Source organism: Streptomyces sp. NPDC057137 (assembly GCF_042670825.1).
Lineage (GTDB): Bacteria > Actinomycetota > Actinomycetes > Streptomycetales > Streptomycetaceae > Streptomyces.
The window spans coordinates 1-54017 of sequence record NZ_JBHUUW010000034.1; the positions used below are offsets into that span (position 1 = coordinate 1).

Sequence of the window (54017 nt, forward strand, 5' to 3'; positions counted from 1 at the left end):
GGGCCGCACTGTGCGGCCCGTCCGTCGTTTCCGTACAAGTGGACCTACAGCGCGACGCCCAGCAGCGCGTCGACCGTCCGGGACACCACTCCGGGCGCCCCTTCGTCCGTACCGCCCGTGGTCTCCTGAAGGGCGGCCCAGCGGTCGACGGCGGCCAGGGCCGCCGGGGCGTCCAGATCGTTCGCCAGCGCCTCGCGGACCTCTTCCACCAGCGCCTCGGCGGCGGGACCGTCGGGCCGGGAGACGGCGGCCCGCCAGCGTGCCAGCCGCGCCACCGCCTCTTCGAGCACCTGGTCCGTCCACTCCCAGTCGGCGCGGTAGTGGTGCGCGAGCAGCGAGAGCCGGATCGCGGCCGGGTCCACGCCCGCGTGACGCAGGGTCGAGACGAAGACCAGATTGCCCTTGGACTTGGACATCTTCGCGCCGTCGAGGCCGACCATCCCGGCGTGCACGTACGCCTTGGCGAACGGGTACTCGCCGGTCAGCGCCTGCGCGTGCGAGGCGCCCATCTCGTGGTGCGGGAAGGCCAGATCGCTGCCGCCGCCCTGGACGTCGAAGCCCATGCCGAGATGGTCGAGTGCGATGGCCACACACTCGATGTGCCAGCCGGGCCGGCCGCGGCCGAGGCTGCCGCCGTCCCAGTTCGGTTCGCCCTCACGGGCGGCCATCCAGAGCATCGGGTCGAGCGGGTTCTTCTTGCCGGGGCGCTCGGGGTCGCCGCCGCGCTCGGCGGAGAGCAGCCGCATCGCCTCGGCGTCGAGACCGGAGACCTCGCCGAAGTGCGGGTCGGCCTCGACGGAGAAGTAGACGTCACCTTCCAGTACGTACGCGGCGCCGCTGTCGCACAGCCGCTCCACGAGCGGCACGATGCCGGGTATCGCCTCGACCGCGCCGATGTAGTGCTGCGGCGGCAGCATCCGCAGCGCCGTCATGTCCTCGCGGAAGAGGGCGGTCTCGCGCTCGGCGAGCCCGGTCCAGTCCTCGCCGTCGCGCGTCGCCCGCTCCAGGAGCGGGTCGTCGATGTCGGTGACGTTCTGGACGTACTGGATCTGCCGCTTGGTGTCGAGCCAGACGCGCTGCACGAGGTCGAACGCGTTGTAGGTCGCCGCGTGCCCGATGTGTGTCGCGTCGTACGGCGTGATGCCGCAGACGTAGATACGGGCGACGGGACCGGGGTCGACGGTGACGGGTCCACCGGTCGCTGTGTCGTGAATCCGGAGGTCGCGGCCCTTGCCGGGCAGGGCGGGGACGTCGGAAGCGGGCCAGGCATGCATGTCATGAGCGTAACCGGACGTTGCTTCCGGATACGAACCGGACCGGGACTGTTGTCCGGTTCGGCGCTCTTGCCCAATCGGCGGGTTGATGCATGGTGGCCCGGTCGCGCGGCTCGTGGGCCGCGCGACGGAGAACCGGCACGGGCGGCCCGGTCCGCTCAGACCGGCGGCCAGGGGATCGCGGGCCACTGCCCGGACGGCTTCGGATGGAGTCCTGTACGGCGCAGCTCCTGGACCCGGGACCGTACGGCCTCGGTCTCGGCGGGCGTGATCAGTTCGGCCAGCCGGGTGGTGAGCGGGGTGCCTTCGGCCAGTTCGGCGGCCAGCCGGTCCAGGACGGTCACTGCCTCGGCGGGCAGCGGCTCCCCTGCCCAGCCCCACAGCAGCGTGCGCAGCTTGTCGTCCACGTTGAAGGTGACGCCGTGGTCGATCGCGTACAGCCGGCCCCCGGCCTCGGGCAGCAGATGGCCGCCCTTGCGGTCGCCGTTGTTGATGACGGCGTCGAGGACGGCGAGCCGCCGCAGCCGTGGGTCGTCGGCGTGCACCAGCAGCGCGGTGCGGCCCTCGCCGACCTCGGCGAAGCCGATCGCCTTCCAGCCCTCGGCCGGCTCCTCCTCCTCGACCAGGGCGAGGAGTTGGGGCGCCGTGTCGCTCTCGTCGGCCTCGATCCACAGCTGGCACATGCCTTCGCCGTACGGACCGTCACGCAGCACGGTGGGCGGCACCAGACCCCAGCCGGTCACCTCGGAGATCTCGTACGCCGCGACCTCGCGCTGGGCGAGCGTGCCGTCGGGGAAGTCCCAGAGCGGCTGCTCCCCCGCGACGGGCTTGTAGACGCAGAGGGCCTCCTCGCCCTCGTACGACACGGCGCAGTGGAGAACGGCGTTGGAGGCCCCGCGGATCTGGCCCCGCACGGTCAGTTCGCCCTTGGTGATCAGATCCACCGCTGTCACGCTCATGCGTCGCGGCGGTATCCGTTCTGGCGCGGGCATACGTGTCCCTCCGGGTCGAGCGGGAGACTGCACAGCGGGCACGGCGGCCGGCCTGCGTTGACCACGTCCAGGGCACGTTTGGCGAAGGCCCTCGCCTGGGCGCCGGACAGCCGGACGCGGAGCATCGGCGGACCGTTCTCCTCGTCCTGGAGCAGCCGTTCCTCGGCGTCGGCGAGGTCTTCGTCGGTGTCCGCGTCGAGTTCGACGAGGGCCTGGGCCTCGACGATCATGCGCTGCTCGTCGCCGTCCCAGGCCAGGGCCATGGTGCCGACCCTGAACTCCTCCTCGACGGGTGCGTCGAGCGGTGCGGCGTCGGCGACGTCGGTGGGTGCCACGGCCGGGACGGGGGCGTTGCCGCCGGTACGGCGCACGACCTCGTCCAGCAGCTCATCGATGCGCTCGGCGAGCGCGGCGACCTGGGTCTTCTCCAGGGCCACGCTGGTGACGCGGCCCGAGGCGGATGCCTGGAGGAAGAACGTACGGCGGCCAGGCAGCCCGACCGTACCGGCCACGAAGCGGTCCGGCGGGTCGTAGAGGAACACCTGACGGGACACGTCCTGTCTCCCTTGGGAATTGACGGAATGGGGCGGGCCGGGGCGCCCGGAGAGTGAACCTCCGGGGTGGCACGGACGGCCCGTCCACCCTACTGCGCGCGGCGATCACGCCGCGCCGGTGCCACCGCCCACGACGGCTTCGCCGCCGCTGTCCTTCTTACCGCCCGCGCCGTTCTCACGCGGTGTCAGGGAACCGAGGTCGCCGGTGTCCCCCAGCCGCACCAGGAACGGGCGCAGCCGGGTGTACCTGATGGCGGTGACCGAACAGGGGTCGGCGTGGATCCGCTGGAAGAGGTCGAGATGCATACCGAGCGCGTCGGCCACCAGGGACTTGATGATGTCGCCGTGCGAGCACATCAGGAAGGCGGCGTCCTCGCCGTGCTCGGCCTCGACGCGGGCGTTCCAGTCCCGTACGGCGTCCACGGCGCGTGCCTGCATGGCGCGCATCGACTCGCCGCCGGGGAACGCGGCGGACGAGGGGTGCTGCTGCACGACCGACATCAGGGGCTCGTCGGAGAGTTCGGCGAGCTTGCGCCCGGACCAGTCGCCGTAGTCGCACTCGTTGATCCGGTCCTCGTGGTGCGCCTCGATGCCGGGGCGGGCGTCGAGAAGCGGCTGGATCGTCTCCAGACAGCGCTGGAGCGGGCTGCTGACGACGGCGGCGAGCGGCAGGTCCGCGAGCCGTCCCGGCAGGGCCGCGGCCTGTGCGAGGCCCTGCTCGTCGAGCGCGACGCCGGGGGTGCGGCCGGCGAGGACGCCGGAGGTGTTGGCGGTCGAGCGCCCGTGCCGTACGAGGATCAGGGTGGCCATGTCGGCCAGCCTAAACGGTGCGTCAAAGGGGGCGGCGGCCACCCGGACGGCGGTGGGCGGACGGCCGGAGCGCGCGGAGCGGGTGCGGCAGACGTGCGTCAAGAGGCTCTGCCCGGGAAGAATGCACGGGGTGATCGTCGACCGTGCCATCTACCGCGACGGGCGCCGTACCGACGGGCCCGCCGATCTGTCCGACGCCCTCGCCGAGGCGCGAGCCGGCGGGGACGCCTTCCTCTGGGTCGGGCTCCATGAGCCCACGGAGAAGGAGTTCGACCTCGTCAGCACCGAGTTCAGCATGCATCCGCTGGCCGTCGAGGACGCGCTCAAGGCGCATCAGCGGCCCAAGCTGGAGGTCTACGACGACTCCCTGTTCATGGTGCTCAAGCCGGTGGTGTACGACTCCGACAAGGACACCGTCTCCAGCGGGGAACTGATGATCTTCATCGGTGACTCGTTCGTGGTGACGGTCCGGCACGGCGAGGGCGCGCCGCTGCACGCCGTGCGCATGCGTCTGGAGTCGGAGCCGCAGGTGCTCAAGCACGGTCCCACCGCGGTGCTCTACGCCGTGAGTGACGCGGTGGTCGACCATTACATCGATGTGTGCGCCGAGCTGCAGGTCGACCTGGAGGAGCTGGAGGCGCAGGTCTTCTCGCCCACCGAGGGCGGCTCCGGCAGGAGCCGCGAGGCGGGCGACCAGCCGGCGGCGGAGCGGATCTACACCTTCAAGCGGCAGGTGCTGGAGTTCCGCCGGGCGACGGGGCCGCTGGCGGGGCCCGTCGCGCGGCTGACGCGTTCCGGGGTGCCGTTCGTCCAGGAGCGGTCGCAGCCGTTCTTCCGGGACGTGGACGACCACCTGACGCGCGTCAACGAGCAGGTGGAAGGGCTCGACCGGCTGCTGTCGGACATCCTGGCCGCCCATCTCGCGCAGATGGGCGTGCGGCAGAACGACGACATGCGCAAGATCTCGGCCTGGGCGGCGATGGCCGCCGTGCCGACGCTGCTCGCGGGGGTCTGGGGAATGAACTTCCAGCACATGCCCGAGCTGAGCCAGGTGTGGGGGTATCCGGCGGCGCTGGCCCTGATGGTGGGCGCCGTGACCTTCCTGCACCGGCTGTTCAAGCGCAACGGCTGGCTCTGACGGGGTCAGGAGACTTCCCGACACGCCCCTGGGAGTCAGAAGGCGGGGGCGGCGGTCGCCGGGCCGCCCAGGGCGTTCCGGCGCTCGGGCATGCTGAGGCTGACCATCCGCCGCCAGCCGCCCGCCCGCTCAAGCGCGTACAGACCGTGGATCCCCGCGCTCAGCAACGCCGCCTTGGGCCGGGGCCAGCCGAGGACGCGGCCCATCTGGTCCATCACGGCGAGGCTCACATCGCGGTAGACCCGGATCTCGGCCTGCGCGCTCTCCCGGAGCACCCGGTGGATGGTGCGGCCGTGGCCGAGCCGTGCGAGGCGCAGCAACTCCTCGTGGCAGTAAGCGAGATGGTTGTCCTCGTCGGCGCTGATGATCCTGATGGCGTTGCCGACGAGCGGGTGTTCCCCGAAGTAGCGCATCAGCATGTCCATCTGGTCGGCCGCGCGCTGTTCGGTCACCCGGCTGTGCGAGAGGTAGACGACGACGTCCTCCTCGGTCAGCGGGTCGTTCCGGCGCAGCTTGTCGTGCGTGAGACCGATGCCGCGCTTTTCGAGCAGCATCGTGTAGTCCGTGGCGGGCGGGACGTCGACGGGTTCCAGGCCGCGCCTCTTCAGGAGGGCGTTGAAGATCCGGCCGTGTTTGTCCTCGTCGGCGCCGTGCCGGGTGATCTTGGGCGCGAGGTCCCGCATCCCTTCGGGCACCAACGCGGCGATACGGCCGTTCTCCCAGCCGCCCTGGGCCTCGCCGCTGGCCGCGATGGAGCAGAAGAGCCGGAAGGATTCGTCGTTGTCGAGGATTTCCTCGAACAGGCCTCGGGCCGAGAGCATCGGATGCCACCTCCATGCCGGTGTCCGCCGCAGACACCCGCACAAGGGAGTCAAATGCGACATGGAGGAACAGGCAACAGCTCAGGGTCCGGACTCGGCCGATGGGAGGACGGGCGGGCGCACGTCCGTACGTATGCGGGCGCGCGTAACCGGGTGGGAGACGGGGCGTTGTGCTTCATGACGGCCGTGGCGGGGAAGACCCCCCGAGCCCCCACCACGGCCGCGGACTTCTGGGCCAGTCAGGTGCCTCTCAGGTCACTTCGGTCCGTCAGGCACCACAGGCACTTCAGGCACCTCAGGTGACGAGACCGGCCAGCTCCAGGGCCTCGGTGCCCGCGCGCAGGGCCGCGAGGCGGTCGTCGAGGGTGAAGCCCGCCGGGGCCAGCGTCAGTGTCGTGACGCCGGCCGCGTCGTACTCCTTCATCCGGTCGGCGATCCGCTCCACCGTGCCGAGCAGCGTGGTCGAGTCGATCAGCTGGTGCGGTACGGCCGCCGCGGCTCCGTCCTTGTCGCCGGCCAGGTACTTGTCCTGGATCTCCGCCGCCTCGCGCTCGTATCCCATGCGCCCGGCCAGCTGGTTGTAGAAGTTCTGCTTACGGCTGCCCATACCGCCCACGTACAGGGCGGTGTACGGGCGGAACATGTCCGCCAGCGCGTCGACGTCGTCGCCCAGCGCGATCGGCAGTGTCGGGCAGACGTCGAATCCGTCCATGGTCAGACCGGCCTTCTCCCGGCCCGCGCGCAGGTGCCGCAGCGCGGTCTCCTCAAGATGTCCGGCCGAGGGGAAGATCAGCAGGGCGCCGTCGGCGATCTCGCCGGTCTGTTCCAGGTTCTTGGGGCCGATCGCGGCGATGTAGAGGGGGATGTGCTCGCGCTGGGGGTGGACGGTGAGCTTGAGCGGCTTTCCGGGGCCGCCGGGCAGCGGCAGGGTCCAGTGCTCGCCTTCGTAGGAGAGGCGCTCGCGGGACATCGCACGGCGGACGATCTCGACGTACTCGCGGGTGCGGGACAGCGGCTTGTCGAACTTGACGCCGTACCAGCCCTCCGAGACCTGCGGTCCTGAGACGCCCAGGCCGAGGCGGAACCGGCCGCCGGAGAGCGAGTCCAGCGTGGCGGCCGTCATCGCGGTCATGGCGGGCTGGCGGGCCGGGATCTGCAGGATCGCCGAGCCGATGTCGATGTTCTCGGTCTGGGCGGCGACCCAGCTCAGTACGGTGGGGACGTCGGAGCCGTACGCCTCGGCGGCCCAGCAGACGTCGTAGCCGAGCCGGTCGGCCTCCTGGGCGACGGCGAGGTTGTCGCTGTCCATGCCCGCGCCCCAGTAGCCGAGATTGATGCCGAGCCGCATAACCACTCCCTTACCGATCAGTAACGTCCCTGTGCCGGGACTCTAGCGCGTGCCGCGGGCATCCGTCAGGGGCGGCATCGGGCCTCCGCCGGGGGCGGGTTGTCCACAGGCTCACTGCGAGTGGGGCCCCGGCCAGTAATCTCAGCGGTCATGGAGCAGAGGCATCTCGGCCGTACCGGCCTGCGAGTGTCCCGGATCGGGCTCGGCACGCTGACCTGGGGGCGGGACACCGACGAGCATGACGCCGCCGACCAGTTGAAGGCTTTCTGGGAGGCGGGCGGCACTCTTGTCGACACCGCCGATGTGTACGGCGGCGGGGAGGCGGAGTATCTGCTCGGGCAGTTGGTGGAGAGACTCGTGCCGCGCCGGGATCTGGTGATCGCCACCAAGGCGGGCAGTGTGCCGGATCCGGACAGACGCTTCGACGGCTCGCGCGGGCATCTGCTCTCCGCCCTGGACGCCTCGCTGGAACGGCTGGGCACGGACCACGTCGATCTCTGGCAGGTCCACGCGTTCGACACCGGGACGCCGTTGGAGGAGACGCTTCAGGCCCTCGACATAGCCGTGAGCAGCGGCCGGGCCAGATACGCGGGGGTGTCGAACTTCTCGGGCTGGCAGCTCGCCAAGGCGGCGACCTGGCAGCTGGCCTCGCCCGGGGTACGGACCCGGCTGGCCAGCACCCAGATGGAGTACTCCCTGCTGCAACGGGGCGTGGAGCGCGAGGTGTTGCCCGCCGCCGTCGATCTGGGGGTCGGGCTGCTGCCCTCGTCGCCGCTCGGCCGGGGGGTGCTGACGGGCAAGTACCGGTACTCGACGCCCGCCGACTCCCGTGGCGCGTCCGAGCAGTTGGCGCCGTTCGTCGAGCCGTATCTCGACGAGCCGGCGAGTCGCATCGTCGACGCGGTGATGACGGCGGCGGAGGGGCTGGCGACGACGGCGCTGGAGGTGGCGCTGGCGTGGGTCAGGGACCGGCCGGGCGTGGTCGCCCCGATCGTCGGGGCGCGCAACGCGCAGCAGCTCACGGCCGCGTTGTCAGTGGAGAGCCTTAGGCTTCCCGACGAGATCTGCCAGGCGCTCGACGATGTGTCGGCGCCCGTGCACCGCTATCCCGATCAGGACTGGAGCACGCTGTGACTGTGCCTTCCCGGGGCACGCCCCCCGGATCCCCCGCGCCGGCGCTCGTCACGGACCCGGCCACGGCACCGGAGCCGGCTACCGGGCCCGGCCCGTCGGAGGGCGGGGCACCGCCCGAGGCCGTGGGGACGGTCGAGACGGCGGCCGGTACCGACGCCGGAACCGGGGCGGTGGGGACCGCAGCCGTGGACGACGCGGAGGGCGGGCCGAAGTCCGCCGGGAGCGGCACCGAGGACGGGGCGACACCGGCCGGAGGTGAGGACGAGAGCGCACCCGCCGGAGACGGAGAGACGGCCGGAGGCGGCGACGACACGGCGGCCGTCGAGGACGCGGCGGCGCAGGTGTCCGAGACCGAGGCCGAGATCGCCGCGCAGCGTGAGCTGCGCGCCCGGATCGCGCAGCGGAAGGCCGAGAAGGAGGGGCCCATCCCGGCGGGCACCAAGCTGAGCGGGCAGGCGGCGGATCTGCTCGCCGCCGTACGGGCCATGGAGAGCGGTCAGGCGCCCCCGCCGGTGCCGGTCGCTGCGGCCCCCGAGGCCCCCGCCGTACCGGCTCAGAACCGGCCACAAGCTCCCGAGCCCGCGCGTGCCGCCCCCGCGACCGCTCCGGAGGCCGTGGCGGCCGTAGGGGCCGTACTCGCCGAGGGAGGCGCGCCCCCGACGCTGGCCGCGCAGGTCACGGCCACGCTCGGGGCACAGGCCGGTGACGCACTGCGCGAGGATCCGTGGCTGCTGCTGTCCGTCCCCGGTGTCCGGCCCGAGCAGGCCGACGGTTTCGCCCGCGCGCTGCTCGGCGACGGCTGCGGTCCCGGTGACGAGCGGCGGGCCGCCGCTCTCGTCGGCTGGCTGCTGGAGCAGGCCGCCGTGCGGGGCCACACCGCGCTCGCGTTCCCGGCGGTGCGGGCCGCGCTGTCGGAGCGGTCGGTGCCCGATCCCGACGAGGCGCTCCGGCACGCCATCGCCGAGGGTGCCGTGCTGGTGTTCCAGGACGGCGTCGAGGACGCCGACGGGGACACCGGAGACGAGGCGGCGGACGACGCGGACGCGGCTGGCGCCGCCGACGGTCCGGCCGTGCCCGTCCTGCTCGGTCTCGACCGGTACGCCCTCGCCGAGGAGAGCCTGGCCGACGGCCTGGCCCGGCTGGTGAAGACCGCCCAGGAGGCGTCCTGGGACGAGGCCGCGGCGCAGGCTCCGTCGCCGTCGGCGGGCGAGCTGATCCGCGCGGTCGCCGGACACGGCCTGGTGGTCCACACCGGCGGTGAGGCCGCGCGCGCCGAGCCGGTGGCTCTCGCCGAGGCTGTGCGCACGCTCGGTCTGCGGCCGGTCGTGGCCGCGCACGGCGAGAACGGCCGGCGCCGGCTGGGCGCGGGCGCCGTGACCGTCGCGGGGCTGCTGTCCGGCGCGGAGGGGCCGGGGCGGGACGCGGACGGCGCACTGGACCTCGACCTCCTCGTCGTCCTGGACGCGCCGCAACTGGACGTGGAGACGGCGACGGTGCTGGTGGAGTCGCTGCCCGACGGCGCGCGGCTGGTCCTCAGCGGTGACCCCGGGGTCCTGTGGTCGGCGGGCGCGGGGCGGGTCTTCGCGGATCTGCTGGCCGCCCGTGTGTGCCCGCAGATCGCCTCGCGGACGCCCGACCCCGGCCCGCTCGGCGAGCTGGTCTCCGGCATCGGTATCGGTGAGCTGAACCAGGTCGAGGCGCCCGGCAAGGAGGTCGTGATCGTGCCCGTGCGCGACGCGGGCGAGGCCGTGCACCGTACGGTGCAGCTCGTCGCCGACTCGGTGCCGCGCGCCATCGGGGTGCCGTCCGGGCAGACGCAGGTGATCACGGTGGGGCACGGCGGCGCGGTGGGCACGCGCGCCCTGAACGTGGCGCTGAAGGAGCGGCTGAATCCCGGTCCCGGCCGGTTCGGCGGTTTCGACCCGGACGACCGGGTCGCCTATGTGCCCGCGCCGGGCCGGACGCTGACGGGCTCGGTGGTGTCGGCGGACGCGGAGGGGCTCCGGCTGGACTGCGACGGGGTGCCCGTGGTGGTGCCCAGGGAGCTGGTCGAGTCGGTCGTACGGCACGGCTGGGCGCTCACCGCGCACCAGGCGGCGGGGATGCGGTGGCCGGCCGCCGTCGTGGTGCTGCCCGGTGACTCGGCGCAGGGCCTGAACCGGCCCTGGGTGTACACGGCCTTCGGCCGGGGCGAGCGCCATCTGTCCGTGGTCCACGGCGTCGACCAGGCGCTCGCACAGGCCGTGGCGGGGGTGGGGGCCGCCGAGCGGACGACGCGGCTCCGTGGGCTCCTGGAGGGCCTGCTGACGCCCTCTGTGTGACCCGAACGGCCGACGGCCCGCCCACGGAGTTCGCGGGCGGGCCGTCGGCGGTGTCGTACGAGGTCGTACGAGACGGTCTCAGGCGTCCTGTTCCTCCAGATCGCCGAGATCCCTGTCGCCGTCGAAATCGTCCTCGTCGAAGACCGAGCTGACGTCGAAGCGGCAGACGACCTGCTGCGGATCGGCCTGTTCGAAGGGGGCGCCGAGCCATTCGCCGGGCTCCGGAAGGTCGTCGGCGGCCGACACCCAGAGTGTCGAGTCGCCCTCCTCCAGCCCGAACTCCTTGTGCCGGGACGCGATCTCGTCCGGTTCGTACTCGCCGAAGAGCACGCCGACAGCGGCGTGCACACTGGCGCCGACGACCGCCACGGTCTCGGCGTCCCCGTCGACATCGGCGATGCGCTGTGCCTGAGCGAGCAGTCTCCGCGGCTCCGCCACCGCGTAGTCACGGCGGATGAGCACGCTGAGCGCGTTCGGCTCCTCCGGGCCGGTGTACGGCGGCAAGGAGTCGTCCGTGCCGGGGATCTCGAAGGGGGTGACCTCGTCGTAGAGGTCGTAGAGCCGCTCGTCGTACGCCTCCGCCGCGGTGGCGAGGGCGTTGAACGCTTCGGAAACCGCCGGGTCGTCCTCCCCCGTGCGGCGTTCGACCGCCGCGAGGTGACAGTCCAGCGCGACCTTGACCGCCTCGGCGGCGGCACGTACCTCGGCAGCCGTGGGCTGCGCAGCATCAGACATAGAGCAGACGCTATCCGTACCGGGCCTCTGCCCGCACAATAGATGCGATGCCGGAATACGAATTTGTCGACGTGTATGTGCCGCGCGGGGTGTCCCGCAGCGACGCGACCCGCCTGCTGACCGACCACGCCGAGTACGGACACTGGGAAATGGACCGACTGAGCCTGCATCGGGACGGCAGTCGCAGAGTGCGGCTGCGCAGACGCATCATCCGTCAGGTTCGCGCCACCTGGTGACGGCGACGGGGCGGGTCCCCGCTGTGCGGAGGCCCGCCCCGTGGCCGTACCGGGATGAACACGTGTCGTGCCCGTGCGCCCCTATGCGGCGGCGCGGGCGCGGCGGTAGATGACGCTGCCCGCGAGCAGCAGGGCCGCACCGGCCGGAATCACCAGTCCGAGCCCGTCGGAGCCCGTACGGGCCAGCGCCTCGGTGCCCTCGGGGGCGGCGGGCGGGTCGACGGCCTGTGTGTCCGGGGTGTTCGGGGACGGCGGGAGGGCGCGGTCCGTCGGGGGCTCCGGGGTGACCGGGACCTCGGGCTCGCCCTCGGTCGGCGGCGCGGGGGTGTCCGCGTTCTCGCAGCCGTTGCCGAAGGTGGGGTTGAGTGCCCCGACGATGTCGACGCTGTTCCCGCAGACGTTCACGGGGACGTCGATCGGCACCTGGATCAGGTTGCCGGAGCCCACACCGGGTGAGTTCCCGGCGCCGCCCTCGGCGTGCGAGCCGCCGCCTCCGGGACCGCCGGGCGAGCCGCCCTTGCCGTCGCTGTGGTCCTTGCCGCCGTGCGAGCCGCCGCCCTGCGAGCCGCCGCCCTGGGAGCCCCCGTTGTGCGAGCCGCGACCGCCGTCCGACGTGTTCGCGCAGCTGTTGCCCATGGCGGGGTTCAGCACTCCGACGACGTTGACCGTGTTGCCGCAGACGTTGACCGGGACGTGCACCGGGACCTGGACGTTGTTCCCGGACAGCGCGCCCGGGGAGTTCGCCGCTGTTCCGTCGGCACCCGAGTCCGCGTGGGCGTAGCCGCCGCCGAGGGCGAGTACGCCGCCGGCCGCCGCCACGGTGATCAGGCCTTTGCGCGTGACCTGTCTCATAGCTTGTTCCTGCCTTCTGCCTACCGGATACCCCGGGCACGACGCCTGGGGTGTGAAGCCCGGCGGCCCCGGAGCGCATGGTGCGCACTCCGGGGCCGCTGGGCTCAGACCCTTACGGGTTGAGGTACAACGTCACGCGTTGACGCAGGTGTTGCCGAAGGCGGGGTTCAGCAGCCCGATCACGGAGACCGTGTTGCCGCACGCATTCACCGGAATGTGGATGGGCACCTGGACGACATTGCCCGAGAGCACACCGGGGGACCCGACAGCGGCACCCTGGGCACCGGAGTCAGCGACGGCCATGCCCGCGCCCGCGAGCACGAGACTGCCGGTGGCAGCCGCAGCGGCGACGACCTTCTTGATCATTATTCCTCCTTGTTGGCAAACGCGGTCCCAACCTCGGACCGCACCCTTGTAACGAGGAGGGAGTAATGAGGCTACGAGCGTATGGTCGCATTCACTCTTTTCAGTCAAGTACGTACGCGCTGGCGAATACCGCCCCGGCAAGCTCCGGCTGCCTCCGGCCGGCTCCGGCCGGCTCCGGCCGGCGTCAACTGACGTCAGCTGGCGTCGATGAAGCGGTCCAGCACCCGTACGCCGAACTTCAGACCGTCCAGCGGCACCCGCTCGTCCACGCCGTGGAACATCCCGGCGAAGTCCAGCTCCGGCGGGAGCTTGAGCGGGGCGAAGCCGAAGCCGCGGATGCCGAGGTCGTCGAACGACTTGGCGTCCGTGCCGCCCGAGAGCATGTAGGGAACGGCCCGCGCGATCGGGTCCTCCGCGACGAGCGCGGTCTGCATGGCGTCCACGAGCCGGCCGTCGAAGCTCGTCTCCAGGGCCTTGTCTCCGTGCACGTCCTCGCGCTTCACCCGCGGGCCGAGGATCCGGTCGATGTCGGCGAGGAACTCCGCCTCGTAGCCGGGCAGGAAGCGGCCGTCGACGTGGGCGGTCGCCTGGCCGGGGATCACGTTCACCTTGTAGCCCGCGCCGAGCATGGTGGGCGCGGCGGAGTTGCGCAGAGTGGCGCCGATCATCTTCGCGATACCGCCGAGCGTGGCGAGCGTGCCCTCCATGTCCTCCGGGTCGAGCGGGACACCGAGCGCGTCGGACAGCTCGTCGAGGAAGGACCGTACGGTCTTGGTCATCCGCACCGGCCACTCGTGCCGGCCCAACCGGGCCACCGCCTCGCAGAGTTCGGTGATCGCGTTGTCCTTGTTGGTCATCGAACCGTGCCCGGCCGTGCCGTCCACGGTCAGCCGCATCCAGTGCATGCCCTTCTGCGCCGTCTCGACGAGATACAGCCGCAGGTTCTCGTTGACGGTGAAGGAGAAGCCGCCGACCTCGCTGATCGCCTCGGTTACGCCGTCGAAGAGTCCGGGGTGGTTGTCCACGAGATACCGCGCCCCGTACGTACCGCCGGCCTCCTCGTCGGCCAGGAAGGCGAGGACGATGTCCCGCGGGGGCTTGCGTCCGCTGCGGAGCCTGTCCCGCACCACGGCGAGGGTCATGGCGTCCATGTCCTTCATGTCGACCGCGCCGCGCCCCCAGAGGCAGCCGTCGGCGATCTCGCCGGCGAACGGGTCGTGCGTCCAGTCGTCCGCGTTGGCGGGCACGACGTCGGTGTGGCCGTGGATGAGCAGCGCGGGCCTGGAGGGGTCCTCGCCGGCGATCCTGGCGACGGTGGAGGCGCGGCCCTTGTGGGACTCGAAGATCTGCGGTTCGAGACCCACCTCGGCCAGTTTCTCCGCCACGTACTCGGCGGCCAGCCGTTCGCCGGGGCCCGAGTGGTCCCCGTAGTTGCTGGTGTCGATCCGGATCAGGTCACGGCAGAGGTCCACGACCTCGTCCTCGCCCGAGACCGTCCCGCCCGTGTTCGACTCGCTCACGCTGCTCACTCCCGCTGTCGTTGCCGCTGTCGTTGCCGGTGGTCGCTCCATCCTCCCACCGGGGCGGGATCGGGCAGTGCCCGATGTTTGCTATGGTTTTCCACGTCGGAACGGCCTCTGGTCGTCCGGCGGACACCTTGTCCGGGTGGCGGAATGGCAGACGCGCTAGCTTGAGGTGCTAGTGCCCTTTATCGGGCGTGGGGGTTCAAGTCCCCCCTCGGACACCAGCGTTGGCACAGTGCCGATCGGAATTCCTTCCCCGGTCGGCATTCCGCTTTTCCCGGCCCCGTCCGGCCACCGCGCACGGAGTATCGACGCGGATTGTTGCGGGCGCGTAAATCATTGCCGAATTCTGGATTTCCATATCCACGCACCGATCATGGGGTCCGGTCGGGCCACCCCTAAGATCTGCCCGAACTCCCAGGTCAGGGCAGCGATCCAGCAGATTAGGGGTTGCCCGCCGAGGGGTCACGCTGGCACGTTTGCGATGCAATTCTCAGTCGGCGTGTGCCCCCGGAATGAGGCGACGGAAACAACATGACGCTCGCGCCCAGCGAAACGCAGCCGTGGATTCGACGCTTTCGACCGGCCCCCGCGGCACGCACTCAATTGGTGTGCCTGCCGCACGCGGGAGGGTCCGCGCCGTTCTTCCTGCCGATGACCAAGGCACTCGCGCCCGAGACCGATGTGCTGGCCGTGCAGTATCCGGGCCGGCAGGACCGGCGCGACGAGAAGGGCATCAGCAACATTCCGGAGCTGGCCGACGCCGTGGCGCGTGAGCTCCTGGAGTGGGCGGACCGGCCCATGACCCTCTTCGGTCACAGCATGGGCGCGTCCGTGGCGTTCGAGGTCGCGCGGCGGCTGCGCGACACGGACGTGAACGTGCTCGGGCTGATCGTCTCGGGGCGGTGCGCGCCGCCCTGCCGGTGCATCGCGAAGCGGCAGCTGTTCACCGACGAGCACATAATCGACAACGTCCGCAGGCTGAGCGGCACGGACGCACAGGTCCTCGGTGACGACGACGTCGTACGCATGATCCTGCCGGCCCTGCGCAACGACTACGCGGCCGTGCTGTCGTACCGCAGCGAGCCGGGGGCGTCGATCCCGTATCCCCTCGTGGCCCTGATGGGCGACTCCGATCCGCAGGTGCCGGTCATCGACGCCCGGCCGTGGGCCGATCACACGGAGGCGGACTTCGACATGCACGTGTTCCCCGGCGGCCACTTCTATCTCAACGACCAGCCCGCCGCCGTGGCCAACACGGTCAGGCACCACATCACGCGGTGGGCCACCGCCGACGCCGCGCGGGACCGCGTCGCCTGAGGCGACGACACGGCCCCACGCGACACGACTCCCGCGACGCGCTCAACCGCCCTTGCGGATCCAGTCGTCCAACTGCGGCGCCTCGTCGCCGACCGTGGTCGAGTCGCCGTGTCCGGTACGGACGACCGTCCCGGGCGGCAGCGTCAGCAGCCGCTCGCGGATCGACTCGATGATCGTCGGGAAGTGCGAGAACGACCGCCCGGTGGCACCGGGCCCACCCTGGAAGAGCGTGTCGCCCGTGAAGACGGTGGACAGCTCGGGGGCGTACAGACAGACCGCGCCGGGCGCGTGGCCGGGCGTGTGCAGCACGGTGAGGGTGGTGCCGGCGACGGACAGGCTCTGGCCGTCTGCCAGTTCGCCGTCCGGGAGCCGGTCGGGGTGGGTCTGCTTCCACAGCGGCAGATCGTCCGGGTGCAGCAGGATCGGCGCGCCGGTGGCGGCGGCGAGCGCCGGCGCCGCGTCGATGTGGTCGTTGTGCGCGTGGGTGCAGACGATGGCGCGCAGTGTCCGGCCGCCGAGCGCCGTCTCGATGGCCGCGGCGTCGTGGGCCGCGTCGATGACGATCGCCTCGGTGTCGTCGCCGACGATCCAGACGTTGTTGTCGACGTCCCAGGTGCCGCCGTCGAGCGAGAACGTGCCGGAGGTGACCAGGTGGTCGACGCGTGCGGCGGGGGCGGTGGCGGGGTCGGTGGCGGCCATCAGAGCGTCACGACCGAGCGCAGGACGTCGCCCTCGTGCATCCGGGCGAACGCCTTCTCTACGTCCCCGAGTCCGATGGTCTCGGTGACGAACGCGGCCAGGTCGATACGGCCCTGCTGGTGCAGGTCGATCAGCATGGGGAAGTCGCGGGACGGCAGACAGTCGCCGTACCAGGACGACTTGAGCGAGCCGCCGCGCCCGAAGACGTCGAGCAGCGGCAGTTCGATCCTCATCTCCGGGGTGGGGACCCCGACCAGGACCACCGTGCCGGCCAAGTCGCGTGCGTAGAACGCCTGGTTGTACGTCTCCGGGCGGCCGACCGCCTCGATGACGACATCGGCCCCGAAGCCCCCGGTCAGTTCGCGGATCGCCTCGATGGCGTCGGTGGTACGGGAGTTGACGGTGTGGGTGGCGCCCATCGTCTTCGCCGTGGCCAGCTTGCGGTCGTCGATGTCGACCGCGATGATCCGGGCCGCGCCCGCGAGGCGGGAGCCGACGATCGCCGCGTCGCCGACACCGCCGCAGCCGATGACGGCGACGGAGTCGCCCCGGCCGACGTTGCCGGTGTTGATCGCCGCGCCGATGCCCGCCATGACGCCGCAGCCGAGCAGCCCGGCGACGGCCGGTGCGACCGACGGGTCGACCTTGGTGCACTGCCCGGCGGCGACCAGGGTCTTCTCCGCGAAGGCGCCGATGCCCAGCGCCGGGGACAGTTCGGTCCCGTCCGTGAGGGTCATCTTCTGAGTGGCGTTGTGGGTGTTGAAGCAGTACCAGGGCCTGCCCCGCAGACACGCCCGACAACTGCCGCAGACGGCGCGCCAGTTGAGGATGACGAAGTCACCGGGGGCGACATCGGTGACACCGGCGCCGACCGACTCCACCACGCCCGACGCCTCGTGGCCGAGGAGGAAGGGGTAGTCGTCACTGATCCCGCCCTGCTTGTAGTGCAGATCGGTGTGGCAGACCCCGCACGCCTGGATCTTCACCACGGCCTCGCCGGGGCCGGGATCGGGGATCACGATCGTCTCGATCCGCACCGACTCGTTCTTGCCGGGCGCCACGACGCCTTGCACCTGCTGCGACATGCCAGGACCTGCCTCTCCATCGAGCCTGAAGGGCCAAGTCTGACACCGCGCCCCGGCCGCCGGGGCCCCCGGTCAGGGGGCCAGCACGTCGAGTTCCTGCAGGGCGCCGACGGCGATCTCCCGGGTCAGCTCCTCCGCGCGGGCCGCGTCCCGTTCCCGTACGGCTTCGGCGACCCGTACATGCAGGGTCACAGCCGCCGGGTCCGGGTCGTGGAACATCACCTCGTGTCGCGTACGGCCCGTCAGGACCTCCGCGACCACATCCCCGAGCCGCGCGAACATCTCGTTGCCCGACGCGTCGAGAACCACCCGGTGGAAGGCGATGTCGTGGCGCAGATAGCCCTCCAGCTGGTGACCGCGCGAGGTGGCGACCATCCCGAGCGCCTGTTCGGTGAGGGCGGCGCACTGCTCGGGCGTGGCGTGGGTGGCGGCGAGACCGGCGGCGACCGGTTCGATCGCGGAGCGCAGCACGGTCAGCGAGCGCAGTTGGCGCGGCCGGTCGTTGCCGGCGAGCCGCCAGCGGATGACCCGCGGGTCGTAGACGTTCCACTCGCGGGCGGGCCGCACCGTCACCCCGACGCGGCGCCGGGACTGGACGAGGTGCATCGATTCGAGGACGCGGACCACCTCGCGTACGACGGTGCGCGAGACGTCGAAGCGCTGCGCGACCTCGTCGGTGCGCACGACGCCGCCCTCGGGGTACTCGCCCCCCGTGATGGCGAGACCGAGGGTGTCGAGCACATGGGTATGCAGGCCCCGGCCTTCTGTGGTCATGGCGGAAGCCTACGGGGCGGGCTCGGAGAAGAAAAAATATGACGTGTGGGTTACGACACCTTGAATACGTCGTACATATGAGTTTCAGTAGCGCGGAGGCAGCGGAGCACGTGAAGACAGCGAGGCATCAGATGAGCACCCCCCACGTCGTCGTGGTGATGGGCGTGGCAGGGACCGGCAAAACCACCGTCGGTCCCCTGCTGGCCGCCGCACTGGGCGTCCCGTACGCCGAGGGCGACGACTTCCACCCCCCGGCGAACATCGCCAAGATGTCCGCGGGCACCCCGCTGGACGACGACGACCGCTGGCCCTGGCTCGACGCGATCGGGCGCTGGGCGCACGGCCGGGCCGGACTCGGCGGCGTGGTCAGCAGCTCGGCGCTCAAGCGCGCCTACCGGGACCGGCTGCGGGCGGCGGCGCCCGACGCCGTCTTCCTGCATCTCACCGGCGAACGGGCCCTGATCGAGCGGCGGATGGCGGACCGCAAGGGGCACTTCATGCCCACCGCCCTGCTGGATTCGCAGTTCGCCACGTTGCAGCCGCTGGGCGACGACGAGGCGGGCGTCACCGTCGATGTGGCGGGCACCCCCGAGGAGATCGCCGAACGGGGCGTCGCCGCGCTGCGCCGTCTCGACCGTCCCCAGGCGTCCGAACCCGCCTGAGTCCGCCTGAACACAGCCGGACTCAGCCGGACTGACCTGAACTCACCTGAACTCACCTGGCAGACAAGCCAGTTACCCGACCCCCCGAATCTCCCCGAACTAAGGAACCCCCGTGACCAGTCTCAGCGTCGAGACGCTGGCAGCGGACGCCGTAGAACCGATCACCTCGGCCGGCAACACGCAGCTGGGCATCGCCGTTCTCGCCGGTATTGCCGTCATCGTCCTGCTCATCACCAAGTTCAAGCTGCACGCCTTCCTCGCACTGACCATCGGCACGCTGGCACTCGGCGCCTTCGCCGGCGCGTCCCTGGGTGACACGATCACCAGCTTCTCCGCCGGTCTCGGCTCCACCGTCGCGAGTGTCGGCGTGCTGATCGCGCTCGGCGCGATACTCGGCAAGCTGCTCGCGGACTCGGGCGGCGCCGACCAGATAGTCGACACGATCCTCAGCCGGGCGAGCGGGCGCGCAATGCCTTGGGCGATGGTCCTCATCGCCTCGGTGATCGGGCTGCCGCTGTTCTTCGAGGTCGGCATCGTGCTGCTGATCCCGGTCGTGCTGCTGGTCGCCAAGCGCGGCAACTTCTCCCTGATGCGGATCGGTATCCCGGCGCTGGCCGGTCTCTCCGTCATGCACGGGCTGATCCCGCCGCACCCCGGCCCGCTCGTCGCCATCGATGCCATCGGCGCCGACCTCGGCATCACGCTGGCGCTGGGCCTGGTCGTCTCCGTACCGACGGTGATCATCGCCGGTCCGCTGTTCTCCCGCTACGCCGCGCGCTGGGTGGACATCCAGCCGCCCGAGCGGATGCTCCAGACGCTGGAGAAGCGTCCGTCCGACGACACCGACAGGCGTCCGAGCTTCGGCGCCACCGTCGCGACGGTCCTGCTGCCCGTCGTCCTGATGCTGGTCAAGGCACTGGTCGACATCGTCGTGGACGATCCGGAGGACCAGGTCCAGAAGGTCGCCGATGTCGTCGGCTCCCCGCTGATCGCGCTGCTCGCCGCCGTCATCGTCGGCATGTTCACCCTGGGGCGCGCCGCCGGCTTCACCAAGGACCGGCTCGCCTCGACCGTCGAGAAGTCCTTCGGGCCCATCGCGGGCGTGCTGCTGATCGTCGCCGCGGGCGGCGGTTTCAAGCAGACCCTGATCGACGCGGGCGTCGGCCAGATGATCCTCGAGTTCTCCGAGGACTGGTCGATCCCCGCGCTGCTGCTGGGCTGGCTGATCGCGGTGGCGATCCGGCTGGCGACCGGCTCGGCGACCGTCGCGACGATCTCCGCCGCCGGTCTCGCCGCGCCGCTGGCCGCCGACATGTCGACGTCGCACGCCGCGCTGCTGGTGCTGGCGATCGGCGCCGGTTCGCTCTTCTTCAGCCATGTCAACGACGCGGGATTCTGGCTGGTGAAGGAGTACTTCGGGATGGACGTCGGCCAGACGATCAAGACCTGGTCGGTGATGGAGACGATCATCTCCGTCGTCGGTCTCGGCTTTGTGATGCTGCTCTCGCTGATCGTCTAGCGCGGGTTCCGGAAGTAGCTCCGGTTCCGGAAGTAGCGTCCCCCCGTCTGGGCGGGGCGGGTCACTCCTCCTCTTTCCACAGGGAGTGCTCCCGCTCCGCCCATGGCCGTTCCACCGACCCGGTCCGCATCCCGCGCCGTGCCTCCGGGTCGGCGAACGCCATCCCGATGTGCCCGATCAGTACGAGCCCCACGGCCAGCGACAGCCAGTCGTGCACGAACGTGGCGCTCGTCCGCCACACCAGTGGCGTCAGCCAGGTGAACCACATCATCAGGCCCGTCGCGAGCATGACCAGTACGGCTCCGGCGATCCAGCCGCCGTACACCTTCTGCCCGGCGTTGAACTTGCCCGCCGGGCGCGACTCCGGCCGGAAGTCGCGGCGCCGTACCGCCCGCAGCCACTCCTTGTCGTGCGGCGCGAAGCGGTTCAGCCGCCGCAGATCGGCGCGGAACGACGGGGACGCGAGCCCCACGAGGAACGGCGCGGGCAGCAGCAGCCCCGACCACTCGTGCAGGGTGACCACCAGATAGCGGCGGCCGACGAGTTCGGCGAGCTGGGGTACGTACAGGCAGGCCGCCGTCGCCACGCACACCAGCATGAGGGCGCCGGTCGCGCGGTGGACCAGCCGCTCGGCGCGGCTGAACCGCCGCCGCAGGCGGGGGCGCGCCGGGTCCGTCGAGTCCGGGGGCCGGTCAGACGGTCGGGGTGTCGGTGCGGCCGTTGGACCGCCCGACCCAGGCGTCGACGTCATAGCCGCGCTCCTCCCAGTAACCGGGGCGGACGTCGGAGGTGACGGAGATCCCGGAGAGCCATTTCGCCGATTTGTAGAAGTACATGGGCGCCACGTAGAGCCGTACCGGACCGCCGTGCGAGTGCTCGACCGGCTTGTCCTGCATCTTCAGCGCCACCAGTACGTCGGGCCGCCTGGCCTGCTCCATGGTCAGGCTCTCGCTGTACGTGCCGTCGAAGCAGGTGAAGCGCACGGCCTTGGCGTCGGGCCGTACCCCCGCCGCGTCCAGGATCCGTGACAGCCGTACTCCCTCGAACGGTGTTTCCGGGACGCGCCAGCCGGTGACGCACTGGACGTCACGGACCATGCGGGTCTGCGGCAGCTTCCGCAGACCGTCGAGCGTGTACGTGGTGGGCCGGTCGACCAGCCCGTCCACCTTCAGCCGGTAGTTCTCCGGGCCCTTGCGGGGTACGGAGGTGGCCACCGAGTAGTAGCGGAACCCGCCCCCGTTGGGCAGCAGCCCGGTCAGCCCCGTCGGGTCGCTGTCGGACACCGCGCCCAGGAAGGATTCGAGGCCCCGCTGCAGATAGGGCGCCGTGACGACGCCCGCCGCGCCGAGGCCGAGCATGGAGAGCACCAGGCGGCGCCCGACGGGCGTGCCCTCCGGGTCGGTATCTGGAGTGGTCACCTCTTGATTCGAACACCACCGGGCCCCGGAAGCCAGGGGCGACGGCTTTCCGTCATGGTTTCGTCAGGTCCGGCAGACTGGCGCGCATGGAGACGCCCCGGGAAAACCCTCACGCGGACCGCGAAGCGCTGCCGCCCTTTCTGCTCGCCTTCCCCGGCCCGCTGCGCGATCAGCTGGTCGCCGCCGTCCTGTCCGGGCAGAAGGTCTCGACCACGGGCCTGCTCGCCGAGTACGAGGCGGAGAAGGAGGAGCTGCCACCGGTCGGCGAGCGTTCGGCGCTGATCGACTCGGACGGCCGTGAGATCGCCGTCGTCGAGCTGACGGAGGTACGGGTGCTGCCGCTGGGGCAGGTCGATCTCCGGCACGCGCTCGACGAGGGCGAGGGATACGAGTCGGTGGCGGCCTGGCGCGCGGGCCATGAGGCGTTCTGGCACAGCGACGAGATGCGCGAGGCGCTGGGCGACCCGTCGTTCACGGTGCACGACGGGACGCTGGTGGTGGCGGAGCGCTTCCGGGTCGTGGAGCGCCGGTAGCGCCGGGGCTCAGCGAACCGCCTCGGTCCACCGCCTCAGCCCACCGCCTCAGCGCACCGCCTCCGCCGCCGCCCGCCCGGCCGCGCGCCCGGAGAAGATGCAGCCGCCGAGGAACGTTCCCTCCAGCGAGCGGTATCCGTGCATCCCCCCGCCGCCGAAGCCGGCCGCCTCCCCCGCCGCGTACACCCCCGCCAGCGGTGTGCCGCCCTCCCGCAGCACGCGCGACGACAGGTCGGTCTCCAGCCCGCCGAGCGACTTGCGGGTCAGGATCCGCAGCCGTACGGCGATCAGCGGACCGGCCTTGGGATCGAGGATGCGGTGCGGCGCCACCGTACGGATCAGCTTGTCGCCCAGATACGCGCGCGCCCCGCGCACGGCCGTCAGCTGAAGGTCCTTGGTGAACGGGTTCGCGACCTCCCGGTCGCGGGCGGTTATCTCCCGGCGCAGCTCGGCCTCGTCGATCAGCGGCTTCTCGGTGAGCGCGTTCATGCCGCGCACGAGCGACGCCAGGTCCTTCTCCACGACGAAGTCCGCGCCGTTGTCCATGAACGCCTTCACCGGTCCCGGCACGTCCAGCCGCGCCCGGTTGATCACGTCACGGACGGACTTGCCCGTCAGGTCGGGGTTCTGCTCGGAGCCCGAGAGCGCGAACTCCTTGCCGATGATGCGCTGGTTGAGGACGAACCAGGTGTAGTCGTGGCCCGAGTGCATGATGTGGTCCAGCGTGCCGAGCGTGTCGAAGCCGGGGAACAGCGGCACCGGCAGCCGCCGGCCGCGCGCGTCGAGCCACAGCGACGAGGGCCCCGGCAGGATCCGGATGCCGTGCTTGGCCCAGATCGGATTCCAGTTCTCGATGCCCTCCGTGTAGTGCCACATCCGGTCCTGGTTGATGTGGTGGGCGCCGGCCCCCTCGGTGATGCCGAGCATCAGACCGTCGACATGCGCGGGCACGCCGGAAAGCATCTTCTCGGGCGGGGTGCCGAGGCGGTCGGGCCACTGGGCGCGTACGAGGTCGTGATTGCCGCCGATACCGCCGGACGTCACGATCACGGCCTGCGCCTTGAGTTCGAACTCACCCGCCGTGACACGGCTGCTGGCCGTGCCGCGTTCGGCGTCGCTCGGCTCCAGCACCTCGCCGGTCACGGTGTCGACGGCGCCGGCCGTGGCGCCGAGTCCGGTGACCCGGTGACGGAAGCGGAACGTCACCAGCCCCTTGGCGACGCCTTCGCGCACCTTCCGTTCGAACGGCTCGACGACGCCGGGGCCGGTCCCCCAGGTGATGTGGAAGCGCGGCACCGAGTTGCCGTGCCCGCGCGCGCCGTAGCCGCCGCGCTCGGCCCAGCCGACGACCGGGAAGAACCGCACGCCCCGCTCCCGCAGCCAGGACCGCTTCTCCCCGGCGGCGAAGTCCACGTACGCCTCCGCCCACTTGCGCGGCCAGTGGTCCTCCTCGCGGTCGAAGCCGGCCGTGCCGAGCCAGTCCTGGAGCGCGAGGTCGCGGCTGTCCTTGACGCGCAGCCGCCGCTGCTCGGGCGAGTCCACGAGGAACAGCCCGCCGAAGGACCAGTGGGCCTGCCCGCCGATGGACCCCTCGGGCTCCTGGTCGAGGAGGATGACCGACCGCCCGGCGTCGACGAGTTCGGCGGTGGCGACCAGTCCGGCCAGTCCCGCGCCGATCACGATCACATCAGCGTCGTACGCCATGGGTTCCCACCTTCTCGGGGCGACTGAGGTGGTCCGATCTTCCGTACGGGCCGGTAACGAGTCAACTGTTCGGCATGCCAGGCTGTCCTCCATGAGCGCCGCTGACGAAATCCTTGACATCGTCGACGAGAACGACCATGTCGTCCGGCAGGCCTCGCGCGGCGAGGCGTACGAGAAGGGCTTGCGGCACCGCTGCGCGTTCATCCTGGCGCGCGACGCCGACGACCGCGTCTTCGTGCACCGCAGGACCGCGACCAAGATGGTCTTCCCGTCCCGCTACGACATGTTCGTGGGCGGTGTGGTCGGGGCGGGCGAGTCGTACGACGACGCGGCGCTGCGCGAGGCCGAGGAGGAGCTGGGTGTCTCGGGTCTGCCGCGCCCCGTACCGCTGTTCTCGTTCCTGTACGAGCCCGAGGGCGGCGGGCGGGGCTGGTGGTCGCGGGTCTACGAGGTCCGCTGCGCGCTGCCGGTCTCCCCGCAGGTGGAGGAGATCGACTGGCACACCTTCCTCGACGAGGAGGAGTTGGACCGGCGGGTGGCGGAGAGCGCCGCCGGCGGTGGGTGGGTGTGGACACCGGACGGTCTGGCGGCGTACGAGCGGCTGAAGGCGGTCCGCGCGCGAGGTGCGTAGGGTGCGACGGGTGATCGACTTTGTGCGGAGCCTGCGCCTGTGGTTCGCGCCCCGGCGGATCAGTGACGAGGGCACGACCCCCGACTACCGCTTCTCGCTCGCCAACGAGCGCACGTTCCTCGCCTGGATCCGTACCGCGCTCGCCCTGGTGGGCGGCGGATTCGCCGTCGACCAGTTCCTGCCGGACCTGCGCTGGGGTGTCCGGGTGGGGCTGGCGGTGGTCCTCTTCGCCATCGGCGCGCTCAGCGCGCTGCGGGCGATCAGCCAGTGGGTGCGCAGCGAGCGGGCGATGCGCCGGGGCGAGGACCTGCCGGTGACGCCGTTCCCGACACTGCTGGGTCTGTCCGTCGCGGCCGTCGCCGTGATCATGCTGGTCGTGGTGCTGTCCGGCCGGACCGGCTGATGGGGAGCCCGCCGCCGGGTGACGCCACGCGCGACCCCGGCCTCCAGCCGGAGCGGACCCGGCTGGCCTGGCGGCGTACGACCCTGACGTACACGGTCGTGGCGGTGCTCGCGGGCCGGCAGGTCGTCCGGGACGACGTGCCGGTCGCGGGGGTGGTCGCGGCGGCGCTGAGCGCGCTGGTCTGGCTGGCGTTCCTGTGGGTGGCGCACCGGCGGATGGTGGCGCTGGACAGGGCGGAGCCGCGCGCGCTCCCGGTGCGCGCGGGGGTGGCGGCGGTGGCGTGCGTGATCTGTCTGGCGGCGTTCGGTGTGACGGTGCTCTGAGGGTTTGAATCCGGCGGACGGGGCCTATCGGTTGCCCGTCTTGTAGCGCGCCCGGGTGCCCGACCGGGGGCGGGCGCCCGAGCCGGTGCGGGAGGTCGATCTCGTACGGAGCGCCAGTGCGATCCTGCGCTGTTCGCGTCCCGCGAAGCCCGGCTCACGGGCCATCAGCCGGATCAGCTCCTCGCGGAGGCGGGTGCTGCGGCCCGCCTCGGTGAAGTACCGGGCCTCGGCGAGCGCGCGGGCGACCTCGTGGTGGCGGGGTGTCAGGGTCGACTCCTCGTCGAACCAGTTCCCGTGCGGGAAGGACTGGTTGACCTTCGGCTGATGGTCGGCCAGATACCGCCACACGCGGCCGTCGAGGGACACGTCGGACACATGGTGCGCGGGCAGGGTCCGCACCCACGCGTTGCCGGGGTCCTGCTGCCAGCGCCAGGTGTTCGGGCTGGTGCGGGTACGCGGGGTCACCGCGACGTACCGGAGCTTGCGCCGGATGACCGCCCACGGCTCGCGGCTCTCCTCGATCCAGTCGGCGAGCCGGCCGTGGAGCGTGCCGTAACTCCGCCCCTCGCAGACGACGTCGACCAGGGCGACGGGGTGCTTGCGGCGCGCCAGCGCGTACGGCTCCAGGCCCACGGAGGCGAGGTGCTCGCGGAAGCGGCGGACGGCGGCGGGGCTCCAGTCGGTGTCGGCCATGCAGGAGACCGGCAACCGCAGCAGCCGCCCGTCCCACGGCGAGTGTTCCAGCGCGCCGGTCAGCAGGTCGTACATGGAGTCCAGCGACCGGCCGAGGAAGCAGAGGTCGGCGCCGTCGGAGCGGGCGAGGACCTTGGCGGTGACGCCGGTCAGCTCCGAGAGGACCAGATCGGAGGGCGGGCTCTGGTCCTGCGGCGCGGCGAGCGTGCCGAGTTGGTCGGGCCGGCCGCCGCCGAACGAGGACAGCGACCAGCGGTAGGGCTGGGGCGGCGGCGCGGCCTCGGCGGTCATGCCTGCCAGTTCAGCACCGCACGCCCCCTGCGGTCATTCGATTTACGGCACGCGAACCGGACCTACCGGTCATCACGGACATGCCTGGTAGCGTCCCGACCGGCTTCGCAAATAGCCATTCAACCCAACAAAGGTGCACATCATGACGCCTCTTCACCAGGAACACCCCACGCACCAGCACGCCCACGGACCGACCTGCGGCCACACCGAGGTACGGCACGGCGACCATGTCGACTACGCGCACGACGGGCATCTGCACCGGAAGCACGTCGAGCACTGGGACGAGTGCGAGCCCGTCGCCCATGTCGTCCACGACAGCCACCCTCACCAGCACGGCGAGGGCTGCGGCCACCCCGCCGTCGCGCACGGTGACCACAAGGACTACGTCCACGACGGCCACCGGCACGCCGCGCACGAGGGCCACTGGGACGACCACTGACCCAGGCGCACACCCCGGACGTCCACCGAGGACGCACACGGCCGGGTCCGGCTCTCCCGGGCCCGGCGCACCGATCCGCACGCCCATCGATCCCGTCACACCCCCGGGCGGTTTCCCGTCACCCACTGGACGGCATACCGACTGGTCGGCATCATGAACGGCGAAGGCTTTCCACCGCCCCGCCCGCCATACCGCCCGCCATACCGCCCGCCCAGGAGGTACGACCGATGAGCGCCAGTCCCCCGCCAGGACTCGACCCGGAGCGGGTGCGCGGCCACCTCGACCGCGAGCGCCCCGGTCTGGTGAGCGGACCGCTGAGCGCCCGGCTGATCGAGGGCGGCCGGTCGAACCTGACGTATCTCGTCACCGACGGCGCCCACGAGTGGGTGGTCCGCAGGCCCCCGCTCGGCCATGTCCTGGCCACGGCGCACGACATGAAGCGCGAGTTCCGGGTGATCAGCGCGCTGCACCCGACCGCCGTGCCGGTGCCGGAGCCCCTGCTGCTGTGCGAGGACCCGGAGGTGCTCGGGGCGCCCTTCTACGTGATGGAGTACGTGACGGGGACTCCGTACCGTACGGCCGAACAGCTCGCGCCACTCGGCCCCGAACGGACCCGCGCCGCGGTCCTCGGCCTGGTCGACACCCTCGTCGAACTGCACGCGGTCGACCCCTCGGCGGTGGGGCTCGCCGACTTCGGCCGGCCCGAGGGCTTCCTCGACCGCCAACTGCGCCGCTGGGGAAAGCAGTTGGACGCCTCGCGCAACCGGGACCTGGCCGGCGTGGACGAGTTGCACGCGGCTCTCGGCCGCTCGCTCCCCAACTCCCCCGCGCCCACGGTCATTCACGGCGACTACCGGCTCGACAACGTCCTGATCGGCGACGACGACCGCATCAAGGCCGTGCTGGACTGGGAGATGTCCACGCTGGGCGATCCGCTGACCGACCTCGGTCTGCTGGTGATGTACAGCGCGCCGCTGGAGATCCCCGGCTCCCCGATCAGTACGACGGCAGGCGCGGCCGGCCATCCGGCCCCGGCCGAGCTGATCGCGCGCTACGCCGCCGGATCGGGCCGCGACACCTCGGCGATCGCCTGGTACACGGCCTTCGCCTGGTTCAAGCTCGCGGTGATCCTCGAAGGCATCCACTACCGCTACACGCTGGGCCAGACGGTCGGCGGCGGATTCGAGCGCATCGGGGATCTCGTCCCCGTCTTCATCGAGCACGGCCTCACCACCCTGCAGGAAGGCTGACCGCACCCATGGACTTCGCATTCGACGCCCGTACCGAGGAACTCCGCAGCGAGCTGCTGGACTTCATGGACGAGCACATCCGCCCCGCCGAGGCCGTCGCCCACGAACAGCGGGCCCGGCTCGCCGACCCCTGGGACACCCCGGCGATCGTGGGCGAGTTGAAGGCCGAGGCCCGCAAGCGGGGGCTGTGGAATCTGTTCCTCCCGGACGCGGAGCACGGCGCCGGGCTGACCAACCTCCAGTACGCGCCGCTCGCCGAAATCACCGGCCACAGCCCGCACTTGGCCCCGACTGCGCTCAACTGCGCGGCGCCCGACACCGGAAACATGGAGGTGCTGGCCCAGTTCGGCAGCGACGAGCAGAAGAAGCGCTGGCTGGAGCCGCTGCTCGCCGGTGAGATCCGCTCGGCGTTCGCGATGACCGAGCCGGAGGTCGCCTCGTCCGACGCGACGAACATCCGGACCCGGATCGAGCGCGTCGGCGACGAGTATGTGATCAACGGCCGTAAGTGGTACATCTCCGGGGCGATGAACCCGGACTGCCGGATCTTCATCGTGATGGGCAAGACCGACCCGGACGGCGCCGACCCCCGCCGCCAGCAGTCGATGATCCTCGTCCCGCGCGACACCCCCGGCCTCACCGTCGAGCGCGCGATGAGCGTGTACGGCTACGAGGACCACTCCCACGGCGGCCACGCCGAGGTGTCCTTCACCGACGTCCGCGTCCCGGCGGACCAGCTGATCGGCGAGGAGGGCGGCGGCTTCGCCATCGCCCAGGCCCGGCTCGGCCCCGGCCGGATCCACCACTGCATGCGGCTGATCGGCATGGCCGAGCGCGCCATCGAGCTGATGTGCCGGCGGGCGGTGTCCCGTACGGCCTTCGGCAAGCCCATCGCCCAGCAGGGAGTGGTCCAGAACTGGATCGCCGACGCACGGGTGACGGTCGAGCAGCTGCGGCTGCTGGTGCTCAAGACGGCCTGGCTGATGGACACGGTCGGCAACCGGGGCGCGCACACGGAGATCCAGGCCATCAAGATCGCGACCCCGCGCGCGGTGGTCGACATCATCGACAGCGCGGTGCAGCTGCACGGCGCCGGCGGGGTGAGCCAGGACTACCCGCTGGCGGAGCTGTGGGCGGCGGCGCGGACACTGCGGCTGGCGGACGGGCCGGACGAGGTGCACCAACGGTCGCTGGCGCGGCGGGAGTTGAAGAAGTACCTGTAGCGGGCGGGGCTGTCCGGGCGATCCGGCAAGATCGCCCGGACAGGACCTAGCGCTTGAAGGTGACCTGCTTCTCGTCCAGGTCGTAGTCGTAGGTGCCGGTGAAGCCCCAGTTCTGCCAGCCGCCGTCACCGTTGTTGACGATGGTTCCCTCGTCGACGGCGAACACGTTGACACCGTCCACCACCGCGAGGTGTTCGATGCCGGACACCCCGGAGAAGGACATGTCGTTGAAGGACTTCACCGCGATGATGTTCGTGTCGGGGAAGCTGCGGCCGTACTCCTCGATCAGCGACTGCGTCAGCTCGCCGTCGTCGCCCGGCACATCGCCGGAGTAGTCCGTGCCGGGGTACGGTCCGCCGTCCGTGTACTTCGGCGTCTCGTCGTTGAAGTTGACCGTGCCCGAGCCGGTGGGGGTGGAGTCGGCGTCCAGGTCGGCGGGTTCGGGCTGTTCGAAGGCCGCTTCCTTGCCGTCGCGGGTGAAGTCGCCGTAGTAGGCCCAGTTGGTGTAGCCGCCGTCGCCGTCGTTGCTGAACGTGCCCTTGTCGAAGACGTACACGTCGAACACGGCCCGGCCGGAGGCGATGTCGTCCCCTTGCTCGTCGTCGTGGTACTCGGGCGAGTTGAGCCGGTACCTGCCCTCGTGGACGAACGAGTCCGGCTCGTCCGCCCAGTGCGACGGCTGTTCCGAGTGCATCGCGACGACGTTGTAGTCGGGGTAGCAGCGGCGCAGGTCGTTCACGAGCATCCGGACCGCCTGCGTCGACGCCTCGTTGTCGAGCGGGGAGTACGTGTTGTAGTACCGGTTCCGGTCGGGCGGTTCCTGCCCCTCGATCTGGCACCCCTCGTCGCCGGGCTTCCAGCCCTCTTTCCGCTTGGGACGCGGCGGCTCCTGGAACGTGACGGTGCGGCGGTCCTCGCTGACGTCGAAGACGCCGTGGAACGCGCGGTTCTTCCAGCCGAGGTCGGCGTCGTCGGCCCAGGTGAACTTCCCCGTCTTGAAGGCGTAGACGCGGTAGGTCGTGCCGCTGATCTCGACGGTCTCGATCAGGGCCGCGCCGTCCATCTGCTGGAGGTTTCCCTCGTGCGGCTGTGCGATGACGATGTTGTAGTCGGGCAGGCAGTAGGCGAGGTCGTCGAGCGCCAGCTTGACCCGCTTCTCCTTGTTCTTCTCGTTGTCGATCTTGTCGATGACAAAGTTGACCAGGTAGGAGTAGCCCCAGGCGGCCGCCTTGCTGGCGGGGCCGTTGCCCGGTACGGAGATCCTTGAGTTAGACGACCGTTCCCGCGGCTCGAAGCAGAGGCTGGGGAGCGCGTTCCCTTCGCCGGCGGGCTTTCCGGCCGTTTCGACGACAGGTGTCTCGCCGGCCCCGCCGACGGGCTGCTCACCCGGCTCACCGGGCCGGCCGGTCCCGTCGGATCCACCGGGCCCGTCCCCGGAGGCCGTGGCGGGTGCGACGGGTTCGTCGGCAGCGGGCTCGTCGCCGGAGTCGCAGTCGCCGCCGCCGTCCGCCATGTGGACGATGCGGCAGACATGGTGCTGCGCGTAACCCGCGACGTCGCCCCCGATGCCGGTCGCGACGATCGCGGCGGTCACCAGGGCGACGACCCCCAGCGTTCCCAGGTACTCGAGTGCCGACTGCCCTCTGTTCAGGCGTACGTCATGGCGTATCCGGTCGCTGCGTCTCACAGGTCACCTCGTCGTAGCTCGCTCCAGTCGCAGGGAGTGTCAAACCCGCTGTTCGGAACGGTAACGACGGCCACGGGGCCCACCGCGAGGGTCCGCAGGCCCACGACCGGGACCCAAATCGGCGCCTCGGGGCCCAGGGGGTGTCCGCGAAGTAGCGCCGTCCGCCCGCAGGGCGGGGCCCGCGGCGTCTGGTGCGGTGCATCGCAAGGCGGAGGATCGGCCTCGTACTGGGCGTACTTGGCCGACTCCGACAACGCGGCGAAGTGCCGTGCCAGGCGTCGCGGGCCAGGCGGGACTTCGCGGACACGCCCCAGTCCTTACGGGCGCAGCGCGCGCAGCAGCAGGTCCGCGAGGTGGTCGGCGACCTGCTGCGGGGTGAGCGGGCCGTCCGGGCGGTACCAGGTGGAGAGGTGGTGGACCGAGCCGAAGTGGTAGTCCACCACCAGGTCGGACGGCGTGGCGGAGGTGAACACCCCGCTGCGCTGGCCCTCTTCGACCAGCGCGCGGAACCGCTCGTGGTAGCGCCGCCGCTCGGCCCGTACCTGTTTGTTCTTCTCCGGGCTCAGATGGTGCATCGAGCGGAAGAAGATCGCCGCGTCGTCCAGGTTCTCGATGGTCGTCACGACCACGTCGGCCGCCGCCGCGCGCAGCCGTCGCTCCACGGGCTCGTCGGCGTCGGCGAAGGCGTCCAGCCGCTCCTGCTGGAGGCGGAGCACCCGCGCGTACACCTCCTGGAGGAGGTCTTCCTTGGAGCCGAAGTAGTGGTAGAGCGCGCCCTTGGTGACGCCCGCCGCCTCCACGATCTCCTGGACCGACGTGCTGCCGTAGCCCTGCTCGGCGAAGAGCCGGGTGGCGGCGGCCAGCAGCCGCTGGGGTACGGGCGCACCGTTCCCGTCCGTCGTTCTGGCCACTGTCGCCGCCTGCCTCTCTCAGTTCCCCGCGGGGTCCGCCGCCGTGGTGTCCGCCGCCGTCTCCTGGCGTGAACGCAGCTCCCGCCTCAGGATCTTCCCACTCGTGGTTTTGGGCAGCTCGGGCAGGACCTCCACCTGGCGTGGATATTTGTACGCGGCGAGTCGTTCGGCGCAGTACGCGGCCAGTTCGGCGGGGTCGGCCGCCGCCCCCGGCCGGAGGCTGACGTACGCCTTCACGCTCTCCCCTCGGTAGTCGTCGGGGATGCCGACCACGGCCGCCTCGCGCACGGCGGGGTGCGTGTAGAGGACGTCCTCGACCTCGCGCGGCCAGACCTTGAAGCCGGAGGCGTTGATCATGTCCTTCTTGCGGTCCACGACGTAGAGCCAGCCGTCGGTGTCCATGAAGCCGATGTCGCCGGTGCGCAGTTCGCCGTCGGGGAAGGTCTCGGCGGTGGCGGCGGGCTGATTCCAGTAGCCGGAGACGACCTGGGGGCCGCGTACGGCTATCTCGCCGTGCTCGCCGAAGGGGACGTTCCTGCCTTCCTCGTCGACGATCCGCACGACGGAGTCGGGGCCGGGGAGGCCGACGGACAGTGTGCCGGAGACCGGGTCGACGGGGGCCTCCCTCTCGGGCGGCACGGACGCGCAGGGGGCGGTGCACTCGGTGAGCCCGTAGCCGTTGCGCAGATACGGGCCGAAGCCGGCGCGGAACTTCTCGACCAGCGCGGGCGGCACCGGGGCGCCGCCCGAGGAGATCACGGCGAACGAGCTGAAGTGGTCGGGCGTGGCGGCCGGGTGGGCGGCGAGCGCCATGAAGGCGGTGGAGGGGCCGACGGTGTAGGCGGGGCGGTGTTCGGTGAACGCGTCGAGGACGACGCCGGGTTCGAAGCGGTACGCGAGGATCAGCGTGCCTACGTTGGCGATACAGGCGGCCAGCTCGCAGACCAGTCCGGTGATGTGGAAGAGCGGGGCGAGGACGAAGTAGCCGGCGCCCTCCGCGAGGGGGTGGCCGACGCGCTGGCGCTCGGCGTTGACGGTGATGTTGCCGTGGGCGTTCATCGCGCCCTTGGGGGTGCCGCTGGTGCCCGAGGTGTAGCTGATCAGCGCCACGTCGGTGGCCACCGGGTCGCGTTCGGCGGGCGCGGGCAGGCCCTGGCGGGCGACGGTGAGCAGATCGTCGGTGTCGGTGGGGCGCGGCAGCCGGTCGAAGCCGAGGACGCGGGGGTCGTCGCGGGTCTGGAGTTCGTGCTCGGCGACGGTCAGCACGATTCGCACGGGGGACGTCCGCACGGTGTCGCGGAGGAACGACTCCCACGCGCCGTCGGAGCAGACCAGCGCGGTCACTCCGGCGTCCGCGAGGACATGGCCGACCTCGGCCGACTTGTACATCGGGTTGACCGGGACGACGATCGCCCCGGCCTTCCAGGCGGCGAGCAGCGCGATGACGAACTGCGGGGTGTTCTGGAGCATGATCGCGACGCGGTCGCCGCGCGCCAGTCCCTGGGCGGCGAGATGGCCGGCGACGGAGTCGGAGAGCGCGTCGGTCTCGCCGTAGCTGAGCCGGCCGTCGAAGTAGACGAGCGCGGGGTGCTGGGGTGCCCGGTCGGCGGCGGCGCGGAAGGCGTGCAGGACGGAGGCGGGCGGGTGGATGACGGACGCCTGGGCCTCGGTGAGCCGGCCGATCCAGGGTTTGTCCGCGTAGCTGAGCGCCGTCATCGCCCGGCTCCTTCCCACTTCTGCTGGATCTGGTTCATGCTGGTCAGCCAGCGGTCGGGGTCACCGGCCCGCGCCCGGTAGTAGCCCGCCACCTCGGCGTGCGGCAGCACCAGGAAGCGGTCCTCGGCCATCGCGTCGAACAGCGCGTCGGCGACGTCCTCGGGCTCGATCGCCGTCGGGGCGAGTACGAGGTCGCCCGCCGATCCGGTGGCGGCCAGCATGTCCGTACGGACTCCCTGCGGGCAGATCGCGTGGACCTTGAGGCCTCGGTGGCGGTAGGTCAGCGAGAGCCATTCCGCGTAGGCGAGCGCGCCGTGCTTGGTGACGCTGTACGGCGCCGCGCCGATCATCGTGAGCAGTCCGGCGGCGGAGACGGTGGAGACGAACCGGCCCGTGCCGCGCTCCAGCCAGTCGGGCAGCAGGACCCGGGAGGCGCGTACGTGCGCCATCACGTTGACGTCCCAGGCCGACGCCCAGACGTCCTCGTCGGCGAAGGCGTCACCGGCCGAGCCGACGCCCGCGTTGGCGCAGTAGATGTCGACGGCGCCGCCGAGCGCGTCGCGCGCCTGCTTGACCACGGCGGAGGCGTCGCCCGGCAGGGCGGCGGCGGCGCCGATGGACTCGGCGACGGCGTGGGCCTTGACGGCGTCGAGGTCGTTGACGACCACATGGGCGCCCCCGGCGACGAATCTGCGGGCGAGCGCGGCACCGATACCGCCGCCGGCTCCCGTGACCACCACTCGCGCGCCCCGCACCGTACTCATCGGACCTGCCTCTCCGGTTCACCGCGGCACACACCGCTCGACCCCGGCAGACTAACCAGTCGGTATGTCGCGACGGAAGGGCGCGGACGGAACGGGCGCCCCTTCGCCGCGTACGGGCCCGCGCACCCCCGCGGGTGCCGCACCGGACAGGGCCTGACCCGATCGGCCAGACACCCCCTAGAGTCCGTGGACATGACAGAGCGTGTGATCACGGAGGTGGCCGAATGAGCCTGACCAGACGGGGTTTGCTCGCCGCGAGCGGCGCGGTGGGAGCGGTGGGTGCGGCGAGCGCGGTGGGGGCGGCCGGCGCTCCGGCCGCCGCGGCGGACCGGAGCCGGGGCAGCGGGGGCGGGCGGGTCCGTACGGGCTTCGACCGGCTGGCGGCCGACGGCTACCGGCTGCTCGCCGGTCAACGGGTCGGGATCGTCACCAACCCGACCGGCGTCACGCAGGACGTACGGCACATCGTCGACGTCATGCACCCGGACGAACGCGTCGACCTGACCGCCGTCTTCGGCCCCGAGCACGGCTTCCGGGGCACGGCCCAGGCCGGCGGCTCCGAGGGCAGGTACGACGACCCGGCGACCGGGCTGCCGGTGTACGACACGTACCAGACGAGCGGGCAGCGGCTCGCCGACATCTTCACCGCGTCCGGCGTCGACACGGTCGTCTTCGACATCCAGGACGCGGGCGCCCGCTTCTACACCTACATCTGGACGCTGTACGACTGCATGGAGGCGGCGGCCCTCGCGGGCAAGCGCTTCGTCGTGCTCGACCGCCCCAACCCCGTCACCGGGCGGGCGGCCCTCGGACCGGTCCTGCACCCGGAGTTCGCGACGTTCGTCGGCCGGAAGCCGATCGCGCAGGCGCACGGCATGACGGTCACCGAACTGGCGCTGCTCTTCAACGGCGAGTTCCTCGCCCGGCCGGTGGAGCGGCTGGACATCGTCAGGATGTCCGGCTGGCGCCGCTCCGACTTCTTCGACGGGACCGGCCTGCCCTGGGTCCCGCCGAGCCCCAACATGCCGACGCCGGAGACCGCGTTGGTCTACTCGGGCACCTGCCTCTTCGAGGGCACCAACCTCTCCGAGGGCCGCGGCACGACCCGCCCCTTCGAACTGCTGGGCGCCGAGGGCGTCGACGGCGCGTGGGCCGAGGCCGCCAACGCCGAGGCGCTGCGCGGAGTGCGTTTCCGTGAGGCGTACTTCGCACCGACGTTCTCCAAGTTCCAGGGCAAGACGGTCGGCGGGGTCCAACTGCACGTCCACGACCGGGAGTCGTTCGATCCGGTGCGTACCGGCATCGCGCTGCTGGTGACGGCGAAGAAGGCATGGAGCGGCTTCGCCTGGCGCGAGGACAACTGGATCGACAAGCTCACCGGCTCCACGTCCGTACGCACATTGATTGACGCGGGCGCGGACACGGACGAGGTGGTCGGCGCCTGGCGCGGTGAACTCGCGGCGTTCCGGGCGACACGTGAGCGGTACCTCCAGTACCGCTGAGCGGGGCTGATGGCAGTCCTCAGGGGTGAAAAGCCGTCTGATGGCTGCCATCGCATTTTCGATGGAGCCGGATCGGGCACGCGTACGTCTATTGGATGACGCCGATGCAGCAACGACGGAGGTGGCAGGCGATGGCCGGATTCCGGAGTCTCGCGAGACAGGTGCGCGATCCCCGATGTGACCTGGCACTACGCCGGTATTCACTGCGTAAGTGCCTTGAGCGGTTTGCCCCTTATGGGCATCGAGCCACCTGGGACCATCTGTGTGAACGGCACGACATCGAGCCGGAGGACAGAGCTCCCGATCCGGTGCGGCTGATGGCCGCGCTGGACGAACTGGAAGAGGCGCGGGCCGTCTGGCTGGCGTACGAGACGCAGTTCGCCAAGCGCCGTAAGCGCGAGAAGCACGACGGGCTGAGAAGACCGGGCACGTTCGACGACTGGCACCGCAAGACCTGGGGCGGCAACGGGGTGGTGCGGTGCGACGACCCGGCCGTCCATCCGACGGAGCCCCTGGCCGAGGTGTTGCGCCGGCTGATCGCCGGGCTGGAGTCGGGACCGGGCGGCGCGTGCCCGGTGTGTGCGGAGAAGGGAATCGTCTGGCGGCCGGATCTGTCGCAGGCTCCGTGGTCGGGAGCGGTGTGCAAGGGCTGTGGCATTGTCGTGCCACGGCCCGTTCTTACGTCCGAGGCCATGGAGCGGGCGAAGCGCGTACGGCAGCGGGAGTTGGCCTCGGTGGCCTGACCCGCCTCCGGGCGGGACAGGCCGAAGACGGCGAACGGCATACGGATCGGTACGGATCGGTCAGGGGCGCGCCGATCCGTCAGGACGTACGGCCCGAGGGCGCAACCGCGACCAGGACGTACGGGGCAAGGACGGGACCGCTACCTGCGCTTGCGCTCCGCCAGCAGCCGGGAGCCGGACATCCGGTCGCCGAACACGTCGTCGGGGTTGGACAGTACGCAGGTCTCCAGCGAGAGACACCCGCAGCCGATGCAGTCGGTCAGATGGTCCCGCAGCCGGCCGAGCTGTTTGATGCGCTCGTCGAGTTCCGAGCGCCAGGCCTCCGACAGCCGTGCCCAGTCGTCATGGTTCGGCGTACGCCCCTCGGGAAGCTCCGCGAGAGCGTCCCTGATGGTGGCGAGCGGAATGCCGACGCGCTGAGCCGCGCGCACGAAGGCGACCCGGCGAAGCGTGTCCCTGCTGTAGCGGCGCTGGTTGCCGCTGGTGCGACGGCTGCTGATCAGCCCTTTCGCCTCGTAGAAATGCAGGGCCGACGTCGCGGCACCGCTGCGCGCCGAGAGCTGCCCGACGGTGAGTTCATGGATCTTCTCCGGAATCTGCGGCACGTCACCGACCCTACGTCGGGCGCCGTGTCACGCGTTGACAGGACAGGCGGCCCCAACCATGCTGAGCAAGCGCTTGGACACCGCGCGGACGGTACGTGAGACGGCGCTTGAGAGGCAGGTATCGACAGACATGGCTGAGCCGAGGGTCTTCACATCCGCGGAGGAACTGCGCGCCGCTGTCGGCGAGCAGTTGGGACACAGCGACTGGCTGGAGGTCGACCAGAAGCGGATCGATCTCTTCGCCGAGGCCACCGGGGACCACCAGTGGATCCATGTGGACCCGGAGCAGGCGGCGAAGGGGCCGTTCGGCACGACCATCGCGCACGGCTATCTGACGCTGTCGCTGCTGCCGGCCCTCGTCCCGCAGATCCTGGCCGTCCAGAACGTGACGATGGGCGTCAACTACGGCGCCAACAAGGTGCGTTTCCCCGCACCCGTGCCCTCGGGTTCACGGGTGCGCGCGACGGCCGTGCTGAAGGAGGTCGCCGAGGCGGGCGGTGGCGTGCAGGTCACCGCCGTCGTCACGGTGGAGCGCGAGGGCGGCGAGAAGCCGGTGTGCGTCGCGGAGTCGGTCTCCCGCTACTACTTCTGACCGGCGGCCGGGGGCGAGTTCATCCGGCCACCACCATGCGCAGCACGAGGTCGGCGTAGAGGGCGCCGACCTCGTCGGGCGTCCGGCGGCCCTCCGTGTTGAACCAGCGCGCCACGTCGATGCAGAGCGACAGCACGGCCAGGGTGGTGCCGGGCACGTCCGGGACGTCGAACTCCCCGTCCCGTACGCCGTCCTGGATGATCCGGCGCACCGCCGCGTCGCTGCGCCTGCGCAGTTCGACGATCTCGGTGCGGTGTTCGGCGGTGAGGGCGTCGAGTTCGTACTGGACCACACGCGCCGTGGTGTGACGTGTCGCGTGCCAGCCGACGAACGAGCGGACCGCGTCGGCGAGCCGTTCGGCGGCCGTGCCGTCGCGGCCGGCGGCGGCGTCCAGGATCTCCAGGGCCTTGTCGTGGCCGATCCGGCTGATCCGGTGGAGCAGTTCTTCCTTGGTCTTGTAGTGGATGTAGAGCGCCGCGGGGCTCATACCGGCGCGGCTCGCGATGTCGCGGGTGGTGGTGGCGTGGTACCCGCGTTCGGCGAACGCCTCCACGGCGGCGACGAGCAGCCGCCTGGCCGCCTCGGGGGTGACCTCACCCCACGGGATGCCCTCGCCGTCGGCCGTCCGTTCCGCCGTACGCATCGCTCTCGCCCCTTCCGGTCGCTTCCGGTCAACAGAACGCACACCCTACCCCGAGGGTGAGCAAGCGCTTAGGTCTCTGGTCGAACCGCCGTCCCACCGGTGCCGCACCGCGCGACGACCCGGCGCCGGGGTCACAGCCATACGATGTGCGCCATGGCCCGACCCCGCAAGCCGCTCCTCAGCAGAGACCGCATCGTCGCGACCGCGGGCGCGCTCGTGGACGCCGAGGGGCTCGGCGCCGTCTCCACCCGCCGGCTGGCGGCGGAGCTGGGGGTCAGCGGACCGTCCCTCTACAACCACTTCCGCAACAAGGACGAGATCCTGGACGCCGTCGCGGACTCCGTCAGCGCGCAGGTCGACCTGTCGATGTTCGACGAGGACGACGGACGGGACTGGCGCACCGCGCTGCACGACTACGCCGTCTCCTACCGGGCCGCGCTCAGCGCGCACCCGCACATCGTGCCCGTGCTCGCCCAGGGTCCGGGCCGCCGCCCGGCGGGCCTGCGGGTGGCCGACACGGTCTTCGGCGCGATGGTCCGGGCCGGATGGCCGCCGACCCAGGCCACCCATATCGGGGCGCTGATGCGGTACTTCATCACGGGCTCGGCGCTCGGCTCGTTCGCGCGGGGCTTCGTGGACGACGAGACGGCGTACGACCCCGCCGACTATCCGCACCTCGGCCAGGCCCATCTGCTCGCCGAGCGGCAGCAGCAGGTGGACGAGGGGGCCTTCGAGACGGGGCTCAGGGCGCTGATCGACGGGCTGGCCGCGCAGTACGAGACAGTTCGGGCCACACCGAAGAGTTCTTGAGGCACCCTGGAGGTATGCCGCAGACCTCCACCCCGGGCGCGATCGGCGCCACCCCCGACTCCTTCGACCTCCCCGCCCCGTCGGCGTCCCCCGGCGCGCTCCTCGCGAGCTTCGCCGCGCTGCTCGCCGACGAGACCCGCGCCGTCTTCTGCCTGTCCCTGCTCGACGGGCGCGCCTGGACGGCGGGTGAGCTGGCACGCGAGGCCGGAGTCGCCGCGTCCACCGCCAGCGAGCACATCGGGAAGCTGATCGCCGCCCGGCTGGTCACCGAGGAGCGGCAGGGCCGCCACCGGTACGTGCGGCTGGCCGACGCCACCACCGCCGAACTGGTCGAGTCGCTGGCCGCGCACGTCATGCCGGGCCGCGACAGCCCGCACATCGCGCTCGCGTCGAGGGCGAGCGGCGCCATGGCACGTGGCCGTACCTGCTACGACCATTTCGCCGGCCGGCTCGGGGTGGCACTCACCGATGCCATGTCACGGCGTGGACTGCTGCTCACGGACGCGGGCTTCGCCCTCACCGAGCAGGGCACGGAGTGGTTCCGCGAGCGGGGAATCGCGCTGGGCGTCGCCGGCCGGCGCCCGGTGGTCAGCTCCTGTCTGGACTGGACGGAGCGCCGGCGCCATCTGGCGGGGGTGGCGGGGGCGGGGCTGTGCCGGCTCGCCCTGGAGTCGAAGTGGTGCGTGCGCATCGGTACGGAGCGGGCGGTACGGGTGACACCGACCGGGGAGCGGGTCTTCGCCGAACTGCTCGGGATCGAGCCGTCAACACTTCGGTGACAGCCGAACTGTTAAGGGCTTAACATCGCTCTCATGGCGAACCCTTCCGGTCCGCGTGCCCAGGCGCGCCCGGCCGCATCGACGACCGCTCCTCCCGGCGGCACATCCACCCCCGCGCCCGGCCCGGCGTCCAGCCCGTCGCCCGGCCGCGCGCAGCCGCTGGCCTTGGCCGCCGCCGGGGTCACCGTCGTCCTCTGGGCGTCGGCCTTCGTCTCCATCCGCAGCGCGGGCGAGGCGTACGCACCGGGCGCGCTGGCGCTCGGACGGCTGCTGACCGGATCGCTGGTGCTGGTCGCGATCCTGCTGATACGCCGCGAAGGGCTGCCGCCGCGCGCCGCCTGGCCCGGCATCGTGGTGTCGGGACTGCTCTGGTTCGGCGGCTACTCGGTCGTCCTCAACTGGGGCGAACAGCTCGTCGACGCGGGCACGGCGTCCCTCGTCGTGAACATCGCGCCGCTGCTGATGGCGCTCCTCGCGTTCCGCCTCCTGGGTGAGAACCTGGCGCCCCGGCTGCTCACCGGCATGGCGGTGTCCTTCGCCGGCGCCGTGGTGGTCGGTCTGTCGATGGCCGGCGGCGGCAGCACCTCCGTACTCGGCGTGGTGCTCTGCCTGGTGGCGGCGGTGGCGTACGCGGGCGGCGTCGTCGCGCAGAAGCCCACGCTGGCGTACGCGACACCGTTGCAGGTCACGACGTACGGCGCGCTCATCGGGGCGGTCGGCTGCCTGCCCTTCGGGTGGCAGCTCGTCCAGGACGCCGCGGACGCGCCGCTGTCCGCGACGCTCAACATGGTCTATCTGGGCATCTTCCCGACCGCGCTGGCGTTCACGACCTGGGCGTACGCACTGGCCCGTACGACCGCGTCGCGGATGGGCGCCACGACCTACGCGGTTCCGGCGATCGTCGTCCTGATGGCCTGGCTGCTGCTGGACGAGATCCCCGGCCCGCTCACGCTCGCCGGTGGCGTGCTCTGCCTGGCGGGCGTGGCGGTGGCGCGCTCCCGGTCGCGCCGGCCGAAGGACCAACTGCCGCAGGCCACTTGAGGCGTACTCAGAAGACGATCAAAGCCCGGCCGCCACGTCCGGCGACCATGTCGTCGAACGCGGCCGGGATCCCGTCCAGCGTGATCCGGGTCGTCACCAGCGAGCCGAGGTCGAGGCGGCCGGCCCGGACATGGTCGGCGATGACCGGCAGATCGCGGACCGGGTCGCAGTTGCCGTACACACACCCCGACAGCGCCCGGCCCCAGTGGAACAACTCCAGCGCGTTGAACGTGACCTGCTGGTCCTTGCCGCCGATGCCGACGACCGTGGTCCGGCCGCCCCGGCGGGTGGACTCCCAGGCCGTGCGGATGGTGACGGCGCGGCCGACGCACTCGACGGCGACATCCGCGCCCTGCCCGTCGGTGAGCTTACGGACGTCCTTGGCCGTGGTGGCGGAGGCGACGAGATAGTCCGTGGCTCCGGCCGCCCGCGCCAACTCCTCCTTCTCCGGGGAGACATCGACGGCGACGATCGTCGACGCCCCGGCGATACGCGCGGACTGGAGCACCGCCAGGCCGACCCCGCCCACGCCGAAGACCACGACGGTCTCGCCCGCGCGCACCCGGGCGGAGTGGTGGACGGCGCCGTATCCGGTGAGGACGGCGCAGCCGAGCAGCGCCGCGTCGGTGAGCGGGATGCCGTCGGGGGCCGGCAGGACGCAGTTCGCGGCGACGACCGTCTCCTCGGCGAACGCGGCGACGTTCAGGCCGGGATGGAGCTGCGTGCCGTCGGCCGTACGGGCGTGGATCCCGCCCGCGCCGGTCAACGCCGAGGCGCAGAGCCAGACTTCGCCGAGCCGGCAGTGGTGGCACTCTCCGCAGGACGGCGCCCAGTTGAGTACGGCACCGTCGCCCGGCGCGATGTGGGTGACGCCCTCGCCGACGGACAGGACCGTGCCTGCGCCCTCGTGGCCGAGGACGGCGGGGACGGGCAGCCGCATGGTGCCGTTGGTGAGGGACAGGTCGGAGTGGCAGACCCCGGCGGCGGCCAGGCGGATCCTCACCTGGCCGGGGCCGGGCTCGGGCAGTTCGATGTCGGTGATCTCCAGCGGAGCTCCGACGGCGGGCAGGACGGCGGCGCGGACCACGATCGGTTTCTCTCCCGGCTCAGAACTGGAGGGACTTGGTCTGGAGGTACTCGGCGAGTCCGTGCGGCCCGAGTTCCCGGCCGACGCCCGACTGCTTGTAACCCCCGAACGGGGCAAGGGGGTTGAACCGGCCGCCGTTGATGTCGACCTGGCCGGTGTCCATCCGCCGCGCGAAGGCGACGGCCTCGTCCTCGTCGCCCGCCCAGACGGCGCCGGCGAGACCGTAGACGGTGCCGTTGGCGATCCGCAGGGCGTCGTCCTCGTCCTCGTACCGGAGGATGGACAGGACGGGGCCGAAGATCTCCTCCTGCGCGATGCTCATCTCCGGCGTGACATCGGCGAAGACCGTCGGGGCGACGAAGTAGCCGGTGTCGTGCGGCGGTTGGGCTCCGCCCGCGACCAGCCGGGCGCCCTCGGCGACGCCCTTCTCTATGTAGCCGCGCACCCGGGCGTGCTGTGTCGCGTTGACGACGGGGCCCAGACGGCACAGTTCGTCGTGCGGGTCGCCCGCGCGGTACGAGGCGACGGCCGCCCCGGCGGCCTCCACCGCCTCGTCGTACCGGTCGGCGTGGACCAGCATCCGGGTCCACGCGCTGCACGTCTGACCCGAGTTGGTCATCACGTTGGCGACACCGGCCTTGACGGCCTTGGCGAGATCGGCGCTCGGCAGGATCACGTTGGCGGACTTGCCGCCCAGCTCCAGCGCGACGCGCTTGACGGCCGCTCCGGCCGTGGCGCCGATCTGCCGGCCGACGGCGGTGGAGCCCGTGAAGGAGACCAGGTCGACGTCCTCGTGCGCGGCGAGCGCCTGCCCGGCGACGGCGCCGATCCCGGTGACCACGTTGACGACGCCCGCGGGCAGGCCCGCCTCGTGGACGGCCTCGGCGAAGAGCTGTGCGGTCAGCGGGGTGTCCTCGGCGGGCTTGACGACGATCGTGCAGCCGGCGGCGAGCGCGGGCGCGACCTTGGCGACTATCTGGTGCAGCGGGTAGTTCCAGGGGGTGATCGCGCCGACGACGCCCACCGGCTCCATCAGCACCGTCGAGTTGCCGATCCGCTCCTCGAAGGCGTAGGAGGCGGCGAGTTCGGCGTACGAGCCGGCGACGAACACCGGCACCGAGGCGTGCACGGCCCTCGACAGCCGCAGCGGCGAGCCCAGTTCGGCGGTGACGGTCTCGGCGATCTCCTCCTTGCGGGCGGCCAGCGCGTCCCGCAGGGCCGTGAGCCGCGCGGCGCGTTCGGCGGGCGGGGTGGCCGCCCAGCCGGGGAAGGCGGCCCGGGCGGCACGTACGGCGGCGTCGACGTCCTCGGCGATGCCGGCCGGGACCTCCGCGATGACCTGCTCGGTCGCCGGGTTGACGACGGCGATGGTGTCGGGGCCGGCGGCGGGCCGCCACTCGCCGCCGATGTACATGCTGTCGTGTGCCTTCATCGCTGGTTCCTCCCGGGGGACTGCCGCGCGCGGCCGCGGTTGGGCGTCGTCACATCCCAAACTAGCGATGATAGTTTTCCGGCGCCAGGGACCTCGGGAGTCCCGAACGTCACATCCCGGTGGGGTCACCAGTCGTGGGATCACATGTCGAGGCCGGGCATGTCCATGGGCGCGGGACAGATCCGCTGTCCGTAGTGGTCGAAGACGTAGAGATGCGCCAGGTCGACCAGGAGCGGCACCTGCGCCCCCGTACGCAGGCGCATGTCGGGCCCGGTCCGTACGACGAGATCGCTCGCCGTGATCGCGGGGCGGTCGGGGGTGTACGTGGCGGGGGTCTCCGGCTCCGGGTCGTCCAGCACCACGACGGGTCCCGAGACATTGGCGGGCACCCGGCCGGGGACATGCGCGGCGGCCCGTTCCCTCAGCCGTTCCAGGACGCCCGGTCCGGCGCGGCGGCGGCGCGGTGCCGTCCTCGGCCGGGGCGACTCCAGGTCGGGCACCACGGCGGGCTGCGAACCGGTGTTGAGATGCACCAGCGCCTCGTGCCCCTGGTACTCCATGTGCTCGACGATGCCGCTCAGCGCCACCTCGCCGGGGCGCGCCTGGCTCGGCGGGGCGATGCGCGCCGCCTCGGACCGCAGCCCGACGATGATCTGCCGGCCCTGCTGGATCCGGAGCAACTGGTGGTCGGGGCTGAGCGGTTCGGGCAGTGGCAGGCGCTGGCGGCCGAGGTCGATCGACATCCGGCCTTCGAGGGGCGCGTAGACGACGGCCTGGAGCAGATTGATGCGCGGGGTGCCGATGAAGGCGGCGACGAAGACGTTCCGCGGCAGCGCGTACACCTCGCGCGGTGAACTGACCTGCTGGAGCACGCCGCCGCGCATCACGGCGACGCGGTCGCCGAGTGACATCGCCTCGGCCTGATCGTGTGTCACATAGACCGTCGTGACGCCCAACTCGGCTGTCAGCTGGGCTATTTCGGCCCGCAGATGGTTGCGCAGCTTGGCGTCCAGGTTCGACAGCGGCTCGTCCATGAGGAAGGCCGAGGGGCGCCGCGAGATGGCGCGGCCCATCGCGACGCGCTGCCGCTCGCCGCCGGAGAGCTGGCTGGGGTAGCGGTCCAGGACGTTCTCGATGCCGAGCATCCGGGCGGTGGCCTCGATGCGCTCCGAGCTGTCCTGCCGGGGGTTCTCCAGGCGCAGGGGGAAACCGATGTTGTCGCGGTTGGTCATGCTCGGGTAGAGCGCGAAGTTCTGGAACACCATCGCCATGCCGCGCTCCCGGGGCGGCATCAGGTTGGAGCGCTCGCCGTCGAGCAGCAACTCCCCCTCGGTGATGTCCTCCAGACCCGCGATCATGCGCAGCACGGTGGACTTGCCGCAGCCCGAGGGACCGAGCAGCACGACGAATTCACCGGGGTCGATGTCCAGAGAAAGCCGGTCGACGGCACGTGTGGCCCGTCCGTACACCTTGCTGACACTGTGCAGAGAGATGGCGCGAGTCATGAGGGTTCCGCCCGGAAGGTGAGGTTGAGCGCCTGCGGAGCCTGAAGTTAGCCGACTACGCGGGGTCAGGGAATGACTTGCGACGGCACAGGTGGCAGCTGGGGCGATACACGGCGGGTACACGGCGGAGGCGGTACGGCAGATGCAGGGGGCGGCGTCCGGACAGGAGTCGTAGGACCTGTCGTTCAGGGGGCCGATACGGGCCGACACGGGCTCAGCGGCGGTCGCGGCGCTCCTGGGCGGACACGGGCGGTTCCTCAAGGGCCTTCGCCGGAGCGGGAGTTGGGGTCGCCGGAGCCGCCGGGGCCGGTACCGGATCGCGTGGAGTGCTCCGTACCCCGAGGCCCGCCGCACCCAGCAGCAGCACCCCGAGCATCATGAACGGCGCGCCGGTGCCCGCGACTCCGGCGACGAGCCCGGCGGACGCGGGAGCGGCGACCTGCCCGAGGCGGTTGCCGGTGAGCCTGAGGGCGAGGGCGGTGGAGCGGGCCTCCTCGGGCGCGGCCCGGACGACGGTCGTCATCGACAGCGGCTGGCCGACGCCGAGGCAGAAACCGAGCGCCACGAGCATCAGGGCCAGCCCCCACACCGGCACGGGCAGCGCGATCCCCGCGCACAGCAGCCCGCCGAGCAGACAGGAGACGGTGAGCAGGACCGTACGGCCCACCCGCTGGATCATCGGTGTCATCACCAGACGGCAGGCGATCGCGGCGGCGGCCCGCAGGCTCAGCAGCACCCCGATCGTCGTCGGGGAGATGCCCCGGTCCTCACCGATGACCGGGAGGTACGCGGTGAGGATGTCCGTCGCGGAGAGCACGGCCAGGCTGACGAAGATGCCGCTGGGGACGCCACGGGTGCGCAGGATGCGCCACACGGACACCTTGCCGGGCCTGGGCGGGCGGGACTTCCTGCCGGGCTTGCCCTTCCCGTCCTGCCGGCCCTGCCCGCTCCGCTTGCCCTTCCCGTCCGGCCCGGCGGCCGGCGTGAGCGGCGCCTCTATCCGCCGCAGGCAGGTGAGGGAGACGGCCGCGACCCCGGCCGATACGACCAGGGCCAGCGCGCTCGTACGCCCCATCGCCCCGTCGTGGCCGGAGACCAGCAGCCCGGCGGCGACCGGTCCGACGAGCTGGCCGAGCGACGCGCCGATGGTGAAGTGGCCGAAGTTACGGTCCTGTTCGGCCGGTGAGCTGCGGCGCGCGACGATGGACTGCGCGCCGATGACGAAGCAGAGATGGCCGAGGCCCATCACTCCGCTCCAGGCGGCGAGCGCGGCCAGTGACCCCGCCGTACCACTGAGGCCGCAGCCCACGCCGATGAGTACGGCGCCGACGGCGAGGAGCGGAACGCAGCGCCCCCGGTCGGTCCTGCGCCCCAGCGGTACGGCGGCGAACAGCGGCAGCAGCGCGTACACACCGGCGATGACGCCGACCGCCCGCTCGTCGGCGCCGAGCGCGAGGGCCCGGTAGGAGACGGCCGGCCGTGCCATCGACACGGCGGCCTGGGAGAAGGCGAAGGCGATGACGAGGCGGAGCAGCCAGCGTCGGTCCCCCGCCGCCATCAGATGATGCCGAAGAGGATCGCGGCGGCGAGGACGACGAGCGAGGTGAGTACGGCCCATTTGACGGTGAACTTGGTGTGGTCGCCGAATTCGACCTTGGCCATGCCGACGAGGACGTACACGGCGGGGACGAGCGGGCTCGACATGTGGAGCGGCTGACCGACGATCGAGGCGCGGGCGACCTCCAGCGGGGAGACGCCGTGCGCGGCGCCGGCCTCGGCGAGGACGGGCAGGACGCCGAAGTAGAAGCCGTCGTTCGACATGAAGTATGTGAGGGGCAGGCTCAGTACTCCGGCGACGATTCCCATGTGCGGGCCCATGCCCTCGGGGACGGCGCTCACCAGCCAGTCAGCCATGTGTTCGACCATACCGGTGCCGGTCAGGACGCCGGTGAAGACGGCTGCCGCGAAGACCATGCCGGAGACGTTCAGCACGTTGTCGGCGTGGGCGGCGATCCGGGCCCGCTGGTCGGTCATGGAGGGGAAGTTGACGGTGAGGGCGAGTGCGGCGCCGAGCAGGAAGAGGACCGGGATGGGCATGAGCTGCATGATCATCGCGGTGAGCAGGACGAGGGTGAGTCCGGCGTTGAACCAGTAGAGGCGGGGGCGCAGGGTCGAGCGGTCGGGGTCGAGGCCCTGGAAGTCGTCGTCGTCCGCGGGCTCCTGGACGTCGGGGCCCTTGTCGCCGGAGGCGCTGACGCCATCGGTGCCGCCGGCGCCGCCGCCTTTACGGGTCGGCTCGACTTCCTTGGCAGCGCTGCCGCCTCCGGCCTCGACCAGCACGGTCTCGGTCACCGGCTCCAGCACCTCGTCCAGCGTGAGCATGCCGAGACGCTTGCGCTCCCGCAGCCCCAGGACGTAGGCGAGTACGAAGACGGCGAGCAGTCCGACGGCGAGCGCGGGGATCATCGGGACGAAGATGTCGGTGGCGTCCACCTTCAGCGCGGTGGCCGCCCGTGCCGTGGGGCCGCCCCAGGGAAGGGTGTTCATGACGCCGTTCGCCGTGGCGGCGACACCGGTCAGCACGACCAGGCTCATCTTCAGCCGCTTGTAGAGCGGATACATCGCCGAGACGGTGATCATGAAGGTGGTCGAGCCGTCGCCGTCGAGCGAGACGATCGCCGCGAGCAGGGCCGTACCGACCACGATGCGCATCGGGTCGGCCTGGCAGAAACGCAGGATGCCCCGCACGATCGGGTCGAAGAGACCGACGTCGATCATCACGCCGAAGTAGACGATGGCGAACATCAGCATCGCCGCGGTCGGCGCCAGTTCGCCGACTCCCTCGATGACGTAGTCCCCCAGGTTCGCGCCCTGGCCGACCAGGACGCAGAAGAGCGCGGGGATCAGCACGAGCGCCGCGATCGGGGACATCTTCTTCGTCATGATCAGCACCAGGAAGGTGGCGATCATGACGAATCCGAGGATTGTCAGCATGTGGGGTACCTCACGTTCACCGTTGAACTCCCACCCGGATCGGCGGTGCGGATGACGTTAGGTGCCGTTTCCTCGCGTTAACAAGGTGTTGACGTGCGAGCAATACGCGCAAAACCCCAGGTCAGCGAAGGGTGCTGGTCAGGCGGGGGCCAACTGGACGGGAAAGCCGTTGAGTACGGACGTCCCGGACAGCGGGTCGCGCCGGCTTCCGTCGAGCAGTTGGTTGACGTTGACGCCCGGCCGCGCGTGGGCCACCGCCATCCGCGTGCCGGGCCGGTCGTGCCCCCAGCCGTGCGGCACGCTCACGACCCCCGCCCGGACCGTGTCGGTGATCTCCACGGGGATCGTGATCTCGCCCGCCTCCGTGGTGATACGCGCCGGTCCGCCGTCCGCGAGGCCGAGCCTCGCGGCGTCGGCGGGGTGGACCTGGACGGTGCAGCGGTTCGAACCGCCGTTGAGCGTCGGCACGTTGTGCATCCAGCTGTTGTTGGAGCGCAGATGCCGGCGTCCGACGAGCACCAGGGACGCGGGGACGTCGGTGAGCGCGGCGCGCAGCCGGGGCAGGTCGGCGGCGATCGGCTCGGGGAGGAGTTCGACGCGCCCGCTGCGGGTCTTGAGCAGTCCGGGGATCCGCGGCTTCAGCGGTCCGAGGTCGATGCCGTGCGGCCGGTCGGCGAGCCGGGCGAGGGTGAGCCCCGCCGGGTCGGCGCCGAAGCCGTCGCCGTACGGGCCCAGGCGCAGCATCAGGTCGAGCCTCCGCTGAGGACCGCCGGGGCCGTTGAGCGCGGCGGCGAGTTCTTTCGCGTCGCGCCCGTGCACGGGTGACAGCGGGTCGGCGACGGCCTTGGCGAGCGTGCGGTCGATCACCTGGTCGTCCACGGCCGAGGGATCCGTCCCGTGCATCCCGCCCACGGCCAGCACCAGCCGCGCCTGGATCTCGCACTCGTCCATCAGCCCTGCCTCCAGGGGGACGGCGGGCGGGCTGTAGCGGACCTGGTTGCGTACGGCGAAGCCGTTGAAGGCGAAGTCGAAGTGGGCGCTGCGGGAGGGCGGCGGCGGGGGCAGTACGACGTCCGCGTGCCGCGACGTCTCGTTGAGGTACGGGTCGACGCTGACCATGAAGTCCAGGCCGTCCAGTGCCCGGTCGAGGCGGCTGCCGTCGGGCGCGGAGAGCACGGGGTTGGCGGCGAGGGCGATCACCGCGCGGATCCGCCCGTCGCCGGGCGTCTCGATCTCCTCCGCGAGGACGGCGATGGGCAGTTCACCCTTGGCCTCCGGGTGGCCGCCGACCCTGCTGGCCCAGCGGCCGAGCGCGAATCCCTTGCCGGGGGCGGCCGGGCGGGGCGCGTGGTCGGTGGCGGAGAGCGGGAAGAGGGCGCCGCCCGGCCGGTCGAGGTTCCCGGTGAGGGCGTTCAGGACGTCGATGAGCCAGCTGGCGAGCGTGCCGTACTCGACGGTGCAGCTGCCGATGCGTCCGTAGACGGCGGCGGTGGGCGCCGCCGCGAGTTCGCGCGCGAGGGTACGGATCTCCTCGGCGTCCAGGTCGCAGGCCGCCGCGACGCCGTCGGGCGTGAACTCCCGTACCGCCGAGTGGAGTTCATCCATTCCCTCAAGGTGGCCGGTGAGGGCGCCGGGGTCGGTGAGCCGCTCCTCGAACAGGACATGGACGAGGGCGGCGAGCAGCAGGGCGTCGGTCCCCGGCCGGATGGCGAGGTGCCGGTCGGCGAGGCGCGCGGTGCGGGTACGGCGCGGGTCGACGACCGTGAGGGTGCCGCCGCGCCGGCGCAGGGCTTTGAGCTTGCCGGGGAAGTCGGGCGCGGTGCAGAGACTGCCGTTGGAGTCCAGCGGGTTGGCGCCCAGGAGCAGCAGATGGTCGGTGCGGTCCAGGTCGGGCACGGGAATCGCGAGGGCGTCGCCGAAGAGCAGACCGGACGAGACGTGTTTCGGCATCTGGTCGAGGGTGGAGGCGGTGAAGAGGTTACGGGTGCGGAGGATGCCCAGCAGGACGGGCGGATAGAGGGCGCCGGCCATGGTGTGGACGTTGGGGTTGCCGAGGACGACGCCGACGGACTGGGGGCCGTGCTCCTCGATCAGCGGGCGCAGCCGGGCGGCGATCAGGTCGAACGCCTCGTCCCAACTGCCCTCCCTCAGCTCGCCGTTCACCCGGATCAGCGGGGTGCGCAGCCGGTCGGGGTCGGCGTCCAGCTCTCCGAAGGAGGCGCCTTTGGGGCAGATGAAGCCGTTGCTGAACACGTCGTCGCGGTCGCCGCGCGCGCCGGTGACCGTGGTCCCCTCGATGGTGAGGGTCAGTCCGCAGGTGGCCTCGCAGAGGGGGCAGACGCGCAGGGCGGTGCGGGCGTGACCGGTGGGCGGCATGGGTCCTCCAGGGGCGGCGGCAGCGATGGCGCACGGGCTGCCGCCGAGCATACCGACCGGTACGGATGAGGGAAGGGGGTCCGCCGGTGGCGCACGCCTTGAGGTGCCGCGGCCCGGTCCCCTCAGCTCAGCCCAACGTCCGCGCCAGATACGCGCGGACCAGCTCCCGCGTCTCGGCGATGATGTCCGGATCGCCCGACGCGTCCGTACGGAAGGCGAGTTGGAACAGCGCGTCCGCCGCCTCGACGGCGACCAGGACCATCCGGCACAGCGCGGGATCCGGGGCACGGCGCAGCTGCGCGGCGAGCAGCGTGGCGAGACGGTCCGCGACGCGGTGGTTGGCGTCACGCACCGGCTCGCCGTCGGCGGCGGCCGGGGCCGGTGCCGGGGCCGGACCGGGCGGGCCCGCCGGGATCCTGGCGCCGAAGTCGACCAGACCGAAGCCGGGCACGGTGCGCTTCATGGCGAGGTACTCGTCCAGCATCGCGTCGATCGCGGCCCGCCAGTCGGCGGACGGGATCGCGGCGAGCCGGCGCTCGACGCGTCGGGCGTAGCTGTCCAGATTCCGCCGGGCGAGCGCGTCGGCCATGGCGCGCTTGTTGCCGAAGAAGCGGTACACCGACCCGATGGGCACGCCCGCCCTGGTGGCGACGGCGCGGGTGGACAACTCCTCGTAGCCGGTCTCGTCGAGCAGTTCGGCGCAGGCGTCGAGGATCCGGGCGAGACGGGCCGCGCTGCGCCGCTGCACGGGGACCCTGCGGAGGCCGTCGTGGGTGCCGGCGCTGACTCCGTACACGGGCTGGCCCACCCTTCGGCGAGATGTGCGGTGGTTGCGGCTCTTCGAGTCTCCCTTGTGGCGGGCCGCCGTTCGAGACGGCGCGACCGTACTTCTGTTCGTACAGGCGTCTCTTTCGGACAACGTGATCCAACGTGCCTGTCCCCGTTGACGTGCCAGCGACGGAATCCTACGGTGGAGCATAGGATTCACCGTCCGGCAGCACTGTCCGGCAGTACAGCGACACGACCGGTGGCACGACGACCGGCGACACGGGGAGCGACGATGAGCGGCATCGAGCAGGCGAGGAAGACCGCCGAGGGCCTGGCGTACGCCACCGGCTTCGGCAACGAGCACAGCTCGGAGGCCGTACCGGGCGCCCTGCCCGTGGGACAGAACTCGCCGCAGAGAGCCCCGCTCGGCCTGTACGCGGAGCAGTTGAGCGGCAGCGCGTTCACCGAGCCCCGCGCGCACAACCGCCGTTCCTGGCTCTACCGGATCCGCCCGTCGGCGGCGCACCCGCCGTTCACCCGGACCGACAACGGCACCCTGCGCGGCGCGCCGTTCACCGAGTCCGTGCCCGACCCCAACCGGCTGCGCTGGAACCCACTGCCGGCCCCCGCGCCCGGCACGGACTTCCTGGCCGGCCTCTGGACGCTCGGGGGCAACGGCGACGCCGCGCAGCGCACGGGTATGGCCGTGCACCTGTATCACGCCAACTCCCCCATGACCGACCGGGTGTTCAGCGACTCCGACGGTGAGCTGCTGATCGTGCCGGAACAGGGCGGGCTGCTGATCGTCACGGAGTTCGGCCTGCTCGCCGCCCGTCCCGGCGACGTCGCGCTGATCCCGCGCGGCGTGCGCTTCCGGGTCGAGCTGCTGGACGACACGGCGCGCGGATACGTCTGCGAGAACTACGGCCGCCCGTTCGTCCTCCCCGACCTCGGCCCGATCGGCGCCAACGGCCTGGCGAACGCGCGGGACTTCCTCGCTCCCGTCGCCGCCTACGAGGACGTCGAGCGCCCGACGGAGGTGGTCAACAAGTTCTGCGGGAACCTGTGGACCGCGACGTACGACCACTCCCCGCTCGATGTCGTCGCCTGGCACGGCAATCATCTGCCGTACGTCTACGACCTGCGCCGGTTCAATGTGATCGGCACCATCAGCTACGACCATCCCGATCCGTCGATCTTCACGGTGCTGACGTCGCCGTCCGACACCCCGGGCCTGGCGGGAGTCGACTTCGTCGTCTTCGCGCCGCGCTGGCTGGTCGGTGAGAACACCTTCCGGCCGCCGTACTTCCACCGCAATGTGATGAGCGAGTACATGGGCCTGATCGAGGGGGCGTACGACGCCAAGGCGGAAGGCTTCGTCCCCGGCGGCGGTTCGCTGCACAACATGATGTCGGCGCACGGGCCCGACCGGGAGACGTTCGACCGGGCCAGCGCAGCCGAGCTGAAACCACAGCGGATCGACGACGGACTGGCGTTCATGTTCGAGACGCGCTGGCCGGTGACCGCCACCGCCCAGGCGGCCACGGCCGGACACCTTCAGTCGGGTTACGACAACGTGTGGCAAGGTCTGGAGCGCCACTTCAGGCCAACTTCCGGCCCGGCCCCCACCGACAGACCCTGACCCGGAGCCCGCCGTGACCGCATTCGCACCCGATTCGCTGGTCCTCAACCGCAAGCTGCCGCTCTGGTACCAGGTCTCGCAGTCTCTGCGGGCCTCCATACTCGGCCGGCGCCCGCACGATCCGCTGCGCCTGCCCACGGAGGAGCAGCTGGCCGGGCACTACGGCGTCAGTGTCCTGACGATGCGTCAGGCGCTCAAGGAGCTGGAGCAGGAGGGCCTCATCAGCAGGCACCGGCGGCGCGGCACCTTCATCGAACCGGGCGCCCGGCGCGGTGCGCCCCGCCGGCTGCTCGGCTCGGTCGACGCGGTCGTGGCCCAGCAGTCGGGCGAGCGGACGGCGGTGATCGGCCACGGCCGGGCACCGGTGCCCGGCGAACTGGCCGAGTACTTCCCGGGTGTCGACGAGGTGGCCCTCTACCGGCGGCTGCGCCGCGACGGCGAGAGCGGCGAGCCGACCAACTGGGCCGAGAACGCGCTGCGTACGGACGTCGCGGACCGGCTCGATCCGGACGATCTGGAGCGCTGGCCGATGACCAAGGTGCTGCGCGACGTGCTGGGGGTGAAGATCTCCCGGATCACGGACACGGTGGAGGCCACGCTCGCCGACCCGGCCACGGCCGACCTGCTCCAGGTGCCGCTGCTCAGCCCGATCCTGCACTACACGGGGGTCACGTACGACGCGGACGGCCAGGTCGTGGACGTGGCCAGGATCCGCTACCGGGGCGACCGTTTCTCCTTCTCGGTCACGATGGAGACGGACTGACGCGACAATCCGGCTGAGCCACTGCCCGGCAGGCCCGGTCGGTACGCTTTCGCCGACGGCACGCAACGGACCGGGAGGGGTGTGCCCGTATGACGGCCCCGATGACGGCCCCGCTGCTCAGCGACCTCATGCCGTGGTCGGTGGCGCCGCTGCGGCTCGGCCGCGGCTGGATCCTGGCCCCCGACGCCGCCTCGCTCACCGCGCGCTGGGACACGCTGATACGGGCCACGGGAGCCGAGCGTACGGCGCTGTTCCGCCCGACCCGGTCCCGTACGCCGCAGAGCGCGGTCACCGCGCTGCCGGGGCAGCTCACCGGCACGGGGAGGTTCGCGCGGGAGTCCGGGCGGTGTCCGACGCCGCTGCGGGTGGGGCACGGCCCGTTCGACGAGCGGTATCTGATCCCGGACCACCGGCTGATCGACGCGGCCAGGCCGGAGCTGTGGCGGATCGCCGACGAGCGTCAACTCTTCGCCGTGGAGCAGGGGCTCGTCCCCGGGGCCGCCGGTCCGGCGCTGCTGGTGAGCGCCCTGCTGCCGGACGGCCGCTCCCCCGCCGGGCGGCCCGGCCGGATCCGGCCGCTGTTCCG

53 protein-coding genes and 1 tRNA gene (1 of these 54 running past the window's edge) are annotated in these 54017 nt (G+C 71.5%); 24 read left to right on the forward strand and 30 right to left on the reverse strand.

Annotated elements, in window-relative coordinates; translation table 11 throughout:
* Positions 1-44: 44 nt before the first annotated feature.
* The 4 genes from mshC to ACFT9I_RS24490 form a co-directional block, all read right to left on the reverse strand.
* Complete coding sequence (gene mshC, locus ACFT9I_RS24475) at positions 45-1274, reverse strand: cysteine--1-D-myo-inosityl 2-amino-2-deoxy-alpha-D-glucopyranoside ligase (RefSeq protein WP_382567463.1); 1230 nt, start codon at positions 1272-1274, stop codon at positions 45-47.
* Between the two features lie 158 nt (positions 1275-1432).
* Complete coding sequence (locus tag ACFT9I_RS24480; RefSeq protein WP_382567465.1) at positions 1433-2266, reverse strand: SCO1664 family protein; 834 nt, start codon at positions 2264-2266, stop codon at positions 1433-1435.
* Positions 2230-2820, reverse strand: coding sequence for a DUF3090 domain-containing protein (locus ACFT9I_RS24485; RefSeq protein ID WP_078078138.1), 591 nt, complete (start codon positions 2818-2820; stop codon positions 2230-2232). The genes ACFT9I_RS24480 and ACFT9I_RS24485 overlap by 37 nt, the downstream gene beginning before the upstream one ends.
* Positions 2821-2925: 105 nt before the next feature.
* Entirely contained in the window at positions 2926-3630 is a 705-nt protein-coding gene (locus ACFT9I_RS24490) for a histidine phosphatase family protein (protein WP_382567466.1), read from the reverse strand.
* A gap of 121 nt (positions 3631-3751) precedes the next feature.
* Here ACFT9I_RS24490 and ACFT9I_RS24495 point away from each other — a divergent pair, with 121 nt between their 5' ends.
* Positions 3752-4768 carry a magnesium and cobalt transport protein CorA gene (locus ACFT9I_RS24495; RefSeq protein ID WP_382567599.1) on the forward strand — a complete coding sequence of 339 codons (1017 nt, stop codon included), beginning with the start codon at positions 3752-3754 and terminating at the stop codon, positions 4766-4768.
* A gap of 35 nt (positions 4769-4803) precedes the next feature.
* On the opposite strand, the gene ACFT9I_RS24500 is transcribed toward ACFT9I_RS24495, so the two are convergent.
* Both ACFT9I_RS24500 and ACFT9I_RS24505 read right to left on the reverse strand, forming a co-directional pair.
* Positions 4804-5589, reverse strand: a complete 786-nt coding sequence (locus tag ACFT9I_RS24500; RefSeq protein WP_382567467.1) for a ferritin-like domain-containing protein — start codon at positions 5587-5589, stop codon at positions 4804-4806.
* 295 nt (positions 5590-5884) lie between these two features.
* Positions 5885-6937, reverse strand: coding sequence for an LLM class F420-dependent oxidoreductase (locus ACFT9I_RS24505; protein ID WP_382567468.1), 1053 nt, complete (start codon positions 6935-6937; stop codon positions 5885-5887).
* 150 nt (positions 6938-7087) lie between these two features.
* Between ACFT9I_RS24505 and ACFT9I_RS24510 the strand changes: the two genes are divergently transcribed.
* Positions 7088-8071, forward strand: a complete 984-nt coding sequence (locus ACFT9I_RS24510; RefSeq protein WP_382567469.1) for an aldo/keto reductase — start codon at positions 7088-7090, stop codon at positions 8069-8071.
* Positions 8068-10392, forward strand: coding sequence for a helix-hairpin-helix domain-containing protein (locus ACFT9I_RS24515; protein ID WP_382567471.1), 2325 nt, complete (start codon positions 8068-8070; stop codon positions 10390-10392). Before ACFT9I_RS24510 ends, ACFT9I_RS24515 begins: the two co-directional genes overlap by 4 nt.
* 78 nt (positions 10393-10470) lie before the next feature.
* Here the strand turns inward: ACFT9I_RS24515 and ACFT9I_RS24520 are convergent, their stop codons facing one another.
* Entirely contained in the window at positions 10471-11127 is a 657-nt protein-coding gene (locus tag ACFT9I_RS24520) for a hypothetical protein (RefSeq protein ID WP_382567472.1), read from the reverse strand.
* A 47-nt stretch (positions 11128-11174) separates the two neighbouring features.
* Here ACFT9I_RS24520 and ACFT9I_RS24525 point away from each other — a divergent pair, with 47 nt between their 5' ends.
* Positions 11175-11363: a DUF5703 family protein gene (locus tag ACFT9I_RS24525; protein ID WP_023542774.1), complete on the forward strand. Its 189-nt coding sequence runs from the start codon at positions 11175-11177 to the stop codon at positions 11361-11363.
* A gap of 81 nt (positions 11364-11444) precedes the next feature.
* Here ACFT9I_RS24525 and ACFT9I_RS24530 read toward each other — a convergent pair whose 3' ends face one another.
* The 3 genes from ACFT9I_RS24530 to ACFT9I_RS24540 form a co-directional block, all read right to left on the reverse strand.
* Positions 11445-12215 (reverse strand): chaplin, encoded by a 771-nt coding sequence (locus ACFT9I_RS24530; protein WP_382567474.1) that lies wholly within the window; start codon positions 12213-12215, stop codon positions 11445-11447.
* A 132-nt stretch (positions 12216-12347) separates the two neighbouring features.
* Positions 12348-12581 (reverse strand): chaplin ChpH, encoded by a 234-nt coding sequence (gene chpH / locus ACFT9I_RS24535; RefSeq protein WP_382567476.1) that lies wholly within the window; start codon positions 12579-12581, stop codon positions 12348-12350.
* Between the two features lie 194 nt (positions 12582-12775).
* Positions 12776-14101 carry a M20/M25/M40 family metallo-hydrolase gene (locus ACFT9I_RS24540; protein WP_382567478.1) on the reverse strand — a complete coding sequence of 442 codons (1326 nt, stop codon included), beginning with the start codon at positions 14099-14101 and terminating at the stop codon, positions 12776-12778.
* A gap of 139 nt (positions 14102-14240) precedes the next feature.
* Here ACFT9I_RS24540 and ACFT9I_RS24545 point away from each other — a divergent pair.
* Positions 14241-14328 (forward strand) — tRNA-Leu (locus tag ACFT9I_RS24545).
* Positions 14329-14638: 310 nt separating this feature from the next.
* Positions 14639-15424 (forward strand): thioesterase II family protein, encoded by a 786-nt coding sequence (locus tag ACFT9I_RS24550; protein ID WP_382567480.1) that lies wholly within the window; start codon positions 14639-14641, stop codon positions 15422-15424.
* A gap of 42 nt (positions 15425-15466) precedes the next feature.
* Here the strand turns inward: ACFT9I_RS24550 and ACFT9I_RS24555 are convergent, their stop codons facing one another.
* The 3 genes from ACFT9I_RS24555 to ACFT9I_RS24565 form a co-directional block, all read right to left on the reverse strand.
* Entirely contained in the window at positions 15467-16123 is a 657-nt protein-coding gene (locus tag ACFT9I_RS24555; RefSeq protein WP_382567482.1) for an MBL fold metallo-hydrolase, read from the reverse strand.
* Entirely contained in the window at positions 16123-17208 is a 1086-nt protein-coding gene (locus ACFT9I_RS24560; RefSeq protein ID WP_382567484.1) for an S-(hydroxymethyl)mycothiol dehydrogenase, read from the reverse strand. Before ACFT9I_RS24560 ends, ACFT9I_RS24555 begins: the two co-directional genes overlap by 1 nt.
* 72 nt (positions 17209-17280) lie before the next feature.
* Complete coding sequence (locus ACFT9I_RS24565; protein WP_382567486.1) at positions 17281-17982, reverse strand: FadR/GntR family transcriptional regulator; 702 nt, start codon at positions 17980-17982, stop codon at positions 17281-17283.
* Between the two features lie 131 nt (positions 17983-18113).
* On the opposite strand from ACFT9I_RS24565, the gene ACFT9I_RS24570 reads away from it, so the two are divergent.
* Entirely contained in the window at positions 18114-18644 is a 531-nt protein-coding gene (locus ACFT9I_RS24570; RefSeq protein WP_382567488.1) for a gluconokinase, read from the forward strand.
* 112 nt (positions 18645-18756) lie between these two features.
* Positions 18757-20163: a GntP family permease gene (locus ACFT9I_RS24575; protein ID WP_382567489.1), complete on the forward strand. Its 1407-nt coding sequence runs from the start codon at positions 18757-18759 to the stop codon at positions 20161-20163.
* Positions 20164-20224: 61 nt separating this feature from the next.
* Here ACFT9I_RS24575 and ACFT9I_RS24580 read toward each other — a convergent pair whose 3' ends face one another.
* Both ACFT9I_RS24580 and ACFT9I_RS24585 read right to left on the reverse strand, forming a co-directional pair.
* Positions 20225-20914 (reverse strand): cytochrome b/b6 domain-containing protein, encoded by a 690-nt coding sequence (locus ACFT9I_RS24580; RefSeq protein WP_382567491.1) that lies wholly within the window; start codon positions 20912-20914, stop codon positions 20225-20227.
* Entirely contained in the window at positions 20856-21521 is a 666-nt protein-coding gene (locus ACFT9I_RS24585; RefSeq protein ID WP_382567601.1) for a molybdopterin-dependent oxidoreductase, read from the reverse strand. Before ACFT9I_RS24585 ends, ACFT9I_RS24580 begins: the two co-directional genes overlap by 59 nt.
* A gap of 146 nt (positions 21522-21667) precedes the next feature.
* On the opposite strand from ACFT9I_RS24585, the gene ACFT9I_RS24590 reads away from it, so the two are divergent.
* Positions 21668-22114 (forward strand): ASCH domain-containing protein, encoded by a 447-nt coding sequence (locus tag ACFT9I_RS24590; RefSeq protein WP_382567493.1) that lies wholly within the window; start codon positions 21668-21670, stop codon positions 22112-22114.
* Positions 22115-22162: 48 nt separating this feature from the next.
* Here the strand turns inward: ACFT9I_RS24590 and ACFT9I_RS24595 are convergent, their stop codons facing one another.
* Positions 22163-23818: an FAD-binding dehydrogenase gene (locus tag ACFT9I_RS24595; RefSeq protein ID WP_382567496.1), complete on the reverse strand. Its 1656-nt coding sequence runs from the start codon at positions 23816-23818 to the stop codon at positions 22163-22165.
* A 91-nt stretch (positions 23819-23909) separates the two neighbouring features.
* On the opposite strand from ACFT9I_RS24595, the gene ACFT9I_RS24600 reads away from it, so the two are divergent.
* The 3 genes from ACFT9I_RS24600 to ACFT9I_RS24610 are packed head-to-tail and all read left to right on the forward strand — an operon-like array spanning position 23910 to position 25175.
* The gene (locus ACFT9I_RS24600) at positions 23910-24449 is read left to right on the forward strand and encodes an NUDIX hydrolase (RefSeq protein WP_382567498.1); all 540 of its coding nucleotides are present in this window, start codon (positions 23910-23912) and stop codon (positions 24447-24449) included.
* Positions 24450-24459: 10 nt separating this feature from the next.
* Entirely contained in the window at positions 24460-24852 is a 393-nt protein-coding gene (locus ACFT9I_RS24605; RefSeq protein ID WP_382567500.1) for a YidH family protein, read from the forward strand.
* On the forward strand, positions 24852-25175 hold the full coding sequence (locus ACFT9I_RS24610; RefSeq protein ID WP_382567502.1) for a DUF202 domain-containing protein: 324 nt from the start codon (positions 24852-24854) through the stop codon (positions 25173-25175). The genes ACFT9I_RS24605 and ACFT9I_RS24610 overlap by 1 nt, the downstream gene beginning before the upstream one ends.
* Positions 25176-25199: 24 nt before the next feature.
* Here the strand turns inward: ACFT9I_RS24610 and ACFT9I_RS24615 are convergent, their stop codons facing one another.
* Entirely contained in the window at positions 25200-26159 is a 960-nt protein-coding gene (locus ACFT9I_RS24615; RefSeq protein WP_382567504.1) for a hypothetical protein, read from the reverse strand.
* 142 nt (positions 26160-26301) lie between these two features.
* On the opposite strand from ACFT9I_RS24615, the gene ACFT9I_RS24620 reads away from it, so the two are divergent.
* The 3 genes from ACFT9I_RS24620 to ACFT9I_RS24630 all read left to right on the forward strand — a co-directional run bounded on the left by ACFT9I_RS24620 (position 26302) and on the right by ACFT9I_RS24630 (position 29071).
* On the forward strand, positions 26302-26598 hold the full coding sequence (locus ACFT9I_RS24620) for a hypothetical protein (RefSeq protein ID WP_382567506.1): 297 nt from the start codon (positions 26302-26304) through the stop codon (positions 26596-26598).
* Positions 26599-26825: 227 nt separating this feature from the next.
* Entirely contained in the window at positions 26826-27848 is a 1023-nt protein-coding gene (locus tag ACFT9I_RS24625; protein WP_382567508.1) for a phosphotransferase family protein, read from the forward strand.
* A gap of 8 nt (positions 27849-27856) precedes the next feature.
* Positions 27857-29071, forward strand: coding sequence for an acyl-CoA dehydrogenase family protein (locus ACFT9I_RS24630; RefSeq protein ID WP_382567510.1), 1215 nt, complete (start codon positions 27857-27859; stop codon positions 29069-29071).
* 46 nt (positions 29072-29117) lie between these two features.
* Here the strand turns inward: ACFT9I_RS24630 and ACFT9I_RS24635 are convergent, their stop codons facing one another.
* The 4 genes from ACFT9I_RS24635 to ACFT9I_RS24650 all read right to left on the reverse strand — a co-directional run bounded on the left by ACFT9I_RS24635 (position 29118) and on the right by ACFT9I_RS24650 (position 34149).
* Positions 29118-30758 (reverse strand): hypothetical protein, encoded by a 1641-nt coding sequence (locus ACFT9I_RS24635; RefSeq protein WP_382567512.1) that lies wholly within the window; start codon positions 30756-30758, stop codon positions 29118-29120.
* Positions 30759-31075: 317 nt separating this feature from the next.
* Positions 31076-31669 (reverse strand): TetR/AcrR family transcriptional regulator, encoded by a 594-nt coding sequence (locus tag ACFT9I_RS24640; RefSeq protein ID WP_382567514.1) that lies wholly within the window; start codon positions 31667-31669, stop codon positions 31076-31078.
* Between the two features lie 18 nt (positions 31670-31687).
* On the reverse strand, positions 31688-33385 hold the full coding sequence (locus ACFT9I_RS24645; RefSeq protein ID WP_382567516.1) for an AMP-binding protein: 1698 nt from the start codon (positions 33383-33385) through the stop codon (positions 31688-31690).
* Positions 33382-34149, reverse strand: a complete 768-nt coding sequence (locus ACFT9I_RS24650; protein WP_382567519.1) for an SDR family oxidoreductase — start codon at positions 34147-34149, stop codon at positions 33382-33384. Before ACFT9I_RS24650 ends, ACFT9I_RS24645 begins: the two co-directional genes overlap by 4 nt.
* Positions 34150-34373: 224 nt before the next feature.
* Here ACFT9I_RS24650 and ACFT9I_RS24655 point away from each other — a divergent pair, with 224 nt between their 5' ends.
* Together ACFT9I_RS24655 and ACFT9I_RS24660 are read left to right on the forward strand one after the other, a co-directional pair.
* Positions 34374-35651 (forward strand): exo-beta-N-acetylmuramidase NamZ domain-containing protein, encoded by a 1278-nt coding sequence (locus tag ACFT9I_RS24655; RefSeq protein ID WP_382567521.1) that lies wholly within the window; start codon positions 34374-34376, stop codon positions 35649-35651.
* Positions 35652-35782: 131 nt separating this feature from the next.
* A complete protein-coding gene (locus tag ACFT9I_RS24660; RefSeq protein ID WP_382567524.1) occupies positions 35783-36394 on the forward strand; it encodes a hypothetical protein in 612 nt (203 codons plus the stop codon).
* A gap of 140 nt (positions 36395-36534) precedes the next feature.
* Here the strand turns inward: ACFT9I_RS24660 and soxR are convergent, their stop codons facing one another.
* Positions 36535-36999, reverse strand: a complete 465-nt coding sequence (gene soxR, locus ACFT9I_RS24665; protein WP_382567526.1) for a redox-sensitive transcriptional activator SoxR — start codon at positions 36997-36999, stop codon at positions 36535-36537.
* A gap of 130 nt (positions 37000-37129) precedes the next feature.
* Here soxR and ACFT9I_RS24670 point away from each other — a divergent pair, with 130 nt between their 5' ends.
* Positions 37130-37591, forward strand: coding sequence for a MaoC family dehydratase (locus tag ACFT9I_RS24670; protein ID WP_382567528.1), 462 nt, complete (start codon positions 37130-37132; stop codon positions 37589-37591).
* A gap of 19 nt (positions 37592-37610) precedes the next feature.
* On the opposite strand, the gene ACFT9I_RS24675 is transcribed toward ACFT9I_RS24670, so the two are convergent.
* A complete protein-coding gene (locus ACFT9I_RS24675) occupies positions 37611-38234 on the reverse strand; it encodes a TetR/AcrR family transcriptional regulator (protein ID WP_382567530.1) in 624 nt (207 codons plus the stop codon).
* A 153-nt stretch (positions 38235-38387) separates the two neighbouring features.
* Here ACFT9I_RS24675 and ACFT9I_RS24680 point away from each other — a divergent pair, with 153 nt between their 5' ends.
* The 3 genes from ACFT9I_RS24680 to ACFT9I_RS24690 are packed head-to-tail and all read left to right on the forward strand — an operon-like array spanning position 38388 to position 40864.
* Positions 38388-39044: a TetR/AcrR family transcriptional regulator gene (locus tag ACFT9I_RS24680; protein WP_382567532.1), complete on the forward strand. Its 657-nt coding sequence runs from the start codon at positions 38388-38390 to the stop codon at positions 39042-39044.
* Positions 39045-39058: 14 nt separating this feature from the next.
* Positions 39059-39823 (forward strand): ArsR/SmtB family transcription factor, encoded by a 765-nt coding sequence (locus ACFT9I_RS24685; RefSeq protein ID WP_382567534.1) that lies wholly within the window; start codon positions 39059-39061, stop codon positions 39821-39823.
* 33 nt (positions 39824-39856) lie between these two features.
* The gene (locus ACFT9I_RS24690; protein WP_382567536.1) at positions 39857-40864 is read left to right on the forward strand and encodes a DMT family transporter; all 1008 of its coding nucleotides are present in this window, start codon (positions 39857-39859) and stop codon (positions 40862-40864) included.
* A gap of 7 nt (positions 40865-40871) precedes the next feature.
* On the opposite strand, the gene ACFT9I_RS24695 is transcribed toward ACFT9I_RS24690, so the two are convergent.
* The 7 genes from ACFT9I_RS24695 to ACFT9I_RS24725 all read right to left on the reverse strand — a co-directional run bounded on the left by ACFT9I_RS24695 (position 40872) and on the right by ACFT9I_RS24725 (position 51054).
* The gene (locus ACFT9I_RS24695) at positions 40872-41951 is read right to left on the reverse strand and encodes a Zn-dependent alcohol dehydrogenase (RefSeq protein WP_382567538.1); all 1080 of its coding nucleotides are present in this window, start codon (positions 41949-41951) and stop codon (positions 40872-40874) included.
* A 19-nt stretch (positions 41952-41970) separates the two neighbouring features.
* Positions 41971-43383 carry an aldehyde dehydrogenase family protein gene (locus ACFT9I_RS24700; protein ID WP_382567540.1) on the reverse strand — a complete coding sequence of 471 codons (1413 nt, stop codon included), beginning with the start codon at positions 43381-43383 and terminating at the stop codon, positions 41971-41973.
* Positions 43384-43523: 140 nt separating this feature from the next.
* Positions 43524-44888 (reverse strand): ABC transporter ATP-binding protein, encoded by a 1365-nt coding sequence (locus ACFT9I_RS24705; protein ID WP_382567541.1) that lies wholly within the window; start codon positions 44886-44888, stop codon positions 43524-43526.
* 214 nt (positions 44889-45102) lie between these two features.
* Positions 45103-46446 carry an MFS transporter gene (locus ACFT9I_RS24710; RefSeq protein ID WP_382567542.1) on the reverse strand — a complete coding sequence of 448 codons (1344 nt, stop codon included), beginning with the start codon at positions 46444-46446 and terminating at the stop codon, positions 45103-45105.
* Positions 46446-47882, reverse strand: a complete 1437-nt coding sequence (locus ACFT9I_RS24715; RefSeq protein WP_382567545.1) for a CitMHS family transporter — start codon at positions 47880-47882, stop codon at positions 46446-46448. Before ACFT9I_RS24715 ends, ACFT9I_RS24710 begins: the two co-directional genes overlap by 1 nt.
* 138 nt (positions 47883-48020) lie before the next feature.
* The gene (locus ACFT9I_RS24720) at positions 48021-50258 is read right to left on the reverse strand and encodes a molybdopterin oxidoreductase family protein (RefSeq protein ID WP_382567547.1); all 2238 of its coding nucleotides are present in this window, start codon (positions 50256-50258) and stop codon (positions 48021-48023) included.
* A gap of 127 nt (positions 50259-50385) precedes the next feature.
* Positions 50386-51054, reverse strand: a complete 669-nt coding sequence (locus tag ACFT9I_RS24725) for a TetR/AcrR family transcriptional regulator (protein ID WP_382567549.1) — start codon at positions 51052-51054, stop codon at positions 50386-50388.
* A 264-nt stretch (positions 51055-51318) separates the two neighbouring features.
* On the opposite strand from ACFT9I_RS24725, the gene hmgA reads away from it, so the two are divergent.
* The 3 genes from hmgA to ACFT9I_RS24740 form a co-directional block, all read left to right on the forward strand.
* On the forward strand, positions 51319-52668 hold the full coding sequence (hmgA, locus tag ACFT9I_RS24730; protein ID WP_382567550.1) for a homogentisate 1,2-dioxygenase: 1350 nt from the start codon (positions 51319-51321) through the stop codon (positions 52666-52668).
* Between the two features lie 13 nt (positions 52669-52681).
* Entirely contained in the window at positions 52682-53431 is a 750-nt protein-coding gene (locus ACFT9I_RS24735) for a GntR family transcriptional regulator (protein WP_382567551.1), read from the forward strand.
* An 89-nt stretch (positions 53432-53520) separates the two neighbouring features.
* Positions 53521-54017: the 5' end (the start) of a type ISP restriction/modification enzyme gene (locus ACFT9I_RS24740; RefSeq protein WP_382567553.1), read on the forward strand. Its footprint extends 709 nt past the window's final position; the window shows 497 of its 1206 coding nt (coding positions 1-497); the start codon lies at positions 53521-53523; its stop codon lies beyond the right edge, outside the window.

What these genes read in the sequence shown, in the direction of transcription:
- mshC (WP_382567463.1), bottom strand. Translation starts at nt 1,274, where the DNA reads ATGCATGCCTGGCCCGCTTCCGACGTCCCCGCCCTGCCCGGCAAGGGC.
- ACFT9I_RS24480 (WP_382567465.1), bottom strand. Translation starts at nt 2,266, where the DNA reads ATGCCCGCGCCAGAACGGATACCGCCGCGACGCATGAGCGTGACAGCG.
- ACFT9I_RS24490 (WP_382567466.1), bottom strand. Translation starts at nt 3,630, where the DNA reads ATGGCCACCCTGATCCTCGTACGGCACGGGCGCTCGACCGCCAACACC.
- ACFT9I_RS24495 (WP_382567599.1), top strand. Translation starts at nt 3,752, where the DNA reads ATGCACGGGGTGATCGTCGACCGTGCCATCTACCGCGACGGGCGCCGT.
- ACFT9I_RS24500 (WP_382567467.1), bottom strand. Translation starts at nt 5,589, where the DNA reads ATGCTCTCGGCCCGAGGCCTGTTCGAGGAAATCCTCGACAACGACGAA.
- ACFT9I_RS24505 (WP_382567468.1), bottom strand. Translation starts at nt 6,937, where the DNA reads ATGCGGCTCGGCATCAATCTCGGCTACTGGGGCGCGGGCATGGACAGC.
- ACFT9I_RS24510 (WP_382567469.1), top strand. Translation starts at nt 7,088, where the DNA reads ATGGAGCAGAGGCATCTCGGCCGTACCGGCCTGCGAGTGTCCCGGATC.
- ACFT9I_RS24520 (WP_382567472.1), bottom strand. Translation starts at nt 11,127, where the DNA reads ATGTCTGATGCTGCGCAGCCCACGGCTGCCGAGGTACGTGCCGCCGCC.
- ACFT9I_RS24525 (WP_023542774.1), top strand. Translation starts at nt 11,175, where the DNA reads ATGCCGGAATACGAATTTGTCGACGTGTATGTGCCGCGCGGGGTGTCC.
- ACFT9I_RS24530 (WP_382567474.1), bottom strand. Translation starts at nt 12,215, where the DNA reads ATGAGACAGGTCACGCGCAAAGGCCTGATCACCGTGGCGGCGGCCGGC.
- chpH (WP_382567476.1), bottom strand. Translation starts at nt 12,581, where the DNA reads ATGATCAAGAAGGTCGTCGCCGCTGCGGCTGCCACCGGCAGTCTCGTG.
- ACFT9I_RS24550 (WP_382567480.1), top strand. Translation starts at nt 14,639, where the DNA reads ATGACGCTCGCGCCCAGCGAAACGCAGCCGTGGATTCGACGCTTTCGA.
- ACFT9I_RS24555 (WP_382567482.1), bottom strand. Translation starts at nt 16,123, where the DNA reads ATGGCCGCCACCGACCCCGCCACCGCCCCCGCCGCACGCGTCGACCAC.
- ACFT9I_RS24560 (WP_382567484.1), bottom strand. Translation starts at nt 17,208, where the DNA reads ATGTCGCAGCAGGTGCAAGGCGTCGTGGCGCCCGGCAAGAACGAGTCG.
- ACFT9I_RS24565 (WP_382567486.1), bottom strand. Translation starts at nt 17,982, where the DNA reads ATGACCACAGAAGGCCGGGGCCTGCATACCCATGTGCTCGACACCCTC.
- ACFT9I_RS24570 (WP_382567488.1), top strand. Translation starts at nt 18,114, where the DNA reads ATGAGCACCCCCCACGTCGTCGTGGTGATGGGCGTGGCAGGGACCGGC.
- ACFT9I_RS24580 (WP_382567491.1), bottom strand. Translation starts at nt 20,914, where the DNA reads ATGACGTCGACGCCTGGGTCGGGCGGTCCAACGGCCGCACCGACACCC.
- ACFT9I_RS24585 (WP_382567601.1), bottom strand. Translation starts at nt 21,521, where the DNA reads ATGCTCGGCCTCGGCGCGGCGGGCGTCGTCACGGCGCCCTATCTGCAG.
- ACFT9I_RS24590 (WP_382567493.1), top strand. Translation starts at nt 21,668, where the DNA reads ATGGAGACGCCCCGGGAAAACCCTCACGCGGACCGCGAAGCGCTGCCG.
- ACFT9I_RS24595 (WP_382567496.1), bottom strand. Translation starts at nt 23,818, where the DNA reads ATGGCGTACGACGCTGATGTGATCGTGATCGGCGCGGGACTGGCCGGA.
- ACFT9I_RS24600 (WP_382567498.1), top strand. Translation starts at nt 23,910, where the DNA reads ATGAGCGCCGCTGACGAAATCCTTGACATCGTCGACGAGAACGACCAT.
- ACFT9I_RS24610 (WP_382567502.1), top strand. Translation starts at nt 24,852, where the DNA reads ATGGGGAGCCCGCCGCCGGGTGACGCCACGCGCGACCCCGGCCTCCAG.
- ACFT9I_RS24615 (WP_382567504.1), bottom strand. Translation starts at nt 26,159, where the DNA reads ATGACCGCCGAGGCCGCGCCGCCGCCCCAGCCCTACCGCTGGTCGCTG.
- ACFT9I_RS24620 (WP_382567506.1), top strand. Translation starts at nt 26,302, where the DNA reads ATGACGCCTCTTCACCAGGAACACCCCACGCACCAGCACGCCCACGGA.
- ACFT9I_RS24625 (WP_382567508.1), top strand. Translation starts at nt 26,826, where the DNA reads ATGAGCGCCAGTCCCCCGCCAGGACTCGACCCGGAGCGGGTGCGCGGC.
- ACFT9I_RS24630 (WP_382567510.1), top strand. Translation starts at nt 27,857, where the DNA reads ATGGACTTCGCATTCGACGCCCGTACCGAGGAACTCCGCAGCGAGCTG.
- ACFT9I_RS24645 (WP_382567516.1), bottom strand. Translation starts at nt 33,385, where the DNA reads ATGACGGCGCTCAGCTACGCGGACAAACCCTGGATCGGCCGGCTCACC.
- ACFT9I_RS24650 (WP_382567519.1), bottom strand. Translation starts at nt 34,149, where the DNA reads ATGAGTACGGTGCGGGGCGCGCGAGTGGTGGTCACGGGAGCCGGCGGC.
- ACFT9I_RS24655 (WP_382567521.1), top strand. Translation starts at nt 34,374, where the DNA reads ATGAGCCTGACCAGACGGGGTTTGCTCGCCGCGAGCGGCGCGGTGGGA.
- ACFT9I_RS24660 (WP_382567524.1), top strand. Translation starts at nt 35,783, where the DNA reads ATGGCCGGATTCCGGAGTCTCGCGAGACAGGTGCGCGATCCCCGATGT.
- ACFT9I_RS24670 (WP_382567528.1), top strand. Translation starts at nt 37,130, where the DNA reads ATGGCTGAGCCGAGGGTCTTCACATCCGCGGAGGAACTGCGCGCCGCT.
- ACFT9I_RS24675 (WP_382567530.1), bottom strand. Translation starts at nt 38,234, where the DNA reads ATGCGTACGGCGGAACGGACGGCCGACGGCGAGGGCATCCCGTGGGGT.
- ACFT9I_RS24680 (WP_382567532.1), top strand. Translation starts at nt 38,388, where the DNA reads ATGGCCCGACCCCGCAAGCCGCTCCTCAGCAGAGACCGCATCGTCGCG.
- ACFT9I_RS24685 (WP_382567534.1), top strand. Translation starts at nt 39,059, where the DNA reads ATGCCGCAGACCTCCACCCCGGGCGCGATCGGCGCCACCCCCGACTCC.
- ACFT9I_RS24690 (WP_382567536.1), top strand. Translation starts at nt 39,857, where the DNA reads ATGGCGAACCCTTCCGGTCCGCGTGCCCAGGCGCGCCCGGCCGCATCG.
- ACFT9I_RS24700 (WP_382567540.1), bottom strand. Translation starts at nt 43,383, where the DNA reads ATGAAGGCACACGACAGCATGTACATCGGCGGCGAGTGGCGGCCCGCC.
- ACFT9I_RS24705 (WP_382567541.1), bottom strand. Translation starts at nt 44,888, where the DNA reads ATGACTCGCGCCATCTCTCTGCACAGTGTCAGCAAGGTGTACGGACGG.
- ACFT9I_RS24710 (WP_382567542.1), bottom strand. Translation starts at nt 46,446, where the DNA reads ATGGCGGCGGGGGACCGACGCTGGCTGCTCCGCCTCGTCATCGCCTTC.
- ACFT9I_RS24715 (WP_382567545.1), bottom strand. Translation starts at nt 47,882, where the DNA reads ATGCTGACAATCCTCGGATTCGTCATGATCGCCACCTTCCTGGTGCTG.
- ACFT9I_RS24720 (WP_382567547.1), bottom strand. Translation starts at nt 50,258, where the DNA reads ATGCCGCCCACCGGTCACGCCCGCACCGCCCTGCGCGTCTGCCCCCTC.
- hmgA (WP_382567550.1), top strand. Translation starts at nt 51,319, where the DNA reads ATGAGCGGCATCGAGCAGGCGAGGAAGACCGCCGAGGGCCTGGCGTAC.